The organism is Flavobacterium sp., assembly GCF_049240005.1.
In the GTDB taxonomy this organism is placed as follows: Bacteria; Bacteroidota; Bacteroidia; order Flavobacteriales; family Flavobacteriaceae; genus Flavobacterium.
The window spans coordinates 1-40,637 of record NZ_JBMLTK010000128.1; the positions used below are offsets into that span (position 1 = coordinate 1).

General features: G+C 41.1%; 35 protein-coding genes. 24 read left to right on the forward strand and 11 right to left on the reverse strand.

Translation table 11 applies throughout. From position 1 onward, the window contains the following. The 3 genes from ACOVQQ_RS12760 to ctlX form a co-directional block, all read left to right on the forward strand. On the forward strand, nt 1–1,352 hold a 1,352-nt coding region (locus ACOVQQ_RS12760), incomplete at its 5' end, for a C25 family cysteine peptidase (RefSeq protein WP_421818528.1). A 78-nt stretch (nt 1,353–1,430) separates the two neighbouring features. Continuing rightward, nucleotides 1,431–2,351: a dimethylarginine dimethylaminohydrolase family protein gene (locus tag ACOVQQ_RS12765; RefSeq protein WP_421818529.1), complete on the forward strand. Its 921-nt coding sequence runs from the start codon at nt 1,431–1,433 to the stop codon at nt 2,349–2,351. Nucleotides 2,352–2,467: 116 nt separating this feature from the next. Then, the gene (ctlX, locus tag ACOVQQ_RS12770; protein ID WP_421818530.1) at nt 2,468–3,403 is read left to right on the forward strand and encodes a citrulline utilization hydrolase CtlX; all 936 of its coding nucleotides are present in this window, start codon (nt 2,468–2,470) and stop codon (nt 3,401–3,403) included. A gap of 77 nt (nt 3,404–3,480) precedes the next feature. On the opposite strand, the gene ACOVQQ_RS12775 is transcribed toward ctlX, so the two are convergent. Beyond that, nucleotides 3,481–5,514 carry a T9SS type A sorting domain-containing protein gene (locus ACOVQQ_RS12775; protein ID WP_421818531.1) on the reverse strand — a complete coding sequence of 678 codons (2,034 nt, stop codon included), beginning with the start codon at nt 5,512–5,514 and terminating at the stop codon, nt 3,481–3,483. A 345-nt stretch (nt 5,515–5,859) separates the two neighbouring features. Next, complete coding sequence (locus ACOVQQ_RS12780) at nt 5,860–6,759, reverse strand: DUF6607 family protein (protein WP_421818532.1); 900 nt, start codon at nt 6,757–6,759, stop codon at nt 5,860–5,862. 99 nt (nt 6,760–6,858) lie between these two features. Between ACOVQQ_RS12780 and ACOVQQ_RS12785 the strand changes: the two genes are divergently transcribed. The 5 genes from ACOVQQ_RS12785 (at nt 6,859) to ACOVQQ_RS12805 (ending at nt 13,146) form a co-directional block, all read left to right on the forward strand. Then, nucleotides 6,859–8,958, forward strand: coding sequence for a TonB-dependent receptor plug domain-containing protein (locus tag ACOVQQ_RS12785; RefSeq protein ID WP_421818533.1), 2,100 nt, complete (start codon nt 6,859–6,861; stop codon nt 8,956–8,958). 10 nt (nt 8,959–8,968) lie between these two features. Then, complete coding sequence (locus tag ACOVQQ_RS12790) at nt 8,969–10,399, forward strand: HmuY family protein (protein WP_421818534.1); 1,431 nt, start codon at nt 8,969–8,971, stop codon at nt 10,397–10,399. A gap of 61 nt (nt 10,400–10,460) precedes the next feature. Next, on the forward strand, nt 10,461–10,868 hold the full coding sequence (locus ACOVQQ_RS12795; protein WP_421818535.1) for a DoxX family protein: 408 nt from the start codon (nt 10,461–10,463) through the stop codon (nt 10,866–10,868). A 98-nt stretch (nt 10,869–10,966) separates the two neighbouring features. Next, on the forward strand, nt 10,967–11,329 hold the full coding sequence (locus tag ACOVQQ_RS12800) for a CoA-binding protein (RefSeq protein WP_421818536.1): 363 nt from the start codon (nt 10,967–10,969) through the stop codon (nt 11,327–11,329). Nucleotides 11,330–12,036: 707 nt separating this feature from the next. Then, a complete protein-coding gene (locus tag ACOVQQ_RS12805) occupies nt 12,037–13,146 on the forward strand; it encodes a hypothetical protein (protein ID WP_421818537.1) in 1,110 nt (369 codons plus the stop codon). Nucleotides 13,147–13,790: 644 nt separating this feature from the next. Here ACOVQQ_RS12805 and ACOVQQ_RS12810 read toward each other — a convergent pair. After that, nucleotides 13,791–14,147 carry a helix-turn-helix domain-containing protein gene (locus tag ACOVQQ_RS12810; RefSeq protein WP_421818538.1) on the reverse strand — a complete coding sequence of 119 codons (357 nt, stop codon included), beginning with the start codon at nt 14,145–14,147 and terminating at the stop codon, nt 13,791–13,793. 2 nt (nt 14,148–14,149) lie between these two features. Further along, nucleotides 14,150–14,476: a type II toxin-antitoxin system HigB family toxin gene (locus ACOVQQ_RS12815; protein ID WP_421818539.1), complete on the reverse strand. Its 327-nt coding sequence runs from the start codon at nt 14,474–14,476 to the stop codon at nt 14,150–14,152. A gap of 539 nt (nt 14,477–15,015) precedes the next feature. Here ACOVQQ_RS12815 and ACOVQQ_RS12820 point away from each other — a divergent pair. From ACOVQQ_RS12820 to ACOVQQ_RS12850, 7 genes are read left to right on the forward strand one after another with little or no spacing between them, the layout of a single operon-like run. Then, nucleotides 15,016–15,717, forward strand: coding sequence for a Crp/Fnr family transcriptional regulator (locus ACOVQQ_RS12820; RefSeq protein WP_421818540.1), 702 nt, complete (start codon nt 15,016–15,018; stop codon nt 15,715–15,717). Between the two features lie 58 nt (nt 15,718–15,775). Beyond that, nucleotides 15,776–16,237, forward strand: a complete 462-nt coding sequence (locus ACOVQQ_RS12825; protein ID WP_421818541.1) for a YHS domain-containing (seleno)protein — start codon at nt 15,776–15,778, stop codon at nt 16,235–16,237. After that, complete coding sequence (locus ACOVQQ_RS12830; protein WP_421818542.1) at nt 16,237–16,614, forward strand: DoxX family protein; 378 nt, start codon at nt 16,237–16,239, stop codon at nt 16,612–16,614. The genes ACOVQQ_RS12825 and ACOVQQ_RS12830 overlap by 1 nt, the downstream gene beginning before the upstream one ends. Nucleotides 16,615–16,617: 3 nt before the next feature. Then, nucleotides 16,618–17,106, forward strand: coding sequence for a hypothetical protein (locus tag ACOVQQ_RS12835; RefSeq protein WP_094486160.1), 489 nt, complete (start codon nt 16,618–16,620; stop codon nt 17,104–17,106). Continuing rightward, a complete protein-coding gene (locus ACOVQQ_RS12840; protein WP_421818543.1) occupies nt 17,094–17,795 on the forward strand; it encodes an NRDE family protein in 702 nt (233 codons plus the stop codon). Before ACOVQQ_RS12835 ends, ACOVQQ_RS12840 begins: the two co-directional genes overlap by 13 nt. Continuing rightward, complete coding sequence (locus tag ACOVQQ_RS12845; protein WP_421818544.1) at nt 17,788–18,831, forward strand: D-alanine--D-alanine ligase; 1,044 nt, start codon at nt 17,788–17,790, stop codon at nt 18,829–18,831. The genes ACOVQQ_RS12840 and ACOVQQ_RS12845 overlap by 8 nt, the downstream gene beginning before the upstream one ends. Further along, nucleotides 18,831–19,469, forward strand: a complete 639-nt coding sequence (locus tag ACOVQQ_RS12850) for a hypothetical protein (RefSeq protein WP_421818545.1) — start codon at nt 18,831–18,833, stop codon at nt 19,467–19,469. Before ACOVQQ_RS12845 ends, ACOVQQ_RS12850 begins: the two co-directional genes overlap by 1 nt. On the opposite strand, the gene ACOVQQ_RS12855 is transcribed toward ACOVQQ_RS12850, so the two are convergent. The 3 genes from ACOVQQ_RS12855 to gldJ all read right to left on the reverse strand — a co-directional run bounded on the left by ACOVQQ_RS12855 (nt 19,453) and on the right by gldJ (nt 25,927). Next, nucleotides 19,453–22,725, reverse strand: coding sequence for a T9SS type B sorting domain-containing protein (locus ACOVQQ_RS12855; RefSeq protein WP_421818546.1), 3,273 nt, complete (start codon nt 22,723–22,725; stop codon nt 19,453–19,455). The two genes, ACOVQQ_RS12850 and ACOVQQ_RS12855, sit on opposite strands and share 17 nt — an antisense overlap. A 96-nt stretch (nt 22,726–22,821) precedes the next feature. Then, entirely contained in the window at nt 22,822–24,123 is a 1,302-nt protein-coding gene (locus ACOVQQ_RS12860) for a UDP-N-acetylmuramoyl-tripeptide--D-alanyl-D-alanine ligase (RefSeq protein WP_421818547.1), read from the reverse strand. Nucleotides 24,124–24,217: 94 nt separating this feature from the next. Beyond that, nucleotides 24,218–25,927: a gliding motility lipoprotein GldJ gene (gldJ, locus tag ACOVQQ_RS12865; protein ID WP_421818548.1), complete on the reverse strand. Its 1,710-nt coding sequence runs from the start codon at nt 25,925–25,927 to the stop codon at nt 24,218–24,220. Between the two features lie 200 nt (nt 25,928–26,127). Here gldJ and porU point away from each other — a divergent pair, with 200 nt between their 5' ends. From porU to ACOVQQ_RS12905, 8 genes are all read left to right on the forward strand, one after another. Then, entirely contained in the window at nt 26,128–29,970 is a 3,843-nt protein-coding gene (porU, locus tag ACOVQQ_RS12870) for a type IX secretion system sortase PorU (protein WP_421818549.1), read from the forward strand. Between the two features lie 40 nt (nt 29,971–30,010). Beyond that, a complete protein-coding gene (gene porV, locus ACOVQQ_RS12875; RefSeq protein ID WP_421818550.1) occupies nt 30,011–31,183 on the forward strand; it encodes a type IX secretion system outer membrane channel protein PorV in 1,173 nt (390 codons plus the stop codon). Nucleotides 31,184–31,257: 74 nt separating this feature from the next. After that, nucleotides 31,258–31,740, forward strand: coding sequence for a cytidine deaminase (gene cdd / locus ACOVQQ_RS12880; protein WP_421818551.1), 483 nt, complete (start codon nt 31,258–31,260; stop codon nt 31,738–31,740). A gap of 154 nt (nt 31,741–31,894) precedes the next feature. Continuing rightward, on the forward strand, nt 31,895–32,896 hold the full coding sequence (gene pdhA, locus ACOVQQ_RS12885; RefSeq protein WP_094486151.1) for a pyruvate dehydrogenase (acetyl-transferring) E1 component subunit alpha: 1,002 nt from the start codon (nt 31,895–31,897) through the stop codon (nt 32,894–32,896). Continuing rightward, complete coding sequence (locus tag ACOVQQ_RS12890; protein WP_421818552.1) at nt 32,897–34,486, forward strand: 2-oxo acid dehydrogenase subunit E2; 1,590 nt, start codon at nt 32,897–32,899, stop codon at nt 34,484–34,486. 211 nt (nt 34,487–34,697) lie between these two features. Next, nucleotides 34,698–35,378 (forward strand): SDR family NAD(P)-dependent oxidoreductase, encoded by a 681-nt coding sequence (locus ACOVQQ_RS12895; protein WP_421818553.1) that lies wholly within the window; start codon nt 34,698–34,700, stop codon nt 35,376–35,378. A 42-nt stretch (nt 35,379–35,420) separates the two neighbouring features. Then, complete coding sequence (locus ACOVQQ_RS12900; RefSeq protein WP_421818554.1) at nt 35,421–36,026, forward strand: sprT domain-containing protein; 606 nt, start codon at nt 35,421–35,423, stop codon at nt 36,024–36,026. Continuing rightward, the gene (locus tag ACOVQQ_RS12905) at nt 36,016–37,077 is read left to right on the forward strand and encodes a mannose-1-phosphate guanylyltransferase (RefSeq protein ID WP_421818555.1); all 1,062 of its coding nucleotides are present in this window, start codon (nt 36,016–36,018) and stop codon (nt 37,075–37,077) included. Before ACOVQQ_RS12900 ends, ACOVQQ_RS12905 begins: the two co-directional genes overlap by 11 nt. A 31-nt stretch (nt 37,078–37,108) precedes the next feature. Here ACOVQQ_RS12905 and ACOVQQ_RS12910 read toward each other — a convergent pair whose 3' ends face one another. The 4 genes from ACOVQQ_RS12910 to ACOVQQ_RS12925 are packed head-to-tail and all read right to left on the reverse strand — an operon-like array spanning nt 37,109 to nt 40,036. Further along, entirely contained in the window at nt 37,109–37,870 is a 762-nt protein-coding gene (locus ACOVQQ_RS12910) for an ABC transporter ATP-binding protein (RefSeq protein ID WP_421818556.1), read from the reverse strand. Then, nucleotides 37,867–38,613: an MlaE family ABC transporter permease gene (locus ACOVQQ_RS12915; protein ID WP_094486144.1), complete on the reverse strand. Its 747-nt coding sequence runs from the start codon at nt 38,611–38,613 to the stop codon at nt 37,867–37,869. Before ACOVQQ_RS12915 ends, ACOVQQ_RS12910 begins: the two co-directional genes overlap by 4 nt. Nucleotides 38,614–38,659: 46 nt before the next feature. Then, entirely contained in the window at nt 38,660–39,508 is an 849-nt protein-coding gene (locus ACOVQQ_RS12920; RefSeq protein ID WP_421818557.1) for a glycosyltransferase, read from the reverse strand. A gap of 3 nt (nt 39,509–39,511) precedes the next feature. After that, nucleotides 39,512–40,036: a methyltransferase gene (locus ACOVQQ_RS12925; protein ID WP_421818558.1), complete on the reverse strand. Its 525-nt coding sequence runs from the start codon at nt 40,034–40,036 to the stop codon at nt 39,512–39,514. Nucleotides 40,037–40,436: 400 nt separating this feature from the next. Between ACOVQQ_RS12925 and ACOVQQ_RS12930 the strand changes: the two genes are divergently transcribed. Continuing rightward, on the forward strand, nt 40,437–40,637 hold a 201-nt coding region (locus ACOVQQ_RS12930), incomplete at its 3' end, for a hypothetical protein (protein ID WP_421818559.1).

The following is a 40,637-nucleotide window of genomic DNA, read 5'->3' on the forward strand; positions in this document are numbered from 1 at the left end:
TACCGACGTATTCGTACGGGACCAGTGGTGCCGACGAGCAGTTTTACAGCGATTCATATTACGGACAGTTAACAGAAGAGGATTTTTACCCGGAATTGCTCGTTGGCCGATTATCGGGAACCACACAGCAAATGCCGCGCATCATTCAAAAAATTCTCAATTATGAGACCACACCATTAGCAGGAACGTGGATGACAAATGCCATAGGAATTGCCTCCAATGAAGGTTCTGGTTACGGCGATGAAGGTGAAGCAGATTTTGAACACTTACGCGGAATTGGAGATCAATTATTGGAGTTTGGATACAATACCATTTACGAGTTTTATCAAGATTATCAAGAAGGCAACGATGAATGGGGCGATCCTACTCCGGAAATGATTTCAGCTGCCATCGATGAAGGGGTAGGTCTAATTAATTACACTGGGCACGGTGCTACGCAAATAATGTCGACCGGTAGTTATACCAATGCCGACGTTAATCAACTAAACAATACCGGTAAATTTCCGTTTGTAGTTTCAGTTGCGTGTAACAACGGAACATTTGTGGGAGGAACTGCATTATGTGAATCGTTTCTTACTGCGAGCCAAGGATTGAATCCAACAGGAGCAATTGCAGCATGTGGGTCTTCTATTCTTATGGCTTGGGCAGAACCGATGCAAACTCAAGATGAAATCGCTGCACTAATTACTAGAGCTAACCCTACAAGTACTGCAACCACCTTAGGAGGTTTGTTTTTTAATGGGCAACTTAGCATGCTAGAAACTTACGGAAACAGTCCAACTGCAATCGAGGTGATGCAAACCTGGATTATGTTTGGCGATCCTACAGTGGTATTTAGAAGCACAAGCTTTGATGAACTTGCGGCAACACACCCAGCAGAAGTTAGCCAAAGCGGACAAACGATTACTGTTAACTCATCAAGCAATGGTGCACGTGTCTTTTTAACTCAAAACAATATTCAATTTGCAACTGCTGTAATTGCTGAGGGCGCCGCAACGCTAGAAATACCTAATCTTGCCAGTAATGATCCAATTAAGATTACATTGACCAAAGTAAATGCAAAACCTTATCGCAGCAGCATAAACGTTTCGTCACCCTTATCGGTTGACGGTACTAGCTCCAAAAATGTACAAGTATTTCCGAATCCAGTACGAAATGTGCTAACAGTCAATTTAATTGAAGCGGAGAAAGCTGTGGTGAAGATTTTAGATTTGAACGGGCGTGTAGTTCTTGAGCAAGATTTTAGCAGTAACTCAGCCCAAATCGATATGTCGCAGCTTAGCAACGGTATGTATTTGGCAGTGGTCGAAACTTCAAACGGACGCGTAATTAAAAAGCTTTCAAAAGAGTAGAAGGAGTTCGAAATCGTTTTCGAAAACTTAACTATGCGGCAAACTAATATGATTATCTTTGCCGCATAATTGCTTTTTATGCTTTCATTACATATTTCCGACGAGACTTCATTACTTAAAGAGGTGGTTCTCGGAACGGCACAAAACAATGGGCCAACACCTACGGCTGAAGAGGCCTATGATCCAAAATCGCTTGAACATATTTTAGCAGGAACTTATCCGGTTGAAGAAGATATGGTTCGCGAAATGGACGCTTTTGCAGCAGTTTTCGAGAAGTACCACGTAAAAGTGTATCGACCTGAATTAATCGAAAATTACAATCAGATTTTTTCCAGAGATATAGGTTTTGTGATTGAAGACACTTTCATTAAAGCCAATATCTTACCTGATCGTGAACGTGAACTCGATGCGATACAGTACGTTATTGACCGTATGAACCCGGCAAAAGTAGTTCGCCCGCCCGAAAATGTACATATCGAAGGAGGCGATGTTATGTTGTGGAACGACCATATTTTTATTGGAACGTACAAGGGAAGTGATTACAAAAATTACATCACTGCTCGAACCAATATGGAAGGAGTGCAGTATATCAGAGATTTGTTTCCGAATAAAATTGTCAAAGAATTCGATCTCGTAAAGTCAAAAATCGAAGCTCGCGATAATGCGTTGCACTTAGATTGCTGTTTTCAGCCCGTTGGAAAAAACAAAGGCATCATTTATAAAAGCGGCTTTCGTGAAGAGTCGGATTATATGTATTTGGTGAATTTGTTTGGTATGGAAAATTTGTTTCATATCACCCGAGACGAGATGTACAATATGAATTCCAATATATTTTCGATAGCGCCAGATGTGGTGGTTTCGGAGCGTAATTTTACTAGACTTAATACTTGGTTACGCTCGCAAGGTTTTACCGTAGAGGAAATACCGTACGCAGAAATAGCAAAACAAGAAGGATTACTTAGATGTAGCACATTGCCCTTGTTACGGATGCCGCAATAGGGATAGAAGTGGAAAGCCCACAGCCCCGAAAGCTTTCGGGGCGAGGACTTGGAACGAATAGCCCGACCCGACGGAGGAACGGAGGAGGGGATTGCCCAAAAAATAAAAAATTTAAAATGAGACAATCAACCGATACTTTATTAATGATTCGCCCAGTGGCGTTTCGAATGAATGAACAAACTGCCGTAAATAATTACTACCAAAAAGTAATCGATGGTTTGCTGCCGGCAACGGTAAATGCGAAAGCGCAACAAGAATTTGATGCTTTTGTGAGTAAGTTGGAAGCGGCAGGAATACGCGTCATAGTTGTAAAGGATACTGTAGAACCAGATACGCCCGATTCGATTTTTCCAAATAATTGGGTTTCTTTTCACGATAACGGCGATGTCGTTTTGTATCCGATGTTTGCTGAAAATCGGCGCTTGGAACGCAGAGAAGATATTCTAGATGACATCGAAAATGCAGGTTATGTAATCGAGGAAATTATGGATTACACAGCTGCGGAAGAAGATAACTTTTTTTTAGAAGGAACCGGTAGTTTGCTGCTCGATCGGGTCAATAAAATTGCCTATTGTGCCTTATCTCCACGTGCCGACGAGGAGTTGTTCATTGAATTTTGCGAAGATTTCGACTATGCACCGGTAATTTTCGAGGCGTTTCAAACAGTTGATGGTATGCGAAAGCAGATTTACCACACCAATGTAGTAATGTGTTTAGGTACTGATTTTGCCGTTCTTTGCGCCGATTGCATTGACGACAAACAAGAACGAAAGCACGTTCTAGAACAGCTTCGAAATTCGGGCAAAGAAGTTATTTTAATTTCGGAAGATCAGGTAAATAATTTTGCGGGAAATATGCTTGAAGTAACTACAGCCGACAGCAAACGATACATTGTTATGAGCGAAGCTGCACGAAAATCGTTGCGACCCGCTCAGATTCAGATTTTAGAAAAGTACGGCGAAATTTTGTCTTCAAGTTTAGATACGATCGAAGCTTGTGGCGGCGGAAGTGCGCGCTGCATGATGGCTGAGGTTTTTCTACCGAAGAAATAAAATGGAGGAACGAAATGAAAAAGGCGTTAACTGTTGAATGTTACCGCCTTTTTTTATTTAAAACTATTTTCTAGATCTTACTTTCGAGCAAATTTAGCCGTTTGAGTAACGCCTTCGGTAGTAAATTGAATGATGTACATACCTACAGGTAGATTAGCTACTGAGATGGCAACTTTCGAAGCTGATTGATTTTTCAAATAGCGAACTTCTTGACCTAAAGTATTGTAAACAGTCACATTTTCAATGGCTGTTCCCGATGGATTTTCAAGATATAAAATATCTGAGGCAGGATTCGGATAAAGTTTCACAGTTGTTTTTGTAAAATCACTTGTGCTAAGTGCACCTACGCCAAATGAGTAGCTTGCCGATGATTCGAACGTACTGCCTGCGAAGATAATTTGGTTATCGGCAGTAGAGATTTCGTAAAAGCCATCTCCGTAATCGCAGCAAATTCCGTCCCCGAATGCATCGGTTATTGTGAATGTGTAGCAAGTGTTTGCAGGAACATTAACTGTTTGCGTGATTAAAGCTGGTAAAGAGTTAGTGTCACTATAGTTTCCACCCGATGCAAGCGTTTGTCCAGCATCATTTACAAGTGACCAAGCCGTTTCTGAACCAAATTCATCACGCTGAATTTTGATGGTTACAGCTGTAGTATTATAGAATTCGGGAATAGTAAAGCTACCCGACTTATTGTCGTTGTTGCTGTTCTGATCGGCAGTTTGATTGATGCTGCTAATGTTAAAAGTAACGGTATGTGTACCTGAAGTGAAGGCAGACGTTGGTAACTGGATTTGTGCAGTTTGTGTTGTGGTAAGGTTTCCGTTATAAGTAACGTTAGGTTGCGTAACACCATCTACTGCATATTCGATTACCGCTGAATTTATGGTTTGTGTGCCTTTGTTTTGAAGCGTTAGACTTAATGTAGGTGCAGATGTACACGTATCTGTCGGGGCATTGAAATTCAATGATCCATCAATTTCAAAGCCTTGAGGCGCTTGACAAACAGTTGAGGTTCGCAAGCTTGAACGACGGGGAGAGTTTTCAAGTACTACGAGCATACGCTCTTTTTGGTCTTGTGTGAAGATATTCATGCAACCATCGTCGGTGTAATCCATGTAGTTTTCAATCATGTCGTTTCCGGGAGCATTTGGACAGGAATTTTTACCGACCGGGCAGCCGCTTGTTGCTGTAGATGCCGCCGGCGTGTCTGGGCAATAGTCTTTTAGCGAATCGGTTGCGTTGACGGTACAACTTGAAGTATCTCCCCAAATATGACGCAAGCCAAAACAGTGGCCAATTTCGTGTGTTGAAGTTCTTCCGTTAAAGAATTCACTGTCATAGGTTCCTTCTGGATAAATGTCTTGAGATCCAAAATACTGATAACCGATCACAACGCCATCGGTATCGGCTTCACCACCAATGGTGTCTAATCCACCTAAGGTTGAATTGTCGGGAAATTGTGCGTAACCTAAAACGCCAAATAAGTCGCCACCAAAACGACAAACCCAAATATTGAAATACAAATCAGGATTCCATTGTGTTTGAGGTTTCATTGTTGTTTCAATGGCGTTTTCACCCCAAGAAGCCGTTCCCAAATTAACTCGGTGAATACCTGTTGTTTCGTTTCCATCTGGATCGGTTTGAGCTAAACAGAATTCAATTTCAGTATCGGCGCCAACCGCATTCGTGTTGTATCCTGGAGTGTTTAGCATTCTTCTAAAATCCTGATTTAGAACTTGAATTTGAGAAAGTACTTGCTCGTCGGTAATGTTTTCGCCGGTTCCGTAAGCATCGCCGTTATGAATCACATGCACTACAACCGGAATAGTGTAAACAGTATTCGTGCTCTGAGCAGAGCGATTTCCTGTAGCCTGACGTTCGCGAATTTTGGCGCTCATCCAATTTTCAAAGGCTTCCTCCGTAGCGCGAGTGCTGTACTTTTGCTGTAACGATGTTTCGTATTCGGTTGACGCGCAACGAATTTTTCCAGTTGCGGTAGGCGTGTTGGTCGGATTAATGTCGACACCAAAAAGTTTATTTGTCGCTTTTGGCGTTTGTGCCCATGCTCCAACGGTAACTAGGGCGAAAAAGTAGAGTAGTTTTTTCATGATGTGATTTTATGGAGGTTGGGAAGTCACTCCTTGGCTTTGAATTAGGCGGCGAAACTATGCTTTTTGTAAATATGTTACAAATTTTAGAGGCGAAATAATTGATTTTATCGGAGTATAAGTGTTTTTTCGTTGCGTAATTGCTAAGAGAATTCCTTAAAATTTTAGAATTTGTTTATTTTTTGAAATATCTGTCTAATAAAGAAAAACAGCTAGTCATTCTAATTCGATAACTAAAATCAGAAAGCAGATCCGTAGCGAAGTGAACAAGGTCATTCATCGTTACGGATCAGCTATTTTCGATTTCTAACTGAAAATAGAATCGATTTGAGCAGCTAATTTTTACTAGCTTTTTATGTATTGCGAAAAAATCGAGTTAATTTCTGCCGTGCTCGCTTGTGGCTTTAATTCAAATAAAGGCATAAACATCGGCTGCTTGTTTACGGTTTTCTCAATGTGTAGATCTTTCTTGCGATTGTAAACTTCATTCCATTTCTTATTGATTTGTGCCCATAATTGTTTGTTGGCTTTCCACCAGTTTTGTGCGGCTAAACACTTGCTGTCGTCTACTTTTTTGTAGAAATCAAGTCCTTTTTCGCGCGCTAATAAAACATCGGTTCCTTTGTCGTCGCGAATTAATTTTTCATTGTCCTGTTCGTGTAACCAACCGTAGTTCGTAATCTCGTGAGCATTTGTTCGTTTAAGTACGTTATAGTCGTTACGAACGGTGAATTCTCGGCGCGGCAGCGGAGCATCTGTGGTGTTTTTCCAATACGATTTCCCGTCGATATGCACCCAAGTGGCCGTGCCGGAGTAACGCGGACTGTCATCTACCTGATACACATTTTGCGTCCACTTTCCAGCGACATCCGATTTTTTCAATTGGCTAAATTTCCACGTATTGTCTTTGAAAAACTGATACGAATCGGTGTTTTCAAACAACCAGTCCTGGCGCCAATGCTTTACAATCGCAGTATCACTCACAATAAGTAAATGCTGCATGACCACTTTTCCCGGTTTGTCTTCAAGTAATTCAACCCACTCCAAACCATAGTCGTATTTTGTTTTTGAAGGCTTGTACAGCGAGTCTTTACTGTAACTGAACGTTTCCGCAAAATTGAATGTCACTTCATAGCAACCACACATTTTCTTAATCGCAGTCTGGTCTTTTTCTCTTTTCGACTGTCCGAAACCAACAGCAAATACAAGTACTAGAATCGCAGTAATTAGATTTTGTTTTCTCATAAGGTGTAGGATTAATTTTTGCCAAAAATACTATTTCTATTTAGAATAAATAAAAATAAAGATATATTTGCCGAAAATTATTTAGAACGAATCTAGACAATGAAGTATTTCGGATTGTTTTTGTTTTGGACAGCAGCCAGTGTCTTCGCGCAAAGCGACACCACAGCCGTACCCATGGAAGAAGTAATTGTAACCGGACAATTTTCGCCGCGAAGCATCCGAAAGTCGGTTTTCAATGTCAAAACAATTAGTCGCGAGCAAATCGATGCGCTAGCAGCCGTTACCCTAGCCGATGTGCTCAATCAGTATCTAAATATCACCGTGACGCCTTCCAACACCAGCGGTCGCTCCACAGTGTCGTTATTTGGTTTAGACGGACAGTATTTTAAAATTCTCGTCGATAATGTTCCGCTGGTTTCGGAGAATGGTCTGGGCAATAACATCGATTTAACGCAAATCAATCTCGATTTAATTGAGCGTATCGAAATTGTTGAAGGCTCCATGGGTGTTACGCACGGAGCGAATGCGGTGAGCGGAATTCTCAACCTAATCACAAAAAAGGCAGCAAAATCCGGAACAACGGCCGAACTTAGTTTACAGGAAGAAACTGTTGGCAAAGAATATGCGTGGATGCATAGAGGTCGACACGTACAGCGATACGCACTTAATCACACTTTTAGCAATCGGTGGTCGGCTGCTGCGGCGCTCAATCGAAATATCTTCACTGGTTTTTTGAATCGTTTTCAAGGAAAAAACTATACAACTAACGATGGTTTACGCGGCTACGAATGGTTGCCAAAAGCCCAATACAGCGCAAATTCGTATCTGAATTATTCGTTTAATCAACTGAAATTAACCTACAAACTGGATTATCTATGGGAATCGCTCGATGTGTATAATCGTGTTGTATTTGCAGTGAACAATCCGCCGTTTGAACCTACCTTGTTCTCGGCCGACAGTCGGTATAAAACACAGCGGCAATCCCATGTTTTTCAGATAGATAGCAAGATTTCGCAAACGTATCCGCTTGCCGTATCGTTTTCATACCAAAATCAACGACGCGACCGCACTAATTTTCAATACAATCACAACACCGATACGGAACAATCGCTGCAAAAGCGTAAAGATCAAGGTTCCGATTTGTGGTACAGCACCGGAACGCTTAGTAAAATCCGAACCGGAACGCGTATCGAGCACCAATTTGGATACGAAGCCGTTCGAAATCTCGGATTTTCGCTCGTAAGTGCCGAAAACAATTTGGAACAAGTTGTGGAAAAATCAATTTCAAATGCCGATTTGTTCTGGTCTGCCGAATCCGATCTCACTCCAAAACTCCAAATCCGAACCGGTTTTCGCTATTCGTTTCAAGATCGTTTCGACAATCAAATAGCCACTTCGGCACAATTTAAAGTGCGTTTACATTCGCGTAGTGAGCTGCGTTTCGGCTACGGACGATCGTACCGAACACCAAATTTCGAAGAACTCTATTCTCAGATTATCTTCTCCGGACATTTTTTCGTCGGCAATCAAAATCTGCTCCCCGAAACCAGTCATGCAGCCGATTTGGGGTATCAAACGCGTTACAAACTCGGAAATGTATCCATACAATCGGGTATTCAAACGCAATTCCTCTTTGTGAACGATCGCATTAGTATGGCGTTGGTAGAAACTGCGCCGATGGTGAAGTCGCAGTACATCAACATCAGCAAATATCAGATGCAGAATTTCTCCATTACAAATTCAATACAATGGCAAGATTTACAAATGCAAGCCGGACTTTCCCTTATTGGTATTTCCCAAGAATTGCAAAACGGCGAGGCAATTTCGTCGGATAAATTTCTGTATTCCCTGCTTGCCAATTTTTCGGCGACGTATCAATTCAAGAAAATCAACAGCACCTTTGCCGTTTTTTATAAATACACCGGACGCCAGCAGCAATTTCAAGCCACAACAAACGATGCCGGCGAAGCTACCTACGATTTGGCAACGCTATCCGATTTTGGTTGGCTAGATACCACGTTTACCAAGAATTTTAAGTCGGGCTTGTCGCTTGGCTTCGGTGCCCGAAACGTGCTCGATGTGGGCAGCATCAATCAATCAAATCCAAATGCCGGCGGCGTTCACAGTTCCGGAAGCGGTGTGCTTTTAGGTTACGGAAGATCTTACTTTTTAAAATTATCCTATCTCTTTAATATATAATTATTTGATTATGAAACATGTATTTAGTTTTCTGACACTTTTCTTGCTGGTTTTTACTTCCTGCGAAAAAGATAACGATTCGGCCGCGCAAAACTCCGTCGGTTTTTCAAGTGCACAGCTTAACTTGGTCGAAAGCAGCACCGATATCGTCCTCAATTTTGAAACAGCTGCGGCTAAATCGGGTGTTCTAGAGCTAACATTTACGGGGACAAACGCTGTTTTAGGTACCGATTTTAATTTATCCATCGCGCCAACATCGGCAAACAATCTCGAAATTCCGTACGAAGTAGGAGCAACAACCGTCAGTTTTCAAATCACGCGACTAACGCAGGCCATCGAAGGTCAGGCAAAATCGGTTGCATTCCAGTTGACGGGAAGTTCCGATGTAAACGTTACTGTGGCTCCCGAAGCGGCTTCGCTAGTGGCTAATTTCAATGAAGTTCCCGTAACACAACTTACAAAAGCACCAGCTGTGGGCGGCCCCAACGTTCCGAATATCGTTTATGTAGATTTAAGTTCGGGAGCCGAATTGCAAGTGCCGCGCGCTTCATTTGATCTTGGATTTTACAGCGGATCGGAGTTTCGTGTCGTTTTAAACGGTGCGTTAAAAATGGCTGCGAAACAATTGGCAGTTAACGATATGACGATTCCACAGGAAATAGACCCGTCGGTTGCAGTGGGCGAGGGTGGTGGAACCGGAGTTGTAAATGGAAATCCAGCATATGTTGACGATCCGAGCGGAAATTTAGCCCAAACCGCTATTGCTGAAGTAGCAGCCAACGATGCCGACAACAAAGTATATCTCATTAACCGCGGTTTTGATGTGGCAACGGCCGCGCCAGGTGTGGGTAGTGTAAATGCTTATGGAAATTCGCGCGGCTGGTTAAAAATTCGCGTGCTTAGAAACGGAAATGGATACAAAATTCAATATGCAGCGCCAGAAGCAACCACATTTAGCGAGGTTTTGGTAGCTAAAAATGCCGATTATCATTTTACTTACGTGAATTTAACGACAGGAAATACGGTGGTAGCCCAACCAGAAAAAAACAAATGGGATTTACAGTTTACGCCGTTTACCAACTACACCAATTTTGGAACCGGAACGGTATCGTATGCGTTTCAAGATTTTATTGTGAGCAATGCCTTGGGCGGAACACGCATTTACCAAGTATTGAACAGCGAAGGCGTGCTGTACGCGAATTACAGTTTAGCGAATGTAAACACAGCTAATTTTGAGACAACGGCAGCAGCCGACCAGCGTGTTATCGGATCGTCGTGGAGAAACGGCGGCGGACCTACAAGTTTACCAAGCGCGCGCGACGATCGTTTTTACATTTTAAAAGACACAGCCGGTAACATATACAAACTGCGTTTCATTTCGTTAGTGAATGCGCAAGGCGAGCGTGGAAATCCGAGTTTCGAATATCAAAAATTAAACTAACCTAACTTAAACGCAACTATATGAAACGCTATTTATTTATTGCATTGAATTTGATATTGGGATGTTTTACGGCGGCATCAAGAAATTTGAAAAGCCAACGCCGCCGCCGACAGAAATTATCGATACGGTAAAATCGGGTCAGGAAGTGGCGCCGACGGTTGAAATACTGAAGATTAAAAACTACATTTTTGGCATGCGCCAGTCTGGATTTTTCTGGGAGTTTTTGGGCATAGCCGAGTTGTTGGCAGGAATTTTACTGATTTCGCAGGTGTTTGCACGCGTTGGTGCTTTCGTTGCGCTTCCGTTAACGCTTAACATCTTCTTATTTCACAACTTTTTAGAACCAGATGAACTGGGAGAATTATTGCAAACACTTGGTTTATTGCTGATTAATCTGATTTTAATTGCCGAAAGTTACCGCATTTGGAAACCCTTGTTGTGGAATCCGCGTATGTATAAGAGTCATTAAATTGGTTTGTTTGTTTTGTTTGTTTGTCTAAAGAGATCGGTTTGCGTCCGGTCTCTTTTGTTTTTAGGACAGGTATTCGTACTTTTAAATAAAAAAAGATGTCAGCTAAAACATTGGTTTTGGGTGCCAGTACCAATCCGGATCGGTATGCGTATTTGGCAATTCAGCAGTTGCGAAAGAACAATATTGCCGTGGTTGCGATAGGGCAGAAGCCCGGCGTTGTTGCCGACGTTCCGATACACGCCACCACCGAAGATTTCGACGATATCGACACGGTAACCTTATATTTGAATCCCGAGCGCCAAAAAGCGTATTACGACTACATTTTGAGTTTGCACCCGCGACGTGTCATCTTCAATCCCGGCACCGAAAATCCGGAGTTTTACCAGATTTTATCCGAATCCCAGATCAGCAGCGAAGTAGCTTGTACATTGGTGTTACTGAGCACGCGGCAGTTTTAGTTTTTTAGCGATTAGCTGTCAGCTGTTAGCTTTTAGTCGATAGTTCTTTGCTTTTCGCTGTTTGCTGAAAGCGATCAGCGGGTTCGGGCAGGAAAAACGACACGTCAAGTGGTGAACGTCGCAAAGTCTAACCTCTAACCTCTAACTTCTATCCTCTAACCTCTAACCTCTAACCTCTAACCTCTAACTTCTAACCTCTAACCTCTAACTTCTAACCTCTAACTTCTAACCTCTAACCTCTAACTTCTAACCTCTAACCTCTAACTTCTAACTTCTAACTTCTAACTTCTAACTTCTAACTTCTAACCTCTAATATCTCCCTAATGCAGCTACTCCCGTCTTCCGCTATAGTCCTCAAAAAATACGGCACGTTCACACGCGCGGCATCCGGCTTCTTGGGTCGCCGTTTGCTGCACGGTTCACGTAGCCGTCTTTTTCTCCGGGCTGCCGCTGCACCCGGGGCTGGGAAATACGTTACCTAAAATTCGTGAAAAATACCTATAAGTAGGTAGTTTTGGGATGAGGAGAGTGTGTAATTTAGCGAGGATTAGATAAGCAAAGTTTTTATAAAAGGTCACGAATCGAGCGAGATTTTTAAAAAAGAATGCAACTTGCGGGATTTTATGTAAAAAATATTGGAGAGTAAGGTGGTAAATATTCTTCTTTTTAGTAGTTAGCTGTAAACTTAATAGAATTTGAATATGCTAATGGAAATTTCTATACTCAATTATTTTGATAAAGGTCTCTCTTGGGACATTTTTGTGCAAGGGTTTATAGTTTGTATCGTTTTATCATTCGCTTTCTTGTATCTACTTTATTTAATGCCAGTATTTCATAAAGCCAATCAGTCTTTTATTGACTTTTATTTGATCACTTTTAGCGACAAGATCAAATTGTATTTTAAAGATTACAGTAACGGAAATAAATTTATTAGTGTTTTCGTGAAAATCTTTCAAATGGGCTCGCTTACTTCTTCACTAATTATAATTTCTTTTATGCTTGGAATTGTGTTCTCGAATGTAAGCGATTCATTCATGGATCAAGAAAATATAGTTCATTTAGGACTAAAGAAAAACTGGACGGACTTAGGAGCGGAAAGAGGTTTCGATAAGACAGATGAAGAAATTAAGATTGATGTTTTTGATAAAATATTTGGAAAAAATAGCTTAAATCCTAATAAAATAAAATCGATCCTTGGTTCAGTTGATAAAATGTCAATTCTAAACAATGATACAGACCTGTTATCTTCAGATACAAGGAAATCAATAATTATGGAACTTTACTATCATTCAAAACATAAGATTTTAGAATCTGATAAATGGTCTGGCTACTTATCATATACACAAACACTTGTAAATTTGAACCAGACCTTCTGTTTTTGTCTCTGGATTCTAACTATTTCAGCATTCATCGGTTTTCTAGTGACATTTATAGTTAGTTTGGCAGAGAAACTACAAACACCTAAAACTAGCTCACATACATATTTTGGATTACTTATACTTCTTATAATCTTAACTATTTTCATCGCTAACATCTTTTCAGACAGTAATCAAAATTGGAATTCCATTTGGATGTTTTTTTTATTTGGAGTTATATCAATAATTCTAATACAATTTAGGCTAATTCGAGGATATAGATTATCAACAAGCTTACTCTTGACTTTAACATCAGTCTTCCTATACCATTTAACTGCTTTTTCTTGGCTTACATGTGAAATTGAAAGCTGTGCAAAAACATATGGCTTACTGATATACATGGACAAGGACTTGAATGAAACATCTATTGAACTATTTAAACAGATGCTTATAGTAAGGTAATTAAAGATTCGTCTAACAAAGCACTTGCTAAAGCGCGGTTGATGTAAGTAATTAAACATTTAGACTTCCATCAATATTTTAGCTTACATTCGGATTAGAGAATTTTAACTCCACTACTTGGTAGTTACAAAAAATGGCGTCATAATTAATATTAAGGACAACATAAATCAACATTACCCTTCTTCTACCCTGCTCCTCAAAATCTCCCGACTCGCTCCCGCAGGGCGTGTTTAACATCCATGATTATCACTTTTATTTTTTGATCGACTAAAACGCTTGATAATGCAGACAAAGTTGTCTAGTATCAGTCCGTGTCGAGCGGCGAAAAGCACACGTGCAAACTTCGTGAACATTCGCTGTTTGCCAACGAACATCGCCTTGAGTGACGAAACGTGTTTTGTTGGCAGAACGGGCTCGACTGATGTCTCTGGGTTGTGTTTACGACATTTTCGGACGTTCGTTGCTTTGCGATTGTGTCGTGACCTCCGCTAACACCGTGCAAACGCAATTGTCTGATTTCGTGTTCAAATAAGAATCTGTTTTCTTAACTTCGTTTTTGTTAAGCGGAGAGTACGCAATTCCATTTCCAGCAACTGCGTCTTCACGGGAAATGTTAGCAAAAATGCATGTAGAAGCTCTAAAAATCAAACGCTATGCAGAAATACTTCGGCTGGAATACTAAAGTAATCTTTAAGCTTTTGGGCCATTTTTAATGTTATTTCTCGTTTGCCAGATAGAATTGCGGAAACATGTCCTTTACTTCCAATTATTGGCTCAAGATCTTTGTTCTTAATTCCCATTTCTTGCATTTTATACTTGATAACTTCTAATGCGTTAAGTTCTGGCAATTTGTAATGCTTATCGTCATAATCTTTAACCAAAACCATTAATAAATCCAACTCGTCGCTTTCCGGTGTATTCGGTTCTGCGTGGAAAATTTCCATTAATCGCATTGAAGCTTTGTTGTAATCGTTTTCTGTTTTTAATACTTTCCAGCCCATATCTATAATGCTTTTGTCAAAATTGAAGTGTCGAAATCAATGGTTTCAACATTTATTTTATCGTATTCTTTATGTGTTCCAAACCAAATAACATAACACGCAGCTTGGCTAAAATTGACCGAAACTACTAATCTAAAATCATTGCCTTTTATATTGAAAACAACACGATTGTTATTTATTATGCTTGCGTTTCCATAAATAGCTTTCAATTCATTGAAGTTCTTTATCGCAAGTTTTGAAAATTCGTTATACCAAATCAGTAAAGGCGTTTCCGCTAATGGATATTTTTTACAGTAGTATAAAATTGTTTTCTTGACTAGAACTTTCATGAAGCAAAAATATCAAAAGTTTTCAATTTGCAAACTAAGTAGAAATGCAATTGTGAAGATTTGCACGTTTGCTAACCGTACCTGTCTTGCTCCGCAAACCCTCCCGACTTTGAGGCTTCTCCCCAAACCCTCCCGACTTTGAAGCTAATCCCCAAACCCTCCCGACTTCAAGGCTAGTTTTAAATCACCCCAAACTTGAAATCATATCACGGATTTTAGTAGTGGAAAAAGTAAATAAGTCGCGTTCGAGAAAACCGACAGCATCTCCAACTTCGGAATATTGTGTTCGATTTTTGATTGTAAAGGTACTTTTTTCGTACGATCGCTTTTTGTGCACATTCCCCGCGTTAGGGGTTGCAGCGGAAATCTCGTTTTTTGATCCGCGTCGGGCAAAAAACCCCGATAGCTATCGGGGAAGCGGAAGACCCGACGGCGCCTGACACATCTTCCCAGTACTGAGGCGCCGGAACGCCCAAAAAAATAAAAACAGTTGTTAAAAATTCTTTCTTGCAATTCAACAAAACTTGTAATTTTAGCACATGAGTGATACACTAAAATATTGGTACCTGCGCGACCATAAGTTGTTTCAAGTGCTTAAAAACGAGCAAATCAAACAACTCTGTATCATCACGGGTTTTAAAAAAGCAAAGCACAACGAGATTATCCGCCTATCTGAAATCGAAGAACCGCGGATTTTCCTACTTAAAAAAGGACGTATAAAACTTACCGTAACCGACGAAGGAGGCAACGAATCGGTTGAAGATTTGCTCGAACGAGGCGATTTGTTTGGCGCCGTCACGCTGGAACCCGATACGACCTACACCACAGAAGCAAAAGTGCTTTCCGACGAAGTACTCATTTGCAGCTTTACCGTAGCCGATTTTGAAAATTTACTGCTCAAATACCCCGAATTAGCGCTCAGTTATACCAAATTTGTAGGTTTTAAAATGCGTCGTATTCGCAATAGCTATCAAAATTTGATGCGAAAAGATGCTAAATCACGTTTGTTATACTTCTTAAACGATTGGTCGGAGAAAGACGGCGTAAAAACGGGATCAACGGTTACCTTAGAGAATTTTCTGACGCAGGCCGACATTTCTCAAATCATATGTTCGTCGCGGCAAACTGCCGTTCAATTGCTGTCGGAGCTAGAAAATACGGGTGTTATCACGTATAACCGCAAAGAAATTACCTTCCCCAATTACGCTGATTTTAAGAAATTAGTGGCAAGTGTCGGCTAACCGACATTTTCATTTTGTGAGTTGCCGCAACTTTGCTTCAACTTTAAAACCTAACAAAATGAAATTACGTATGTTATTATTGTGCTTGGTAGCCGGAATGGCTGTGAGCTACGGTCAGCAAGGCGCTGACAAAATTTCGAATTACAATGTTGAAAAAGGCTTGGCGCTGGAAGGCTACGATCCGGTTTCGTATTTCTCGAACGGCGGTCCGCAGAAAGGCGATGCTAAATTTAAAGTGTCTTTTCGTGGAGTAACGTATTATTTTAAGTCGGAAGCAAACCAAAAATTGTTTTTGGCCGATGCAAAAAAATACGTGCCACAATACGGAGGTTGGTGTGCGTATGCCATGGGTGCCAACGGCGAAAAGGTTGAGGTTGATGTAAAGACGTTTAAAATTTTAGACGGGAAATTGTATTTGTTTTACAATGCATACTTCAACAACACTTTAAAAAGTTGGAATAAGGATGAAAAGAATTTGAAAACCAAAGCTGATGCGAATTGGCGTAAAATCAATCAGTAATGAAAAGTAAGATTGTTTACCACATCGCCCGATTTGCCGCAGCTGGCATTTTATTGCAAACTTTGTTTTTCAAATTTTCGGGTGCCACTGAAAGTGTTTGGATTTTCACACAGCTTGGTGTTGAACCGTTCGGACGTATCGGTTCGGGTATTGTTGAATTAATTGCGGCTATTTTGCTGATTTCAGGTAAATATTCGCGTTGGGGCGCATTACTTGCTGGAGGAACTATGTTTGGCGCGGTTTTTTCGCATATATTTGTTTTAGGACTAGAAGTGCAGAACGACGGCGGATTTTTGTTTATTTTGGCGGTAATTGTTCTTGTTTGTTCTTTCTTTGTATTTAGATATCCCGTAAAAAGGATTGAAACTAAAATGTAACTCATGATGTTTTCTGCTGTTGACGCTGGACTTGATAATTTGCTGTTTGTTTTAGAACAGCTCGATAATGCTGCTTATACCGCAAAGAATTCTTCTTTAAGCGAAGCCAGCATTGGAGAACACACGCGTCATATTATCGAAATGTTTCAGTGCTTGGAACAAGCTTACACTACAGCCGAGGTTCATTACGACAACCGGAAGCGCGACTTGCTGCTTCAAACTTCGGTAGCAGCAGCCATTGATGCTATAAATGGTCTGAAAGTAAGCTTGATCAAAGATGATAAGTTGCTTGCCTTAGTGCAAACCGTCGACGGACAAAACCTGAACATCGCTACAAATTATCAGCGCGAATTGCTCTACAACTACGAGCATTGCATACATCATCAAGCCTTGATTAAAGTGGCGCTACTCGGAATTAAGGATATCGACATTCCTGAAAGTTTTGGCGTTGCGCGCTCAACTATAGCATATCGACAGCAATGTGCACAGTAACAGTTGTTTCCAAAAACAATAAATTAATTATCACTTCGAACCGCGACGAGGTTACTTATCGTCGTGCCGAAACGCCGCGGTTTTACGAAGTGAAAGGGAAATCGGTTTTTTTTCCGAAAGATCCTGCTGCCGGCGGAACTTGGTTTGCAACCGATACCCAGCAAAAAGCCATTGTTTTACTGAATGGCGCCTTCGAAAAGCACAAACACCAACCGCCGTACCGACTAAGTAGAGGTTTGATCGTCTTGGAATTACTGATTCAAGACGATATTATTGCGGGTATCGATTTGATTGATCTCGATCGCGTGGAGCCTTTTACCTTAGTGATTTATCAAAACGGTAGTTTACACGAATTTCGTTGGAATGGTTCCGAAAAGTTTCTAAAGCTCTTATCGAGAAACGACAACCATATTTATTCGTCGGCTACCTTGTACGATGCCGAAACCCGATTGGAACGCGAACGTTGGTTTGCCGAGTTTTTAGAAAGGAATCCGCAGCCAGATGCCGATACCATTTTCAAATTTCACAACTTGAAAAATGCCGGAAACTCTCAAAACGGTATAGTAATGAAGCGCGCAAATCAACTGCAAACCATAAGCATTACTCAGTTAGTAGAAACCGAACAAGGTTTGGAAATGAAGTATGTTGATTTGCTCGAAAACAAAGAAAACCCGATATCCGTTGCTTAAAATCCGCATTTTTTTTCATAAACTATTCAATTGGGAATATTGGCCGTTTCAAGTGGTTTATGTTCCCATTTATTTTCAATGGGCATTTTATGCCTTGCGCGAACGGCACATTTTCTTCTTTAATGCCTGTAATCCGAATATCAAGAACGGCGGTTATTTGAACGAAAGTAAGAAAGACATTTACGATCAGTTACCCAAAGAAGCGTATCCGACTACGATTTTAGTTTCGCCGGATGCAGATTTCGAGAGCTGTAATGCCGAACGGGAGCGCAACAACATTGTGTTTCCGTGCATTGCTAAGCCCGATATGGGTTTGCGCGGATCGGCTGTTGTTAAGTTGGAAAACGCAGAACAATGGTTGAATTATCACCAACAAGCCGACTTCAAATACATTTTACAAAATCTGATTCCGTACAGCAGTGAGGTAGGAATCTTTTATGTGCGCTTGCCTGGCCAAGAAAACGGTCGCATTACCGGAATTGTTGGTAAAGAATTTATGACTGTGGTTGGTGATGGGAAATCGACTATCGAACAGTTGTTGTTGAAGAATTTACGTTTTGCGATGCAACTTTCGGCGATTAAAAGGCAAGGTGCGATTAATTTGCATGAGGTTTTAGAAGTTGGAAAAAGTAAAATTATTGTTCCGTTTGGGAATCACGCTCGTGGATCGAAATTTTACGATTACTCGGATTGGATTACAACTGAAATGTGTTTAGGTATTGAAAAATATGTAAAGCAAATGCCCGATTTTTATTTCGGTCGAATTGATGTGATGTTTAAATCAAAAGCCGATTTACAAGCGGGGAAAAATTTTATGTTTGTGGAAGTGAATGGTGCGGGCAGTGAACCGACACATATTTATGATCCTAAGCACGGGATTTTCTTTGCTTGGAACGAGTTGTGCCGACATTTCGCGTACATGTATCGTATTTCTAGGATGAATCACAAACGCGGTTTTCGATACCTTACGTTTCGCGAAGGCATGGCAGAATTACGTATGCATAACAAGCTCAATCAGACCATCCAAAATTTTTAATGAAAGTACTTAGAGCGCTATTGGCCGGATTTGTCATCTCTTTTATAGGGTCTGTTCCGCTTGGATACTTAAATTTAGTAGGCTTTTCAATTTATTCCCAAATCGGAATTGCCGATTTACTTGCCTTTATTGCTGGAGTTGTACTCATTGAAGCCCTAGTAATTTCGAGCACGTTCTATTTCGCGGCTGTGTTGAGTAAGCAGCAGCGTTTGCAGTTTTTTTTGAAGTTGTTTTCGAATTTCTTTTTGATTGCCATCGGCTTTTCCCTGCTGTTTTCGTCTGTGGAAACACAAACTACAGTAGCAAATCCTTTCGAAAGTTTCGGTTCGTTTCAAAGGGGTATTTTATTAAGTAGTTTAAATTTTTTTCAGCTGCCGTTTTGGGTAGCTTGGAACATTTACGTGGTTTCTTCCAAGTTCGCAGATACAAATCGTGATCGATTTAGCTTCTACTTGGGTGGCACTTTAATAGGAACTACCGTGGGCATGTTAACGTTTATTTTCTGCTTGAGTTATTTAAATAGTGCCGCATTTACCGGTACATTTTCGTTGAAGCAGATTTTGGGAGCTGCGTTTTTACTCTTGGGAGTAGTTCAATTATCTATACTGCTTTACAAACGAATTATCGTTTCAAAGTAAAATGTCCAAGGTGAATTCGTTTATCTGCGCGGATCACCCGAAACCAATAATCGTCGGAGAACATATTTTGTCCGTTGTACGTACCGTCCCAACCTTCGCTATCGGATTGTAAAGAAGTTAGAATTTTTCCGTATCGATCGAAAATTATTATTTCAATACCCGGTTCAAATACGGCATTTTTGATATGCCACGTATCGTTGAATCCGTCTCCATTGGGGGTGAAGAATTTCGGATAATTTAACAACACGACATCTCTGCTGAGATCGCCGCAACCAAAAATATCAACAGCTGTTATTGTATATACGCCTGGCGAGAGATCGGTGAAATTTCCGTTATTTTGAAACGGACCGCCATTGATGCTGTACTCGTAAGTGCCACTACCATTTGCCACTGCAGTGATTGAGTTTTGATTTTCAGTCCAGTCCAACGAGTCTATAGAAAGTTCAGTTGGTGCAGATGATGCTGTTACCAAGAAGTCAACACTGCTTTCGCAGAATAAATCGCCAAGGTTATTACGGCAAGTAACTGTATAAGTTCCTGCCTCAGAAACGCGTATGAACTGTGTTGTTGCACCAGTGCTCCACAAATAGCTATCGAAGCCACTTTCAGCAAACAAAAAAACATCGGTCCCATTTTCACAGATAGTTTGCTGGGGTTGTTGCTGCAAAATAGGGTTTTCGACAGCATTGATTGTAAATTCTGTTGTTCCGTAGCAAACATCAGTACTTAGATTATCGACACGGACATAAATAGTTTGCGGATTTGAAGTGTTTAAAAAGTTATTTGGTGTTTCTATTCTATTGGTATTGCTGTCTCTCTCAGTTGGGTCAACAAAATAGCTAATTTCATAGAGTCCTGCCGTCTGGTTGCCAAGAATTTCTTGTTGAAATGTTGTTAAATCGAAAGCAACCCCAGTTGTAATTCCTGGGTTTGTACATGCCAGGATTTGAGGTGTAGTAGGGGTATTTGCAACTGCAACGGGTGCTAGAGAATTTACATTAACGGAATAAAAAATTCTACGTCCGCACGAATCTTCAATTTCAAAATCGTAAATAGCATTACTGAGATTTTGAAAGACATTGTTCGTTCCGTTATCAAATACAGTTGGTACCCCATCAATCGCTTGAATGCTAAAATTGTAGGGTGGAACTCCACTAACTTGAATCAAAACGTCTTTATTTGGATCATTTTCTATACACTCTATACTAGAAACTGAAACTACTTCAAGATTTCCTGAAAATGTAAAAGGGTCAAAAACTTCTAAGCAATAGAAAACGCCGTTATTGAAACTTTGAAACACCTTAATGATTCTGAAAGTTCCTATAATCGACTGGTTTAAAAGTGTTTCTCCGTTAGTTAAAGCAATTGCATTGTTTTCAGTTAAGTCGGTGTTTTCGACATAATTTTCACCCGTTATCGGATGTTCCCAAGTTTGCTCTTCGGGATTAAATCGTTGCCACCAGTAATTGCTCCCTAATATACTTCCGGTATCATTTACTGTAAGGTTAAATGAACCGCAGTTTTGTTCATAATTGTAGTTTGTAGTTCCCCGAACATAGCCAACAACAGTAACATTTAAGGTTTGCGTAACTCCACAAACATCAACTCCTTCGAAGACATAATCGCCCGCTGGTAACTCGGGTAAGAAGGCAGTCCCGCTTGTTATTAACGAACTTACGTTAGCTGGTAAGGGTAAAGGGTAGGTTGTAGGAGCTGCTATAATTTGTAAACTTGTTAAGGCACCATTTCCGGATCGGACTCTTACTGCTCCAAAGCCACTGCTACAGCTAGGTGCAACTGCGGCATTGAGAGCAAGCGGTTGATAGGGTTGGATTGTGGCGTCGGTAACGTCGGTAGAATCGTAAACTGTACCACAATTATCTACTAAAGTAAAATCGTAAGTTCCAACGGGGAGGCCTGTAATAACTAAATCTCCGCTGCTAGAAATGATATTGCCTGATACATCAATCGGAACTGGATTAGGGTATGTAGCAGGAGCACTGACCATGGTTGCCTGTACAATTTCGCGATCTTGTGGTAGGGAAATTCTAACGGTCCCTGTACCCGTATTGCAATTTCCATTAGATGCTCTTGTCTCGGGTTCAATTTCTTCTTCGATTATTTCGTATTGCGCCGTTGCAGTTCGCCCACAGGCATCTGAAATAGATACTTCGTAGATTCCGGGAGGCGGTAAATCAGTTTCACTTCCAAAAGTGATTTGAGTTTCGGTGAATGGTCCAGGATAGGTTGCAACGAAATCTGTTGGCACAAAAGAAGGTGGAGCAGTAGTGAAATTAACAAAATAGGGAGGAGAAATATTACTTACGCTTAAAATCAAGTTGTCTTGTAAGCATTCATTAGGTTCACCACTTAATGCTACAGACGGGGCAAATGATATTTCGTTTCCATTACTGTTGAACGTTGTGTTGCAAGAGTCAACTATTTGTAGGTCGTAGGTATAGGTAACACCTGGAAATAATTCAAAGTCGCGACTGATTTCCAATACATCGGATGGTCCGTTTGGAATCACGGTTGAAACAATAACGGTTCCTGTTGGATAGTTGATCGTGTAGGTTGCGGTCAATGGATAGATTATGGTGGTGCCTTCACCAGCTGTTAGTGCATTGGTGGAAGTAGTCGAAGTACAGGAATTTATCGTTAGTGGAAAAGTATTCAAACCAATGGATATCTGGTTTAATGGTAGTGTTAAGGTGTATTCAAATACATCGGATCCGCATAAGTCGGTAACCCGTACTAAAAACTCACCTGCGGGCAAACCAGAGAAAACGTTTGAAGATTGTTGCGGAAAAATGATTGGGCCACTGATTATATCGTACAAATAAGGCGGATTTCCTGACGTTACATCAACAGTTAAAACACCGGCATTTGAATTACAAGAACTGCTTACACTTTGAGCGATTGTAAACTCCAGTTCGGTTAACTGTTCCACAATTGTAAAATCTTCACTAGCTGAGTTTTGTTCGTTTCCAAGTGTCTGAACGGCTGTTAATCGGTAGTTTCCAGAAGTTAGAGAGCCGCGTTGTAAGGTAGTAAACTGATCAATTGGGTTAGTTGTGTTAGGCAGTTCGTATATAAAAAAAGTAATGTTACTACCCGCAGTTTGATTATTTACAACAATCGAAATACTTCCGTTTGAAGGACAAGTTTCGGGCGTAGGTGTAACGTCAACGGTGAATGCGGTAAGCTGGCCGTAACTTTGCGAAACAAGTAATAACAAAAATAGCACGTACTTCATGGTGACGGCTTTTAGAGGTGGGGATAATACCTAACTTCTGTAAAAATACTAAATTTTATTTTTTACAATTGATTTTAAGCATTTCAGTTCATTGTTTTAATTAACTTTCTGCTGTACCTTCTCAAGCAATGGAATTACGCGTTCCAATGCCATAGCACGAGATCCTTTTACTAAAATTAATGTATCAGTTAAGTCCTGTTTGAAATTGAGCGCAAAATCGTCAAAACTCACGTAAAATTGCTGGTGGTCAAACGTGCATTTAGCAGCCGAAAAACTTGGTCCGATAAATATAGTTGGCAGTTTTAAATCATTTGCTAATTTGATCAACAATGCGTGTTCCTTGGAACTTTCGGCACCCAATTCATACATGTCGCCTAAAATGGCCATCTTTTGTGTCGCTTTTGCTGATGCTAGGTTACGTAATGCAGCTTCCATGCTACTTGGATTTGCATTGTAAGCATCGGAAATAATCTCAATTTTTCCAATTTTGATGTTTTGCGACCGGTTGTTTGTAGGTGTGTATTGTGCAATTGCCGATTTAATGTTTTCTATTGGAATTTCGAAGTAAGTACCAATTGCAACTGCAGCACAAATATTGGGGATGTTGTATTTGCCAACTAGTTTTGACACAATTTTTTGGTCACGAAGCATAACACCTACTTCAGCCTCATTTGTTAAGTTTTGAAATTGAATATCAGCTTTGGTATTTGAAAAACCGAAAGAAACAGTTTTTATACTATTAGATTTTTGAACTTGTGTGCTGTCGTCGGCGTTGACGAAAGCTACTTTTTGTCGGTTTGCTAAGTATTTGTATAATTCTGTTTTCCCTTTAATGACGCCTTCAATACCACCAAAACCTTCTAAATGCGCTTTCCCGAAATTAGTAATGTAACCAAAATCCGGTTCAGCTATTCGACATAGTTGTTCAATTTCTTTCTGATGGTTGGCGCCCATTTCAACAATTCCTATTTCGGTTTCTCTGTCGAACGATAAAAGTGTTAACGGAACACCAATATGATTATTTAAGTTGCCAATTGTTGCTTTGGTGTTGAATTTTTCTTGTAATACGACATGTATTAACTCTTTTGTGGTTGTTTTTCCATTGCTGCCTGTAAGTGCAATAATAGGAATACCCAGAAAATTTCTGTGATAGTGCGCTAATTGTTGTAAAGCAATAAGGCAATTATCAACCAAGACCGTACGGTGATCTATCACATATTTAGGATTGTCAATTACTACATACGCAGCGCCCGCTTCAAGTGCGTCGGCGGCAAATTTATTAGCATCAAAATTTGGTCCTCGGAGAGCAAAAAAGATTGAATTCGATTTAATTTTACGCGTATCGGTTGAAATACCAGCTGATTCTATAAATAATTGATGTAAGTCAGATATCGACATGGGCAACGACATTATATGTAAATGTATGAAAATACTAAAAAAAAGTAGCCGATTCTTGTGAAATCGGCTACTCTAAGATTACTTTTTTTGGAGCTTAATTTCTAGCTCTTTTTTTCTTGTCTGATTTAGGACCAACACGCGACATGGCGCAACGGAATCCGATGTAATCAGTAGCCATATCTTGTGGGAAATATCTGCGTTGCGCAGGATCCAACCAGTAAGCGCGGTCTCTCCAGCTTCCACCTTTGAAAACACGAACATCATCGTTTACAAGCGTAGTTCGTTTGCTAGACTTATCGTATTTTCTGGTCATCTGTCCTATGCTATCAACCGAAACATTGTGCTTGGGAGAGTCGTACATGCGCTTCGTGTCCTTAGCTTTATCGTCGTCTTCAGAGTTGCCGAAGTCAAAGTAACGTGTAGATTGCTTGTCACCGTCGCGGTAATTTCTCATGTCTGACTTGTCAAAGTTTTGACGTAGATAAGTTTCTTTCTCATCAACTGGTACCGTCGCAATTTGTCCTGGGAAATTTCTCGCCATAATTCTACCGTTGCTGATAGTGTCATACTTGACATTTTCAGGAGTTACTAACTCTACTTTACCATCCTCACCAATTTTTTGCTTGGTGTACACGTTTCCACGGTAGTAGTTGAAATCATTTGCTTCATCATCAACAATTGGACGATAAACGTCGGCAACCCACTCTGATACGTTACCTGCCATATCATATAATCCAAAGTCGTTTGGTGGATACGATTTTACAGCGTTTGTGATATCTGCTCCGTCGTCAGACCACCCTGCAATTCCACCGTAGTCACCTTTAGCTTGTTTGAAGTTGGCTAATTGATCGCCACGATATTTTCTAGTTCCAGAACGAGTGTAGGTTCCTTTCCAAGGATATTTCTTTTGTCCTTTGTAGTTGTTGTATTCACGATTACCTACGTCAGAAGCAGCTGCATATTCCCATTCAGCTTCTGTTGGAAGTCTGTATTCAGGTGACATAATACCTGAACTTATTTGAGCATAAATATTGGTAGGCTCTTTCGTTTCACCTGGCTGACCTTTAGAACCTTTAGTCTTAATTGGTTTCGCCTTACCATTTTTACCTTTTAGTACGATTTCTTCGTTACCACCGTAGGTTTTTGTAGGTGCTGCCAAGTAAGTTTCAGTACTAAATGTACTTTCTGCACTTTGATTTAAAATCTTAGCATCTTTTTTCAAATAGCCGTTTTTCTCAAGAAGTGCTTCGTTTACACGGTCAGTTCTCCATTTAGCAAACTCAGTTGCTTGGATCCAATTAACACCAACTACTGGGTAATTAGAATACGCTGGATGACGCAAGTAATAGTTGGTCATCGTTTCGTTATATCCTAAACGATTTCTCCATACCAAAGTATCAAGCAAAGCGCCTTCGTAAATATTTTTATAGTTGTCTTCTGTTGGTGGAAAAACTTTTTTCAACCAATCTAAGTATTCCATATACATTAAATTGGTAACTTCTGTTTCATCCATGTAGAACGACTGAACGTGTTGCTGGTTTGGACTGTTGTTCCAATCGTGCATCACATCATCTTGAACTTTTCCCATAGTAAAAGTTCCACCTTCAACGAGTACCAAGCCTGGAGCTGCTTGCTGGTTCTTGTACTTCGTGTTTACTTGAAATCCTCCTCGCTTGTCGTTTAACTTCCATCCAGTTGCGGAAGAAGTGTTTTTTCCGCCAGAATTTTTGCTACAACTGGCAGCAACAAAGACAAGTGCCATTGACAAAATCAAGCGTACAGCCGGAAATTTGTTTATTTTCATACGTTCAGCAGGTAATAAAATTTTGGAGCGCAATATAACAATTAACTCTTATATCGCAACACATTTTTAAACAATTACAAGTGCTTTCTTAAATCTGCACAACCTTAGAACGAATTAAGCATCTATTTATTGTTTTTCCCTACATTTTAAATTTATTTTTACCGCCGCAATATTTACCAAAAGTTTACGTTTCCTTACTGATGCGAACATTTCTAGTACTTTTCCTTGTCGTTTCTATTCGTTTGTTTGGGCAAACAAATGGCTCCATATCTATCAACTGGAGTGAGCCAAAATTCGATGCCGCGACAGGCAATCTAATCAATCCGCTTTCTTTTGATGCTACACATTATGTTTATGATGCCGAGGAGCAGCTAATCGAATATGCTCAGATATTAAAGGACATTCGTTCGGGGAGCTACGATGTAGAATTAACAAACGTGGTAACTGCTCCACTTTCTAACATACAATTGTCGACACTTGGACAAGTAAAGCTGCCCAATGATTTCAATGCAATTTTTTTTATTTCAAAGAGCAGAAACCAAACAAAAGCGCGAATTAAGGTTAATGCGGTTGCTCGTATCAACGGTGCAGCTGTTCGTTTAGAGTCATTTTCCTTTAATTTACGCCCGAAACAGGAAGCTCAAGAGCGTTCTCAAGCTTCGTTTACCGGTATTCAAAATTCAGTGTTAACTTCGGGAAATTGGTACAAATTTGCCATTGAAAAATCGGGTTTATACAAGATTTCTCGTTCCTTCTTGCAACAATTGGGCATAAACGTCAATCAAATTGATCCACGGCAAATTCGTCTTTTTGGAAACGGAGGACGAATGCTTCCGCTGCGAAACAATGTCGATTATCCCACCGATTTAGCCGAAAATGCGATTTTTGTAGCCGGTGAATCCGATGGTAAGTTCGACGCTGCAGATTATATTTTGTTCTACGGCGAAGGTGTAGACAATTGGAGTTTAGAAAATGTCACCCACAACAACTTGTACGCTACTGAGACCTATTATTATATAACGGTGAGTGGGCAAGGGAAACGAATTTCCACTTTCGTGGAACCTGAGCAAGCCGCTTCAACATCTTTCGACAGTTATGATGCGTACTTATACCATGAAAAGGACTTGGTTAACGTAGCTCGTTTAGGGAGAAGGTGGTTTGGCGAGGACTTCACCGTAGAAAACGAACGCTCCTTTGAATTTGAGCTACCGGAATTAGTTGCTGGAACCGAGGCACGAATTACGGTTTCTGCCTGCGCATCGGCGTTCACCTCCACTAAGTTTAATTTCTTAGTTAACGGTGCTGCGGGAACAACGATAAACTTAAGCGCTCTTACAATTGCAAACAGCATCACTATCCAAGGTTTTGCGGGTAATAGCACTTTTACAGTTCCTGCAACTCAAATCATGACTGTAGATGTCGAATTCGACAACAACGGAGTTCCAGGATCTAGAGGATTTTTAGACTATATTATAGTCAGAGCTAAAGCCCGGCTTGCAGGCAATAATACATCATACAGATTTTGGGTTGATAATTTACCAACAGCAGAGCCTGTCGCGCAGTTTAATATTGCTAATTCCTCAGGGATTGAACAAATATGGGATATTACAGATATTTATAATGTGAAAGCAATTTCAAATGCAGCAGCTCAAAATACGTTGAGTTTTAAGTTTGAAACTGCCAATAGCCCGCGATTTCTCGTCGTAGACGAACAGAACTTTCTCACTCCGAGAAGATTGTCTAATTCCAAGGTGGCAAATCAGAATCTAAAAGGAACCATATTTAACTCGCAAAACGCTGCTTTTACAGACATCGATTACATCATAATCACACCAAAACTTTTTGCTTCTGAAGCCGAGCGTTTAGCAAATTTTCATAGACTTCGAGGCGGTCTTAACGTTAAAGTCGTAGAATTAGAGCCCATATTTAACGAATTTGGAGGTGGTAAACAAGACATTGGCGCTATCCGAAATTTCATCAGATACGTGTATCACAATGCATCTTCGCCAGAAAACCGACTCAAATACCTCTGTCTTTTTGGCGATGCTTCATACGATCCGCTAAATCGAACACGGAACAATACCAATTTCGTTCCAATTTTTCATGCTGTAGATCCGTTCTCGCGCTTTTCGTCTTTTATCTCAGACGACTTTTTTGTTTTATTGGATGAATCCGAAGGGAATATGAATCCCGCTGCTGCGACAGGTCTCGACGTAGCTGTCGGCAGAATGCCCGTAAACTCACTTGCAAAAGCTGCCGAAATGGTTAATAAAGTGATCGAATATTACGATTTTAAATCCTACGGTCGTTGGAGAAACAACTTCGTTCTCATTTCCGACGACGTCGATGCCGCTGCTGAAGCGCGCTTGCAAAGCGGTATCGATGAATTGGCCGCCGATATTGTAGCCGCAAAACCCTTTGTTAATGTTACGAAAATACACACCGATAGCTATATTCAGGAAAGTTCTGCGGGAGGCGAACGATATCCGAAAGCGCGTACCGATTTTGTAAACGAGTTCGGTAAAGGTGCTCTGGTTTTCAATTATTTCGGACACGGCGGAGAAGATGGTTTAGCGGATGAACGTATTCTTGAAAAAACGGATGTGCAAAACCTAACGAATCGTTACAAATATCCGCTGTTCGTTACGATAACATGTGAATTCACTCGTTTTGACAATCCAGGTCGACCAACCGCTGGGGAATTTATGTATTGGAATCCAGCCGGCGGAGCAATTTCTTTGCTCACCACCACGCGCCAGATTACCGTCGATGCCGGCCAGCAGATTAACGAAGAGATTGCATCAAACTTATACGGATATGGAACGAACGATTTAAGCTCTATCGCGGAAGCGCTCCGAAATTCGAAGAACGATTCGTCGAGCAATCCGCTTATGGTTTTTTACATCGGAGATCCGGCTCTAGAACTAGCTATTCCAAAACCAACGATCGTTTTAACGCAAGTGAATGACACGCCTATTCAAAACGGAATTGTAGATCTTCAGGCGCTTTCTAAAGTAAAACTAACTGGTGAAATTCGCGATGAAACTGGAAACACTTTACTGAGTAATTATACCGGCGATGCAAGTATTACGGTGTACGATAAAGCTATCGAGCGATCAACTTTGGCAAACGACGGTACTACCAACAGCAGTGGTCAATTAATCATTTTAGATTACATGAATTTGGGTGAAACTATTTTCCGGGGCAATGCTTCTGTCACTGCAGGAAAATTTGACGTTGAATTCATAGTTCCACGCGATATTAAAGTTCCTGTAGGGAATGGTAGAATTAGTTTTTATGCCAAAAGAACGGGCCAAGCTATTGATCAGACCGGTGTAAATACCGCGATTCGAGTGGGCGGTATAAATCCAAACCCTCCTGTAGATAACACGCCTCCACAGGTCCGTTTATTCATGAACGACGAAACTTTTGTAAACGGAGGAATCACCAATGAGAATCCGTTTCTTCTTGCAATTTTTGAAGATGAGAACGGGATTAATACTGCGAGCGGGATTGGTCATGATATTATTGCGATTCTCGATAACGATGAAAGCAAGCCATTTATCATGAACGATTATTATGAATCCGATGAAAATAACTATGCTCGTGGACGACTTCGATTTCCGTTCACTAGTTTAGAACCGGGATTACATACAATTAAGGTTACAGCTTGGGATGTATACAACAATCCCGTGACGGGTGAAATTCAGTTTGTTGTGGTTGGAGATGAAAGTCTAACTCTGAAAAATGTTCTAAATTACCCCAACCCATTTGTTAATTATACAGAATTTTGGTTCACCCACAACAGGCCCTTCGAAGATCTAGATGTTCAAATTCAAGTTATGACCATCACAGGAAAAGTGGTATGGACTAGAAATCAAGTAATTAACACCGAAGGTTTCCTCAGCCGTAGTATTACTTGGGACGGTCGCGACGATTTTGGAGATAAAATCGGAAAGGGAACGTACATTTATAAACTCACCGTACGCTCGAAAGCAACGGGAAAAACATCCGAAAAAATTGAGAAACTTGTTATCCTTTAGAAAAAAACTATATTTGTTTCATATAATTCCAGACGTTAGAATGAAAAGAAAATCAGTATTGCTACTTGGTTTGTTGGCAATGTTCAAGGGTTTTGCACAAGACGACAACCGAGTGATAACGACCGGAGTTCCCTTTTTACTTGTCGCTGCCGATGCGCGTTCAGCAGGTTTAGCCGATCAAGGTGTGGCAACTTCTCCCGATGCTTTTTCCCAGCAATACAACCCAGCGAAATACGCATTTATTATCGATAAACAAGGTTTCTCAGCTAGTTATACGCCGTATTTAACTGATTTAGTGAATGATATTGCGCTAAGTCAAGTTACTTACTACAACCGTATTGGAGAACGTTCTGCCTTTGCAGCTTCGCTTCGCTATTTCGGACTTGGTGATATTGTGCTACAAGAAACTCTCGACGATCCAGGAAGAGTTGTAACTCCTAACGAATTAGCAGTCGATGGGTCGTATGCCCTAAAACTTAGCGAACGATTCTCTATGTCTGTTGCTGGACGATACATTCGCTCCATGCTTCGAATTCAAGATGCTACTGGCGATGCTTCACCAGCTTCTTCATTCGCGGTCGATGTTGCCGGTTATTACCAATCCGAGGAACAGGCGTATAGCGATTTTAACGGAAGATGGCGTGCCGGATTCAATTTCCAAAATTTAGGCCCGAAAATCAGTTACGACTCAGACGATCTTAGTACAAACTTCCTTCCTTCAAACCTGCGTCTTGGAGGTGGTTTTGATTTTATTTTCGACGATTACAATAAAGTAGGGGTAAGTTTAGAATTAACAAAGCTTTTGGTGCCAACGCCACAAATTCCTAAAGATTTAGATGGCGATGGTGAAATCAGTAATGAAGAACGTCAATTAAACAACGAAGAATATCGCAGAGTAGGTTGGGTTGAAGGTATCTTTAAATCCTTTAACGATGCCCCTGATGGTTTCGCAGAAGAATTGCGCGAATTTACTTACTCAGCTGCCGCAGAGTATTTGTATCAAGATAGTTTTGCGATGCGACTCGGATATTTTAATGAGAACGAAACCAAAGGAGCAAGAAAATTCTTTTCTCTTGGCGCAGGTTTCAAATACAACATTGTGAAAATAGATGTTTCATATCTGTTTTCGGCGAGCCGCGTTCGAAATCCATTAGAAAACACCTTGCGATTTTCACTCACGTTTAACTTTGGTGAGCAATACGACGAATATTAGAAGAACAACAATGATATCAACAAAATCCAAATTTTCAAAAATTGAGAATTTGGATTTTTTTTCCTCCGAACTTTATGAAAAAACAAAGCGTACATCTTGAGTTCACAACTTATGAAAACCTGTCTGAATTGCCAGCCGACGTAGCGTCTTTGATGCAAGAAGCTATTATTGCCCGCGATCAAGCCTACGCACCCTATTCAAGATTCCGAGTGGGTGCTGCTATTTTACTCGAAAACGGAGCGGTTGTTACGGGGTCTAACCAAGAAAATGCGGCTTATCCCAGCGGACTCTGTGCCGAGCGAGTGGCGGTTTTTTATGCCGGTGCAAAGTATCCAGGTGTGGCAGTAAAAACAGTTGCTGTGACCGCCTGTAACGAAAATAAGGATAATCTGCATCCCATACCGCCATGTGGTGCCTGCCGGCAGTCGCTTGCAGAATACGAAATGCTCGCAAACAATAATATCGAGCTCTTTTTTATGGGTGCGGAAGGCGCTATTTTCAAATCCGACTCGATAAAAGATCTCCTGCCGTTCACTTTTGATAAAAACTTCCTCTGATTCGTTAAAAATAAAATATTTACATTTTTCTCGTCGGAATGATTGTTTTATTTTTGCAGCCGACAGTTTAAACCGGCAAAGCTAGCTGTGAGGAAACTATTTTGCGCTTGAGAACTGTTTTTTATTTGTCAAGCAATCACAATCGTTTAAAAAAATGAAAGAAATAACTAAGGATGTTTACCTGAAGTGGTACGAGGATATGCTGTTTTGGCGCAAGTTCGAAGATAAACTAGCAGCGCTTTACATTCAGCAAAAAGTTCGCGGATTTTTACACTTGTACAATGGTCAAGAAGCAGTGTTAGCTGGTGCACTACACGTAATGGATTTGTCGAAAGATAAAATGATTACCGCGTACCGAAATCACGTGCAACCCATCGGAATGGGCGTTGATCCACGAAAAGTAATGGCCGAGCTACTCGGAAAAGTTACCGGTACTTCGAAAGGTATGGGTGGTTCGATGCACATTTTCTCGAAAGAGCACGGTTTTTACGGTGGTCACGGTATCGTGGGTGCGCAAATTCCAGTAGGTGCAGGTATTGCTTTCGCAGATAAGTATTTTGGTCGCGATGGCGTAACCTTAACTTATTTTGGTGATGGTGCTGCACGTCAGGGTTCCTTGCACGAAGCTTTTAACATGGCTATGTTGTGGAAACTTCCTGTAGTATTTATCGTTGAGAACAACGGCTATGCAATGGGTACTTCCGTAGAAAGAACTGCAAACCACGGCGATATTTGGAAACTTGGTTTAGGTTACGAAATGCCATGCGGACCAGTTGACGGTATGAATCCCGTGAAAGTTGCCGAAGCGATGCACGAAGCTATTGAACGTGCAAGACGCGGCGATGGCCCTACATTCCTTGAAATGAAAACGTACCGATACAGAGGTCACTCGATGTCGGATGCACAATTATACCGAACCAAAGACGAGGTAGAAGAGTACAAAAAAATCGACCCAATTACACAAGTTCTCGACATCATTAAAGAGAACAAATACGCAACCGATGCCGAGATAGAAATTATCGATGAGCGTGTGAAAGATTTAGTCGAAGAGTGTGCCACATTTGCCGAAGAATCGGATTTCCCAGAAGTACAGCAATTGTACGATGTGGTTTACGAACAAAAAGATTATCCATTTTTACCTCATAAACTGAAATAGATGGCTACAAAAGTTACCATGCCGCGCCTGAGTGATACGATGACTGAAGGAACTGTTGCTAAATGGTTAAAGAAGGTCGGAGATCAGGTGAAAGAGGGCGATATATTAGCTGAAATCGAAACAGATAAAGCAACCATGGAGTTTGAATCATTCAACTCGGGCGTGTTGCTACACATCGGTGTGCCAGAAGGCGGAACAGCGCCTGTAGATTCGTTGCTTGCCGTTATTGGTGAAGCTGGCGAAGTATACGACGCTGCTGCAGAAGCTGCACCAAAAGCAGACGCCGCTCCAAAACAAGAAGCTGCTCCAGTTGCCGAGGCTGCTGCTCCAGCTGCTGGCGGTGCATTGCCAAAAGGCGTGATTGTAGTTACTATGCCGCGCTTGAGCGATACGATGACGCAAGGAACTGTTGCTACTTGGCTTAAAGTCGAAGGAGATACAATTAAAGAAGGTGATATTCTTGCAGAGATCGAAACAGATAAAGCAACAATGGAATTCGAATCGTTTCATTCCGGAACGCTTCTTAAAATTGGTGTGAAAGCTGGCGAATCGGCTCCAGTAGATAGCATGTTGGCGATTATTGGTCCGGCCGGAACAGATGTGTCGGGCGTTAATGCAGCTTCAGCTGCTCCTGCGCCAGCTGCGTCACAAGCTGCTGAGACTGCTGTAGCTTCACCCGTTGCTGCTGCTGTAGAAGAAGTAGCTCACACCGGCGGTCGTTTGTTTGTTTCTCCCTTGGCACGCAAAATGGCTGAAGAGAAAGGAATCGATTTGCGTCAAGTGAAAGGTTCTGGCGAAAACGGTCGCATCATTAAATCGGATATTGAAAACTTCAAACCACAAGCCGCTGCTGCTCCTGTTGCCGCCACTGCCGCTACTCCAGCGCCGGTGTACAAGCCTGTTGGAAGCGAATCGGTTGCGGAAGTGAAGAATTCGCAAATGCGTAAAATCATCGCAAAACGCTTGTCGGAATCGAGCTTTACGGCTCCGCATTTCTTCTTGACAATCGAAGTAGATATGGACGCAGCAATTGCAGCACGTAGCGTGATCAATGCCATTCCAGACACGAAAGTTTCGTATAACGATATGGTGATTAAAGCTTCGGCAATGGCGTTGCGCAAGCATCCAAAAGTAAATTCACGTTGGACGGAAGAGGCTACGTTGATCAACAAACACATTCACATTGGTGTGGCGGTTGCTGTGGAAGACGGCTTGGTTGTTCCGGTCTTGAAATTTGCCGACCAAATGTCGTTTTCTGAAATCACACATGCGGTGAAAGATGTGGCAGGTCGAGCGAAGAGTAAAAAACTTACGCCAGATGAAATGGACGGAAGTACGTTTACCATTTCGAATTTAGGTATGTTTGGTATTCGCGAATTTACGTCGATTATTAACCAACCGAATTCGGCGATTTTGTCGGTAGGCGCAATCGTAGAAAAGCCGGTGGTGAAAAACGGACAAATCGTGGTAGGAAATACGATGACTCTTACTTTAGCTTGCGATCACCGTACGGTTGATGGTGCTATTGGAGCACAATTCTTACAAACCTTACGTATGTATTTGGAACAGCCAGTTACCATGCTTGCGTAATTTACCAATATTTGAAAAATAGATTTTAGATAAAAAAACCGCTTTCAAAGAGCGGTTTTTTTATGGTTTGATTTTCGCAGTAGCGATTGTAGCGAAAATCCTTTTGTTACGTAGCTTTGCGAAGGAACAAAAGATTGCAGCGGAAAGCGCGACGGCCCGGCGCAGATCCGTTTTTTGATAACGCTTTTAGGGCCGGACTGCCCAAATACATATGAAAACATTTTTAGTAACAGGAGCTTCGCGCGGAATTGGACTTGAAACTGTAAAAACACTGCTGGACGCTGGCGCGCGCGTGGTTTTAGTAAGTCGAAACGCTAGCGAAGTAAATTTAGAATCGGATCGATTGATTAAGTTAAACGCAGATTTATCGGTCGACAACGAAGGAGAAAAAATTGCTATCGCACTTAAATCTTTGGAAATAAGTGGCATAGATGGTTTAGTTCACAACGCAGGAACTTTGATTTGCAAGAAATTTGAGTCGCTTACCTTAGCCGATTTTGAATCGGTCTATCGGGTGAATGTTTTTGCTGTGGCAATGCTCACGCAGGCGTTGTTGCCGTTTTTGCACCGCGGTTCGCATGTTTTGGGAATCAGTTCGATGGGTGGCATACAAGGAAGCAGCAAATTTTCGGGTTTGGCGGCGTATAGCAGCAGTAAAGGCGCACTCATTACGTTGTTTGAGCTGTTGGCAGAAGAGTTTAAAGAACAAGGAATTTATTTTAATTCGTTGGCTTTGGGAGCTGTGCAAACCGAAATGTTAGCAGAGGCGTTTCCGGGTTACGTAGCGCCGGTAACTGCGCCGGAAATGGGTAGTTTTATTGCCGATTTTGTGCAAAATGGTCATCGTTTTTTCAACGGAAAAGTGCTGCCAGTCGCGTTGTCAACTCCATAAAGATTTATTTAAAACAGACTGACACACAACCATTTCGCCCTTGTGAAAGATATTTTAGCGAAATACGTACCCGAAGCTGCGGTCGACTACTGTTTTGACCTGATTGTGCATTGGCATGTGCATTTGCAGATCGTGAACGATCGGAAAACTAAACACGGTGATTACCGCAAGGAAGGGGATGGCAAGCACCGAATTACGGTAAACGGCGGTAAAAATAAGTATCGGTTTTTGATGACGCTGGTGCATGAAATTGCGCATTTGACGGCATTTGAAAAATACGGTCGGCGTATAAAACCGCATGGTTTGGAGTGGAAACACGAGTTTCGAACGTTGATGTTGCCGGTTTTGAATACGGAGGTTTTTCCAGCCGATTTATTGCAATTGTTAGCGCGTCATTTGCGAAACCCGTCGGCTAGCGATGGAACCGATGTTACGTTAACGATTGCATTTAAACAGTACGATCCGGAAACGGAATACGATTATTTATTTACTTTGCCGTACAACAGTTTCTTTCAAACGCCCGACGGCCGGGTTTTTCGAAAAGTTGGCTTAATTCAAAAACTGATTGAATGTACGGAAGTGCAAACAGGACGGCGATTCAAATTCAGGCCAAACGCAGAAGTTAAACAGATAATGCATGAAAAATAACAACAGATTTGCAGTGATAATGGCTGGTGGCGTGGGCTCGCGCTTTTGGCCGGTGAGTACAGCCGAGCACCCGAAACAGTTTCACGACATGTTGGGAACGGGAAAAAGTTTATTGCAACAAACGTTCGATCGCTTGCAACGCGTTGTTCCTGAGTCGCAAATTTTGGTCTTAACGAATCAGGCGTACGTTTCTTTGGTGGCAGAGCAGTTGCCAAAAGTGCATCACGATAACATTATAGCCGAACCAGCCATGCGCAATACGGCGCCGTGTATCTTGTTTGCAGCTTTAAAAATTAAACTAGCAAATCCGGATGCTGTTTTTATTGTGGCGCCGAGCGACCATTTTATTGAAGATGAAGTAGCATTTATTTCTGATGTTGATTTGGCAATGGAATATGCATCGCGCGAAGATGTGTTGCTTACATTGGGAATTGTTCCGACCTTTCCGAATACCGGTTTTGGATACATTGAAAGTGGGGAAAATTTAGGCGCATTTAAACGTGTCAAGCAGTTTCGCGAAAAGCCTGATTTAGAGACGGCCAAGGAATTTTTAGCTGCCGGTACTTTTTATTGGAATGCTGGAATTTTTGTGTGGAGCGCACGTTCGGTATTGAGTGCTTTTGAGAAATATCAGCCGGAAATGATGCAATTGTTCTCGGTTTTTAGCGAAGTACAAACGGCTGAGGAAACGAAAGCAACATTAGCGCAAGTTTATCCGCAAGCAGCAAATATTTCTATCGATTATGCCGTGATGGAACCGGCGCAAAATGTTGTTGTATTACCCGCGAGTTTCGACTGGAACGATCTGGGAACTTGGGGCGCCTTGTACGAAAAGTTGCCTAAAGATGCGCAAAATAATGCGGTGGTAAATGCGCGTTTATTGAGTAAAGAATCGAATGGAAATGTAATTTCCACGACTTCGAACAAACGTATCGTAGTAAAAGGCTTGAGCAATTTTATGATTGTAGAAACGCATGATACGATCTTAATTTATCCGTTATCCGACGAGCAATCGATAAAGGAAATTAGTGCCGAAGCTGCGCGTTTGTAATTAACGGGCGTCGTTGTCGAACTTAGGTTGTTTAGCCTTTCAAATACGCTTCGCGAACTTTCTTGAATAAATTCGACGAATAGACGAAGTCGGTTACGGCTTTATTGTCGGTTACGAAAATCTGCGACTTATCTCCTTGCCATTCTTTGATTCCGTTTTTTAGGAATACGATGTTTTCACCAATTTCCATCACCGAGTTCATATCGTGGGTGTTAATCACGGTTGTGATGTTGTATTCTTTGGTGATTTCCTGAATTAGGTTATCGATAAGAATCGCGGTATTGGGATCGAGGCCGGAGTTTGGTTCGTCGCAAAACAAGTATTTCGGATTGTTCACGATGGCTCGAGCAATGGCAACTCGTTTTTGCATACCGCCGGAGATTTCGCTTGGCAATTTTTTATGAGCGTCGATTAGGTTTACACGTTGCAAAACAACATCGACACGTTCGTTGATTTCAGCTCTCGACTTAGTGGTGAACATCCGCAGCGGAAAAGCTACGTTTTCGGCCACAGTCATGCTGTCGAATAAGGCGCTGCCTTGAAATACCATGCCGATTTCGGTACGCAATTCCCGGCGTTCGTCTTTGGAAAGATCGGCGTAAATGCGTCCGTCGAAGTCGATAGTCCCCGAATCCGGACTGTGAATTCCCAGCAGTGTTTTCAGCAAAACGGTTTTTCCGCTACCGCTTTGTCCGATGATGAGATTGGTTTCACCGGTTCGAAAAACGGTCGAAATTCCTTTAAGAACCTGACTGCCGTTAAATGCCTTTTTAACATCGGTAATTGTTATCATGTCAGCAGCATTTGAGTTAGAATGTAATTCATGGTAATGATGGTTACTGATGTCCACACGAACGAAACGGTCGATGCTTTACCGACTTCCAGTGCGCCACCTTTCATATAGTAGCCGTGAAAACTCGGTATTGTTGCGAGTAAAATAGCAAAGATGAACGTTTTTATGAAGGCATAGGCGATGTGAAAGGGGATAAATTCGTTTTGAGTTCCAGCAATAAAGTCGGCACTGCTGGCAAAACCGCCATAAACTGCTGCGACGTAACCTCCGAAAATGCCAAGAAACATCGAGATTCCGATCACAAACGGATACAAAAGTAGCGCTATGATTTTTGGAAAAACGAGGTAGTTTAGTGAATTAACGCCCATTACTTCGAGCGCGTCGATTTGTTCGGTAACGCGCATGGTTCCGATGCTGGATGTAATGAACGAACCCATTTTTCCGGCCATGATAATCGAAATAAATGTGGGTGCAAATTCGAGAATAATGGATTGTCGGGTTGCGAAACCAATAAGATATTTGGGAATCAAGGGATTAGTGAGGTTTAGAGCCGTTTGTATCGAAACCACGCCACCTACGAAGAAGGAAATAAAACACACAATTCCTAACGAGTCGATTATCAGATCGTCGACTTCTTTAAGGATGAGTCCTTTCATAACCGACCATTTGGTTGGTTTGTTGAAAACCTCTTTGATCATTAAAAAATACCGACCCATTTGAGTCAGATAGCGCAATAACATCATAGCATTTCAATTAGAGTAAAGGTAGTGATTCTACTCTGAGTCTTGTTCATCCAAATAGTTTCTGCTTAATTTTTTTCCAACGATACGATTTTATAAAGCGGGCTTGTTCGGCGGTTACTAATTTGGCTTTCGCCGAAAGGGAAGCCGTTAAAAAGCCGGTTAAGTATGTGAAAACTAAGGTTGGTTTTTTCTTGCGTAGCGCTAGCTTCAGAGAGGCGATTGCTGTTAGTAAAAATCCGTATCCCAGGCTATAGAACGCTTCGCCCTGGGTTTTCGCTGCTTTTTTATTGTAGCTGAAACCGGTTGGTTTTAGGTGTTTTACGATAAGATTTTCGTTGACAATAACATCAAAGCCATAGAATTTTGCCAGAAGTTCATCGACAGTATCCCAACCCATAGCGGCTTTCAAACCGCCAATTTTCTCGAAACAGTTTTTGCTGTAAGCTTTAAAAGCGCCTCGAACGTGATCGTTGTCGGTGAGTCGTTCTACTTCCCAGCGTCCGTTTACTTCGATAGCAGCTTGGCCACCGGCAATTCCGACCTTCGGATTTTTGAAAACGGTTTCCAACCAATCAAAATAGTTTGGCGGTAAATCTAGATCGGCATCGAGTTTTACGACGACGTCAAAATCAGGTTCAACCTGTTGCAAACCTTCCTGAAAGGCGCGTATTACCTTAGATCCCGGTTCGTGCTTTGCGGATGATTTACGTTCGATCACCGCAAAATTTGGGTGATTTTCGACGGCTTTGCGGGCGGCTTCCACAGTATTGTCGGTGCTGTGATCGGAAACAACTACAACTTGATCGGGTTGTCGGGTTTGCGCTCGAAGGCTGTTTATTAGAATACCAATAAACGGCTCTTCGTTATGTGCGGGAACAACAACGGCAATTTTCATGTATTATTTGATAATTCGTTCCGCGTAAACGATGTAATAGCGTGGAGTAACTCGGTGCAACAGCGGTCGGATACCGATTTTATTCACTGGGTGTGTCCACTTTTCTGTGGCGATGATTTTCCAGCCAGCTTTTTCGAGCAGCCAATCGAATTGCCAATCTTCAAATTCGTGGAAGTGTCGGTCCCACACATCATTTTTAGAACGATATGCCGGTGAAAACCAGAGACGCAACGGAACAGAAGCCACGAGTTTGTGGCTCTTTACGTTTTGCAGTACGGTAAACGGATTGAGTAAATGTTCGAAAATTTCGAAGGCGGTTACTGCGTCGGCGTTTATGTGTAATCCGTCTTGGTGTATATCTAGATCTTCGCCAGAGGTATTTTGTACGTTAAAGCCCTCTTTTTTGAGAAGTTCGCCTAGTGGATTTTCTACGCCAAGATCTAGAATGTGGCAGTGCGCAGGCAAGTGTTTCTTTACAAACGCCAGTGTTTTTTCGAATCGTTTTTTGGGATACGTATGCTCGTACACGTTTTTAAGTTTTGTGGCAAAAGTAGGGGAAAAGAGTAATAGATTAAGTAACTAAGCCGTCTTTAAGCTTCAGTACAAGTCATGTTGGGATATCTCTAATTTGTATTTTTAAAAAATTTAAATTAATTAATTTCTTTTTATTACTTAATAAGTATAAAGTCCTATAGAGATATTAAAATTACTTCTCAGTCTAAACTATGGAGCGGTATATAACTTTGTATTAAATTTATTTTTAATTTATTTATATTATAAAAATTAAGTTAAATTATATTTTTTTATACTCTAATTCAGTTAATTATATTTTTAAAGTAAAATTTTATCTACTTTTATTTTTGAAATTCAGAAAGCATGATTTTAGATTCTTTTCTAGGTTTCATTTTTAATTTTAATCTTTCTACTTATGAAATCTCTCTTTTTACCCTTGCTGACTGTTTTTTCATTTTTTCAATTATATTCTCAAAAAAGTAAAGTTGAATATAGCTCTTTGAATGACTTTATCCATAATCAGTCTCTAAAGAATGATTTAGAATATGAGCGCAATTATAAAACTAGTCGTGAAGCATGGGTAAAATTTAATAATGATAGAATCACAAGTCAAACA

Coding starts and splice junctions, on each gene's coding strand:
- ACOVQQ_RS12920 (WP_421818557.1), bottom strand. CDS start 39,508: ATGAAAATTGCCGTTGTTGTTCCCGCACATAACGAAGAGCCGTTTATT.
- ACOVQQ_RS12835 (WP_094486160.1), top strand. CDS start 16,618: ATGATGTTTTCTGCTGTTGACGCTGGACTTGATAATTTGCTGTTTGTT.
- ACOVQQ_RS12785 (WP_421818533.1), top strand. CDS start 6,859: ATGAAGTATTTCGGATTGTTTTTGTTTTGGACAGCAGCCAGTGTCTTC.
- ACOVQQ_RS12830 (WP_421818542.1), top strand. CDS start 16,237: ATGAAAAGTAAGATTGTTTACCACATCGCCCGATTTGCCGCAGCTGGC.
- ACOVQQ_RS12890 (WP_421818552.1), top strand. CDS start 32,897: ATGGCTACAAAAGTTACCATGCCGCGCCTGAGTGATACGATGACTGAA.
- ACOVQQ_RS12855 (WP_421818546.1), bottom strand. CDS start 22,725: ATGAAGTACGTGCTATTTTTGTTATTACTTGTTTCGCAAAGTTACGGC.
- ACOVQQ_RS12825 (WP_421818541.1), top strand. CDS start 15,776: ATGAAATTACGTATGTTATTATTGTGCTTGGTAGCCGGAATGGCTGTG.
- ACOVQQ_RS12840 (WP_421818543.1), top strand. CDS start 17,094: ATGTGCACAGTAACAGTTGTTTCCAAAAACAATAAATTAATTATCACT.
- ACOVQQ_RS12790 (WP_421818534.1), top strand. CDS start 8,969: ATGAAACATGTATTTAGTTTTCTGACACTTTTCTTGCTGGTTTTTACT.
- pdhA (WP_094486151.1), top strand. CDS start 31,895: ATGAAAGAAATAACTAAGGATGTTTACCTGAAGTGGTACGAGGATATG.
- cdd (WP_421818551.1), top strand. CDS start 31,258: ATGAAAAAACAAAGCGTACATCTTGAGTTCACAACTTATGAAAACCTG.
- ACOVQQ_RS12915 (WP_094486144.1), bottom strand. CDS start 38,613: ATGATGTTATTGCGCTATCTGACTCAAATGGGTCGGTATTTTTTAATG.
- ctlX (WP_421818530.1), top strand. CDS start 2,468: ATGAGACAATCAACCGATACTTTATTAATGATTCGCCCAGTGGCGTTT.
- ACOVQQ_RS12860 (WP_421818547.1), bottom strand. CDS start 24,123: ATGTCGATATCTGACTTACATCAATTATTTATAGAATCAGCTGGTATT.
- porU (WP_421818549.1), top strand. CDS start 26,128: ATGCGAACATTTCTAGTACTTTTCCTTGTCGTTTCTATTCGTTTGTTT.
- ACOVQQ_RS12895 (WP_421818553.1), top strand. CDS start 34,698: ATGAAAACATTTTTAGTAACAGGAGCTTCGCGCGGAATTGGACTTGAA.
- ACOVQQ_RS12905 (WP_421818555.1), top strand. CDS start 36,016: ATGAAAAATAACAACAGATTTGCAGTGATAATGGCTGGTGGCGTGGGC.
- ACOVQQ_RS12795 (WP_421818535.1), top strand. CDS start 10,461: ATGTTTTACGGCGGCATCAAGAAATTTGAAAAGCCAACGCCGCCGCCG.
- porV (WP_421818550.1), top strand. CDS start 30,011: ATGAAAAGAAAATCAGTATTGCTACTTGGTTTGTTGGCAATGTTCAAG.
- ACOVQQ_RS12805 (WP_421818537.1), top strand. CDS start 12,037: ATGGAAATTTCTATACTCAATTATTTTGATAAAGGTCTCTCTTGGGAC.
- ACOVQQ_RS12910 (WP_421818556.1), bottom strand. CDS start 37,870: ATGATAACAATTACCGATGTTAAAAAGGCATTTAACGGCAGTCAGGTT.
- ACOVQQ_RS12810 (WP_421818538.1), bottom strand. CDS start 14,147: ATGGGCTGGAAAGTATTAAAAACAGAAAACGATTACAACAAAGCTTCA.
- ACOVQQ_RS12775 (WP_421818531.1), bottom strand. CDS start 5,514: ATGAAAAAACTACTCTACTTTTTCGCCCTAGTTACCGTTGGAGCATGG.
- ACOVQQ_RS12780 (WP_421818532.1), bottom strand. CDS start 6,759: ATGAGAAAACAAAATCTAATTACTGCGATTCTAGTACTTGTATTTGCT.
- ACOVQQ_RS12800 (WP_421818536.1), top strand. CDS start 10,967: ATGTCAGCTAAAACATTGGTTTTGGGTGCCAGTACCAATCCGGATCGG.
- ACOVQQ_RS12765 (WP_421818529.1), top strand. CDS start 1,431: ATGCTTTCATTACATATTTCCGACGAGACTTCATTACTTAAAGAGGTG.
- ACOVQQ_RS12815 (WP_421818539.1), bottom strand. CDS start 14,476: ATGAAAGTTCTAGTCAAGAAAACAATTTTATACTACTGTAAAAAATAT.
- gldJ (WP_421818548.1), bottom strand. CDS start 25,927: ATGAAAATAAACAAATTTCCGGCTGTACGCTTGATTTTGTCAATGGCA.
- ACOVQQ_RS12850 (WP_421818545.1), top strand. CDS start 18,831: ATGAAAGTACTTAGAGCGCTATTGGCCGGATTTGTCATCTCTTTTATA.
- ACOVQQ_RS12820 (WP_421818540.1), top strand. CDS start 15,016: ATGAGTGATACACTAAAATATTGGTACCTGCGCGACCATAAGTTGTTT.